Genomic DNA, 57,350 nt, shown 5'->3' on the forward strand with positions numbered 1-57,350 from the left:
CCCCTGCCCACCCGCCGCCTGGGCCACCAGCCCGGTGGTGGTAAAGCGCAGAAAGCTGAAGCACCAGTACACCACATTAAAAATACTGCCACCCACCGCTACCGCCGCCAGCGCCACCGGATTACCCAGCCGGGCCAGCACGGCGGTATCCACCAGTCCCATCAAGGGCGTGGCCAGTGCCGCCAGCATCACCGGCACGGCAAAGGCAATCAATTGCCGCGAAGAAGGTGCAACAAGGGAAGCAGTAGCATCAGACATGAGAAAAGCGGACAGGCGGGAAAACAGCATGGTAACAGAGCGCTACCCACACCGCAGAGGACTACAGCACCAGAGTAGAAATGAAAAAGCACCCGCGCGGGGTGCTTTTTCATCAACGGAGTGCTGCGGCAGACTCAGGCCTTTTTCACGAACTCCGACTTCAAGCTCATAGCACCGATGCCGTCGATCTTGCAATCGATATCATGGTCACCGTCCACCAGCCGGATATTTTTAACCTTGGTCCCCACCTTAACCACCAGCGACGAGCCCTTGACCTTGAGATCCTTGATCACCGTCACCGTGTCGCCATCCTGTAGCAGATTGCCATTGGAATCACGCACTTCGCGCCCTTGCTCCTCACCAGTAGCAGCGGTCTGGGCCGACCACTCGTGGGCACATTCCGGGCAAACCAGCATGGCACCGTCTTCGTAGGTGAATTGGGAACCGCACTGGGGACAATTGGGCAAACCGCTCATGCTATACCTTGCTCGCTAACAAAAGAATCAAATCCATCGGCAACCGCCAATGGCGCAAAGCCGGTATTGTACGCCACCACGCCGGCAAGATCACCCACTGCGCTCATGGTCTAGCTGCAGCCAGCTAGCGCGGCTTCTGCCGACTGAACGCCCACCAACCGGCCAGAAAGGTAAAACTGGCAACCAGTAGCACCAGCACCCAAAAGCCATGCGGATGATTGGCCAGCGGCACACCGCCCACATTCATGCCGAAAAAACCGGCCACGATATTGATGGGCAGTGCCAGCACCGTCACCATCGTCAGGGTGAACAAGGTACGGTTGGTCTGCTCGTTCAGCTTGGCCGCCAGCTCTTCCTGCAGCAGCTTGATGCGCTCAACCAGCGTGGCCAGGTCGTTCAGCACCAGTGAAAACTCCTCGGTCGATTCGCGCAGCGCCTGCACATCATGCTCGACCAGCCAGGCAGGGGGGCGATTGAGCAGGCGAAACAGTGCGCCTGGCTCCGGCGCCAGCAGGCGCTGCATCCGCACCAGGGTACGACGCATGCCGGACAGCTCGGCGCGGTGATCCTGCAAATGCTCGGCCAGGAAACGATCCTCGATATGATCCACCTTGCGCGCAGACTCGCGCACGATGCCGGCCATGACATCTGCCTGATCCTGCATCAGATGAAACAGCAAGGAGCGGGCCGAGGGAAATACTTCTCCGCTTTTCACCGCGGCCCTCAGCCTATCCACCGAGCGCAAGGGGCGTACGCGTGCAGTCACCAGCAAGCGTGAACCGGCCGCCACCCACAAGGTGGCCACATCCGACGTCACCACGCCGAAACCCAGCGCCACATCATTGATTACCGCCAGCAACATGCCGCCCGAGGGTTCGATACGGGTAGAGCTACTGCTGGCGTGCAGCATTTCAAAAAAATCATCACTCAAGGGCAGCTGCGCCCTGAGCCAACGTTCGCAAGCCACATGCGCCAGATTGAAATGCAGCCAGACAAAGCCGTCATCCTGTGCCGGCTGCTGCAAAAAGCGTACTGCCTCTTCCGACGCAATGGGCTGACCGGCCTGTCCAGGCAGAAAACGGAAACCACTGATCAGTCCGACCTGATCCGCACCATACATTCCCTCGGCAATCGATACGCTCATGCAATACACCTTCCCGTCATACTGCCAACCCAACACTGGCCGGCCATCAGCAAACACGTTAAGTAGCGCAGGATAACACTCCGCCTGGCCTCACTTTACCCGAGGCAGATGACAATTTTGACCTGACGCGGGCAGGAAAATACCAGCGTACTAAACCACTGAGTGGATGGCTGATACACCCATCGGTGCTCAAGAAAATTCCCCACAAACAAGAAGAAACAAGAGCAATTTCATTAGGAAGATATCCCTTATTTGCCGCGATGGGAGTTCATAGACTGGCTCGTGTTCTCTTGTGGACACCACTAAACCACCCAAGTCTTTTACTCAGGAAAACCATCATGAAACTGATTGCATGGACTGTAGCTGGAGTACTGCTGGCCGGCCCCGCCCTCGCCAACAAACTGCACCAGCAATCCCCGACTGCCAGTGAAGTAAAAGCCTGGAAAGAAGATCAGAACAAGATCAAAAAGCAAGACGCACACAAAAAACAGCAGCACCAGAAAAAGTCGGCATCCGGCGCCAAGCATCAGGTGAAGGAAACCGTAGGCGGACACGGACATAACAAGTAAGCCCCTGTCAGCATCCACCTGGCGGGTGCTGACTCTCCTCTACCTCCCGTCACCACCCACATCCTCGCCATCATATTTGATCAAATAATTTGGCAAGCGCGGCTTGCCTGCGCTAGAATCAACTGGCATGTGCAAAATATTAAACGAAAAGTTTAACGAAATGCCACAAACCAGCTACCCAGAATCCTACTACGCCGCCTCTGCCAATCCGGTGCCTGCGCGCCCGGCCCTGCAAGGCGAAATCGAAACTGATGTCTGCATTATCGGTGCCGGCTATACCGGCCTGTCCACTGCACTTTTCCTGCTGGAAAACGGTTTCAAGGTCACCGTGCTCGAGGCCGCCAGGGTTGGCTTTGGCGCATCCGGCCGCAATGGCGGCCAGATCGTCAACAGCTACAGCCGCGACATCGATGTCATCGAACGCACGGTAGGCAGCAAGCAAGCCAAACTGCTGGGTGACATGGCCTTTGAAGGCGGCCGCATCATCCGCGAGCGGGTAGCCCGCTACGGCATCGACTGCGCCCTGAAAGACGGCGGCGTGTTTGCCGCACTAAGCGAAAAGCAGATGGGCCATCTGCGATCACAAAAAGCCTTGTGGGAGCGTTATGGTCACCGCCAGCTACAAATGCTGGGCAAGGATGACATGCGCGGCATCGTGGCGACCGACAGCTATGTTGGCGGCATGCTGGACATGAGCGGCGGCCATATTCACCCGCTGAACCTGGCACTGGGCGAAGCCGCCGCAGTGGAGTCGCTGGGCGGGGTGATTTACGAACAATCGCCTGCGCTGAGCATCACCCGTGGCCAGCAACCGCTGGTGACCACGCCGCAAGGCCGGGTCAAGGCGAAATTCCTGGTGGTGGCCGGCAATGCCTATCTGGGCAACCTGCTGCCGGAGCTGGCCGCCAAATCCATGCCTTGCGGTACCCAGGTAATCACCACCGAGCCGCTGGGTGACGAACTGGCTGCCAGCCTGCTGCCACAAGACTACTGCGTGGAAGACTGTAACTACCTGCTCGATTACTACCGCCTGAGCCAGGACAAGCGGCTGATTTTCGGCGGCGGCGTGGTGTACGGCGCACGTGACCCGGCCAATATCGAGGCCATCATCCGCCCAAAAATGCTGAAGGTCTTCCCGCAACTGGCCAAGGTAAAGATCGACTACGCCTGGACCGGCAACTTCCTGCTGACGCTATCGCGCCTGCCGCAGGTGGGCCGCATTGGCGACAACATCTATTACTCGCAAGGCTGCAGCGGCCATGGCGTCACCTACACCCATCTGGCGGGCAAGATCATGGCCGAGGCACTGCGCGGCCAGGCCGAGCGTTTCGACGCCTTTGCCACCTTGCCGCACTACCCCTTCCCGGGTGGCGAGCTGATGCGCGTGCCCTTCACCGCCATGGGTGCCTGGTATTATTCGCTGCGTGACAAACTGGGCATCTGAGTTAACGCGTGGTCAGCAGCCTGCCGACCGCGCCTAGCCTGACAGCAAGGGCTGGTTTTACCCCAGGCCCTTGCCCTTACTCTTTCCGCCATTCCTCCCCTACGCCAGGCCTGGCAAGGCCGATCCGGCCGTCGTCCTTACGTCTTTTTACCTTGTTTGCAAAAACCATCATTTTTTGACTTTTCCTGCCCATCCCGTCCTAGTCGCTGTCGGGGATAATCGTGAGAACAATCACGAGTCCGTCATACCGTCACCCACAAGGCAAGCATAGACAAGATGAGCAGCGCATCCATCACCACGTCCGCCGGCCCGCTGGATGTACAGAACATCGTCAGCCAGCTGATGACTGTTGAGAAACAGCCACTATCCACCAGCCAAAGCAAGATCAGTTCCTTCAAGAGCAAGCTCAGCGATATCGGCCAGGTTGGCTCGGCCTTGTCAGGTTTGCAAACTGCGGTCAGCGGCCTGTCGTCAGGTGCATTCCTGCACACGCTCAAGGCCAGCAGCTCCGACCCCACGGTAGCCACCGTCAATGCCAGCGGCAATGGCGCAGCCGGCAATTATCAGCTGGACATCAGCGAACTGGCCAAACCGCGACAACTGGTGTTCGACCAGACCACCGCCGGACAAAGCATCAGTAGCGCCAGCAGCCCGCTGGACAATGTCCCGGACGCACTGACCTTCGATGTGGCCGGCAGCAGCACTACCGTACAACTGCGCGATGCCGTCAGCACTACAACGCCGGCCACCACGCCGGCCAGTGTCAGCCTGCAAAACATCGCCGACAAAATCAACAGTGCCAATGCCAGCGTCAATGCCTCCATCGTGCAGTACAAGGGGAGCTATTCGCTGGTGATTACCGCGGCTGAATCCGGCTCCGACCACGCTTTCAGCATCACGACTGGTGGTAGCGACAGTAGCGTGGATGAAACCACTGCCAATACCCTGGCTGGCCTGACCCAGAGCGACACCGCCCTCAGCGAATCAAACGATGCCAGTGATGCGACGCTAACGGTTAATGGCATCAATGTTTCCTCCAGCAGCAACACCCTGGACGATGTCATTGGCGGCGCCGCGGTTGTGCTGCAAAAAGCCGGCCAGACCAGCATAACGATGAGCCAGGACAACAGCAGCATCAGCAACAGCCTACAAGGCTTTGTTGATGCTTATAACAAGGTACAAAGCGCTATTGGCAGCGCCGCCACAGGCACATTGAAAGGCGAGGCTGCGCTCACTTCTATCCGCAGCCAGCTCAGCGCCGTACTGCAAACGCCGGTCAGCGGTGTCGATCCGCTCAGCTCCTATGCTTATCTGTCGCAGGTAGGCATTTCGATTCAGAAGGACGGCACCCTGGCGCTGGACCAAAGCAGTTTCAACAAGGCCCTGGCCAGCAAACCTGCGGCAGTGGCCAATCTATTCGGCAATAGCAGCAATACCGGCTTTGCCGACCGTTTCAACAGCACCATCAATAATTTGCTGGGACCTGCGGGAATCATCGTGACCAAACAACATGACCTGAGCCAGAACGTCAGCGACGAAACCGATCATCAGAGCCAGTTGCAAACCAAAGTCAGCAGCAAACAGGCCGACTATCTGCACCAGTACACCAGCCTGAACGCCACGCTGGCCAAGATGCAGCAATCCACCAGCAATCTGTCCGGTCTACTGGCCACACCCAGCAAGTAGCAGAGCGCGCAGGCTGTCGCAGGCGATCATGACGCTTTGTGACAGCCTTAACATTCGGCAACATTGTTTAACCCTGTTTTGCCATCAAGCCGCAGGCCATTCCCGTCGATAATGCAAGGAAATAAAGCATATCAGGCAGGCCTGATTCAGCCGCAGGCCACAGGGAGAACAGCATGAGCGCAGCATCCATCACCACCACCGCGGGCCCGCTAGACGTGCAATCCATCGTCAGCCAACTGATGAGTGTGGAACAGCAGCCGCTGACCGAAAGCCAGAACAAGGTTTCCACCTACAAAACCGATCTGAGCGATATGGGCCAGATCAGCTCGGCCCTGTCGGCCTTGCAAACCTCGGTCAGCAGCCTGTCATCCGGTGCCTTTCTGCAGACGTACAAAGCCACCACCTCTGACAGTACGATTGCCAACGTGACCACCAGCACTGGCGGCATTGCCGGCAACTACCAACTGGATGTCAGCAAGCTGGCCCAATCACGCCAGCTGGTGTTCGACCAGAACAGTTCAGGCCAGGTCATCAGCAGCGCGACCACTGCACTAAGCGGCGTCCCCTCCTCGCTCACCTTCAGCGTGGCCGGCACCAACACTACGGTGAATCTGAACAACGGCGGCAGCGGGGGCGAAAGCCTGCAAAACATTTCCGATGCCATCAACAGTGCCAATGCCGGCGTCAATGCCTCCATCGTGCAATACAACGGCAATTACTCGCTGGTGATCGCCTCGGCCAACTCCGGTTCGGCCAATGCGTTCAGCGTGACTGCAGGCGGCACGGACAGTGGCAACACCAGCGGCAATACGCTGGCAGGTTTGCAGCAAAGCAGCACAGCGGCTACAGAATCGTTTTCCGCCAGCGATGCCTTGATGACAGTGAACGGTGTCAATGTGTCATCCAGCAGCAACGCGGTGACCGGGGTGATCAATGGTGCCACGGTGAATCTGGAAAAAACCGGCCAGGTCACCATCGGCATGGCTCAGGACACTTCTGGCATAACCAGTACCCTGCAAAGCTTTGTCGATGCGTATAACAAAGTACATAGCACCACCAACACCGCCTTCAATGGCGACATGAAGGGCGACGATTCGCTGCTGTCCATTCAGGACCAGCTCTCTTCAGTACTGCAAACGCAGGTAGCCGGTGTAGACGCCAGCACGTCCTATGCCTATCTGTCGCAAGTTGGCATTTCCCTGCAAAAAGATGGCACCCTGGCCCTGGACCAGACCGCCTTCAACAAGGCACTGACCAGCAATCCGACTGCCGTCGGCAATCTGTTCGGCAATAGCAGCAGTACCGGCTTTGCCGACCGTTTCAACACCACCATCAACAGTTTGCTGGGGCCAACCGGTATTGTGGTGACCAAACAGAATGACCTGAACCAAAGCATTACCGACGAGACCAACCACCAGACGGAAATCCAGACCAACCTCACGGCCTTGCAATCTTCCTATCTGCAGCAATACACCACGCTGAATGCCACGCTGGCGCAAATGCAGCAATCCACCAGCAACCTGGCCAGCCTGCTGGCCTGATACCACGCGGCCGACCATCAAAAAACGCCGCCCGGCGCAAGCCGTGGCGGCGTTTGTTATGCGTGACCAGGATTGATCAGCCCAGCAGCGCAGTACCATTGATGGCATTGGCCAGCGCCAGGCCACCCAACACCAGGAAAATGATGGATGCAATAATGTGTACGGCCTTGGTAGGCAGGCGGTCGGCAAAGCGGCTACCCAGGTAGATGACCGGTACGTTGGCCAGCATCATGCCCAGCGTGGTACCGGCCACCACCGGCAAAAAGTCATGGAAGCGGGCCGCCAGCGCAATGGTGACCACTTGGGTCTTGTCGCCCATCTCTGCCAGGAAGAAGGCGAATACCGTGGTGGCGAACACGCCCATCTGCCGCTTGGGCATGACGATTTCACCTTCGTCCAGCTTGTCGGGAATCAGGATCCAGCCGGCCATCAGCGCAAACGACGCTACGACCGTCCAGTTGAGAATATTGGGACTGAGCGCGGTGGACAGCCAGGCACCAATACCGCCAGCACCAGCATGATTGACCAGCGTGGCCAGCAAGATACCGAGAATGATGGGAACAGGCTTGCGATAGCGGGCAGCCAGAATCAGGGAAAGCAGTTGGGTTTTATCGCCGATTTCGGCCAGGGCCACCACGCCGGTGGATACCAGAAAGGACTGCATCGAGAATTCTCCATGGCCGGGACGCGAAAACGAGTGACCGCAATGCGTCCCGGCCATGCAGAGCATTACGGTCAAAAGTCTCGCCAAGTCTCGGACCACGTGTGCCATGCCGGAACCGGCAAGTCTGTTGACACACGTCCCTCTCGCGCTCGGAGGGCGGCTACTCCCTAATGACGGATCGCATTGTAAAGCAGCCATGCCATTTGGCAAGCCCCATTTCCGGTTTTCTGCGCGGAAACCTGCTAACAAAACCCCTGCTCCTGCCTTGCACCTCCGCGCCTAGACCTTGCCCTGTCTGCGTCGGCGCACTTGGCCCGGCTATTCTCAAGGTTTTGCCAGCCGCTCTAGGCTACCGTCAGCGGGCGGCCCAGGCGTTAAAACGCTGCTCCAGGTTTTCGCCATGATCCACCCAGAAACTGCTGTCAATGGCCACGCCCTGCTTCAGGTTTTGCGGTGCGGTGGGCAGGTTGGCCAGAATACCTTTGTCGATCAGGCCGGCTGCCTTGCGATGGCTTACCCCATAACTGATGCCTTTCACATACTCGGCCTGGGCGGCAGGCTGGCTGACGAAAGCCAGAAACTTGTACGCGGCATCCAGATTGGCGCTGCCCTTGGGGATGGTCCAGTAGTCGTAATCGTAGATATTGCCGTTCCACACCATTTGCAGCTGCTTGCCACCCTCTTTCTGTGCCGCGCTGATGCGTCCGTTATAGGCGGAGCTCATCACCACATCGCCGGCCGCCAGATACTGTGCCGGCTGAGCACCGGCTTCCCACCACTGGATGTAGGGCTTGAGCTGGTCCAGCTTGGCAAAGGCGCGGTTCAGCCCAGCCGGGGTATTGAGCAGCTTGTACACATCATGTGGTGCTACGCCGTCCGCCATCAACGCGATTTCCAGTGTGTACTTGGCCCCTTTGCGCAGCGCACGCTTGCCGGGATATTTCTTCACATCCCAGAAATCAGCCCAGGAACGCGGCGCGGTCTTCAGCTTGTCGGCGTTGTAGGCCAGCACCGTACTCCAGGCATAGGCCGCCATGCCACAGGGCTGGGCCGCACCGGGCAGCAGCTCGGCCGGCTTGATGATGCGCCGGTAATCCAGTTTCTCGAACATGCCTTCGTCGCAACCACGCATCAGGTCGGGCGACTCCACATCCAGTACATCCCAGCTCACCCGCTTGCTGTCGACCATGGCGCGCACCCGGGCCATTTCGCCGTTGTAGTCTCCGCTTACCACCTTGATGCCGCTGCTGGCAGCAAAGGGTTGGTAATAGGCTTTCTGCTGGGCTTCCTTATTGGCACCGCCAAACGACACTACGGTCAGCTCGGCCGCGGACAGCACCGGGGCAAACAACAGCCCGGCATACAGGAAAACACGTGGAAAACGCATGGATGAAGGCATGACTATCCCCTGGAAGTTGCACAGCCAGGTGGGCGACTGTGTGACTTACTCTAGGGACAAGTCTGGCAATAGGTAAAATAGCTTTACCTTGTCAACTGCATCGCTTTTTACGATGCAAGAAAACGGCATGGCTTGGCTCAGCCCAGTCGGCTGATGCTGCGTTCGCACAGGGTGACAAAGGCCTCGGCGCGACGGGTCAGGCGCAACTCCTGTGGCCAGGCCAGCACGATATTCAAGGCTGGCACCTCCTCCACGATGGGCAGGCACACCAGCTGGTCACCGGCATAGCTCTGTGGCGTCTGCGGCCGCAGGTTCAGCAAGGCATAGCCATTACCCGCAGCCACCAGCCCGCGTACCAGTTCGAAATTGACGGTTTTGTGGCGCACACGCGCCTCCAGCCCCTGCAGGCGAAACACCGACAGGAAATACTCGCGGCTATGTGGCAGGTCGAGCAACACCATGGGCAAAGGGGCGAGATCCTGCAAGGAAACCGCAGCCTGCCCGGCCAGCGGATGGGCGGCCGGCAGCAGCACATAAGGCAGGACGGTTTGCAATGTCTGGCGATACAGGCTGGGCGCCAGATCCAGGTCGTACAGCAAGGCCAGCTCGGTCTGGCCGCTCAGCAAAGCCTGCTGCAACTGCTCGGTATCGCCTTCATGCAGCCGCACCGAGATGTCCGGATAATCTTCACGCATGGCCGCCAGCAGGCGCGGCAGGAAGATCGGCGCGATGGTGGTAAAACACCCCAGCTCCAGATTGCCCTGCAAGGACTGGCTGAGCGCACTGGCGTGCTGGCTCAGGTCCTCGGCATGCGCCAGCAGATTGCGCGCCGCCGCGACAAAGCTTTGCCCGGCCGGTGTCAGCGAAACGCCCTTGGCATGGTGCCGGATAAAAAACTGCAGGCCAAACTGCGCCTCCAGCTGGGCAATGGCGCTGGAAATGCCTGGCTGCGAGGTGTACAGCGCATTGGCCGCTGCCGTCACGCTGCCGTGGTCGGCCACCGCCACCAGATACGCCAATTGCCGCAGGGTGTATTGCATAATATTTATCGATCCAGTTGGAAAAATAATCATATTTTCAGTATTTACTGTGAGCACCTACACTCGCCTTGTCAACCAGACTGCCAAACCCCGGCACCACAGCCAGATGCTAGACTGGCAGCCGGCAACAAGACACTGGCAGTCTCCGGCATCTCCCTGGCCGCTACGGAAAGAACTTCAATGGAATCCCTCACCCTGCTGAACACCCTAGTCGGTTTCGATACCACCAGCCGGCTGAGCAATCTGCAGCTGATTCGCTTCGTCAAAAACTATCTGGCCGGCTTTGGCGTGAGCAGCCAGATCGTGGAAAACGAAGATGGCAGCAAGGCCAATCTCTACGCCACCATCGGCCCAACTGACCGCCCTGGCGTGATGCTGGCCGGTCATACCGATGTGGTGCCGGTAGATGGCCAACACTGGCACAGCAACCCCTTCCAGCTCGATGTGCGCGATGGCCGCGCCTATGGCCGTGGCAGCGCCGACATGAAAGGCTTTATCGCCAGCGTACTGGCGCAGGTGCCACAGCTGGCACGCAGTCAGCTGCACACACCGCTGCACCTGGCCTTTACCTATGACGAGGAAATCGGCTGCATCGGTGTGCGCCGCCTGCTGGAAGTACTGGGCGGCCTGCCGGTCTTGCCGGCCATGGGCATCATTGGCGAACCCACCCGCATGCAGCTGGTGGCCGAGCACAAGGGCAAGACGGCCTGGCGCGTTACCGCACACGGCCACGAGGGTCACTCCAGCAATCCGCAAGCCGGTGTCAATGCGGTGGAGTACGCGGCCGAACTGGTCAGTTTCATCCGCAGCCTCGCCCGCCAGCGCCGCCAGCACGGGCCGTTCGACCCGCTGTACGAAGTGCCTTACAGCACCCTGCACGTCGGCACCATGCAGGGCGGCACCGCGCTCAACATCATCCCTGCCAGCTGCCATTTCGACTTTGAAATCCGCCATCTGCCAGCCGATGCCCCACAGCCTTTACTGGATGCCATCCGCCAGCACGCCACCCAGGTATTGCAGCCGGAAATGCAGGCCGTGGATGCCGACTGTGGCTTCAGCTTCAGCGAAAAAACCAGCTACCCCGGCCTGCTCACGCCGCCAGACGCCGAAGTGGTGCGCTTTGTGCAAGGCTTGCTGCAAGACAGCAATCCGCCACGCAAAATAGCCTTTGGCACGGAGGCTGGACTATTCAGCGAACGCTGTGGCATTCCTACCGTGGTGTGCGGCCCCGGCGACATTGCCCAGGCGCATCAGCCGGACGAATGGCTGGCACTGGACCAACTGGTCGCCTGCGATGCCTTCCTGGGCCGGCTGGTGGCGCAACTCAGCGCGCACTGAGCGCACGACACAGTGCCGCAAGGCCCGGTGCGCGGTACGGTGCGAGAAAGCTGCGAGAAAGCAAGGAAGCCGGGCCGATTTTGCCAAGGAATGCTATCCTCCTGCTGCACAAGCAGACAGGAAGCCACCATGGCCTATCACAGCGCATTCACTCCGCAAGATCAGGAAGCCACTGCCGAACAGCTGGCCGGCCAGCGTGGCTGGCTATTGCTGGAGTTCGGTGCGCCCTGGTGTGCTCACTGCCAGGCGGCACAGCCTCTGCTGGCAACAGCCATGCAGACCCACCCGGACCTCGCTCATCTCAAGATTGAAGACGGCAAAGGCCGCCGGCTGGGCCGCTCCTTTGCCGTCAAACTGTGGCCAACACTCATCCTGCTGCACGACGGGCAGGAAGTCGGCCGGCTGGTACGGCCCGACAATACCGCCGCCATTAGCCAGTTGCTGGACCAGGCCGCAGCAAACAGCTAAAGCACTATATTGATGATTTCGCCCCTGCCGCGCTTGCGTGGCGGGCTGCACAAGGCAGCGGCCAACCCGCCGCTGCAGGAAATGGATGTCATGCAGTTCACCCACGCCGAGTCGCCGCGCTCTCCTCGTATCCTGTCGCTCATCCCGCCGATGACGCAGCTGAATACGCCCTACCCCTCCACCGCCTATATCACCGGCTTTTTGCGCTCGCGCGATGTCAGCGCCTTTCAGGAAGACCTGGCGCTAGAACTGGTATTACGGCTGTTTTCCGTGAGCGGCCTGCAAGCGGTGCGTCAGCAGATTGACGCCATTCCACCGAAAAAGCGCAGCGCTCAGCTGCACGGCTTTGTCGGCCAGTTTGAACGCTACCTGGCCACCATCGGCCCGGCCATCGCCTTTTTACAGGGGCGCGACTCCACCGTAGCCCATCGCATTTGCGGCCGTAATTTTCTGCCGGAGGGTGAGCGCTTTGCCTCGCTGGAAGTGTATGTCGATCCGGACGACCCCTATGGTGGCGACCCACTGGCCTGGGCCTTTGGTGCGCTGGGCCAGCAGGACCGCGCCCGCCACCTGGCCACGCTTTATCTGAACGATATTGCCGATGTACTGCGCGAAGCGGTGGACGAGCGCTTTGAATTCGTGCGCTATGCCGAATCGCTGGCCATGAGTCAGCCCACTTTCGACCCGCTGGCCCGCGCCCTGGCCGGCAGGCCCACGCTGGTGGACGACACCTTGCAGCAACTGGTGGAAGAAGCCATTGCCCGCCATCAGCCGGACATCGTGCTGCTGTCAGTGCCCTTCCCCGGTTCGGTATATGCCGCCTTCCGCATCGCCCAGACCATCAAGGCGCGCTGGCCGACCATCCGCACCGTACTGGGTGGTGGCTTCGTCAATACTGAACTGCGCGAACTGACCGAGCCGCGCGTATTTGATTACTTCGATTTCATCACGCTGGACGATGGCGAAAAACCGCTGCTGGCCCTGCTGGAACATCTGGCGGGCAAACGCTCGGTGTCGCGACTGGTGCGCACCTTCGTGCGCGAGGATGGCCGGGTGCGCTACATCAACATGATGGAAGCCGATATCCCGTTTGAAGAGGTGGGCACCCCCACCTGGGATGGCCTGCCCATCGACCGTTATCTGTCGCTGCTGGACATGCTCAACCCCATGCACCGGCTGTGGAGTGACGGGCGCTGGAACAAGCTGACCGTGGCGCATGGCTGCTACTGGAAAAAATGCAGCTTCTGCGATGTGACGCTGGACTATATCTCGCGCTATGAAACCGCTTCCGCCAGCACGCTGGTGGACCGCATCGAGGCCATCATTGCCGAAACCGGCCAGACCGGCTTCCATTTCGTCGATGAAGCCGCCCCGCCCAAGATGCTGCGCGCACTGGCCGAAGAACTGCTGCGCCGCAATGTGGCCATTTCCTGGTGGGGCAATATCCGCTTCGAAAAATCCTTCACCCCGGAGCTATGCCAGTTGCTGGCGGAAAGCGGCTGCATCGCCATTTCCGGCGGTCTGGAAGTGGCCTCGGACCGCCTGCTCAAGCTGATGAAAAAAGGCGTGTCGGTAGAGCAAGTGGCGCGGGTCACCCAGGGTTTTACCGAAGCCGGGGTGCTGGTACATGCCTATCTGATGTACGGCTTTCCCACCCAGACCGTGCAGGACACAGTGGACGCCCTGGAATACGTGCGCCAGCTGTTTGACACCGGCTGCATCCAGTCCGGATTTTTCCACCGTTTTGCCTGTACCGTGCATTCGCCGGTGGGCCAGAATCCGGAAGAGTACGGCGTCAGCCTGCGCCCCCTACCGCCAGTCAGCTTTGCCAAGAACGACGTCGGCTTCATCGACCCCACCGGCACCGACCACGACGCCATGGGCAAGGCGCTCAACAAGGCGCTGTACAACTACATGCATGGCATCGGGCTGGAGGAAGACGTACGCAGCTGGTTTGCCGGACGGGTACCGAAAACCCGCGTGCCGCGCAATTTCATCGCCCGCGCCCTGGGTTGAAGGCTGGCTGCAACACCATTCCAAAGGCCGGTTTCCCATTTGCATGGCCGCTCTCTGCCGGGCTCGCTGCCCCGGCAGCGGCCTGCGACCTTGGCCCGCACTGAACGTTTACCCTCTCCCGTGCATCAAACCGGATGCAGCCATGGCACTGAGAGTCATCTCCTTGATTTTCCAGGCCGCTGCACCAGCCCAGGAGAATGCCCATGTCATCCAACCCGAAGAATGCCCGCTTCCCGCAGCCGCCCAGCCTCGACATCACTCTGAAGTTTCTGCAGGTGTCGATGAATAATGTCGAACAACTGATGAATTTCCAGATCAGTACCAGCCGTACCCAGCTGGATAACTATGCAAAGTCGCTGCAAGCGCTGAGCCAGGCTGGCTCACCGCAAGAGGCGCTCAACCAGATCAGCACCATCGCCAAGGAAAACGCCAATCAGGCCATGGAATGTTCCGGTGAATTCTGCGGCATCCTGACCAAGGCACAAGAAGATTTGCAGGGCCTGGCGCTGGAGCATCTGGGCAGCATGCAGGACTCGCTGCAGGGCATGGCCGCTTATCTGCAACCAACCGAACAGCCGGCCGCCGCCAGCGAGAAGAAATAAGCCTGGCCACGGCAGTGTGCCATGGCCAAACAAACAGCCCGCCATCGGTAACGATGTGCGGGCTGTTTCGATCTGGATCGCGAAGACGCTCAGTCGTCGCCGAAATCGGCTTGCTCGGCCAATTGCTGTGCCTGTTGTTGCTCTTCGGCCAGCTTGGCCTGCCATTGCTCTTCACTCAGACCATGGCTGCCATCGCAATAATCACGTCGCCCACAACCACAACGACCGATATCGGCCGGATTCGCCTGTACTCGCATGCATCTCTCCTGTTAAACCAGTTACGCGCCAAGAAGCCGACACAGACAGCCCCAAGCAACGCGGGGCAGAGACTACCCTGAGTACAGCAACATTTCAACGATAGCGGCTGAGAATCCGCTCTCCCTCACCACTGACACGCACCCTGGCCACACCATCGGCAATATCGCGCGTGGCGGCATCATTAAAGCCTGGCGACGAAGCCAAAAACACATGCATGACATCACCCAGCCTCAGGCCATAGCGCAACTGTGCCGGGTCGCCACCGGCCTGGCGATAGATGGATTTGGCTGCCAAATCCGCCGCCACCCACAAATCAATGCGCCGCGCCGCCAGCTTGCGCGCATTGATCTCCTCGGAAAATGCCGACTCAACCTGGGTAAAACCCAGATCATGCAAGATCTTTTCCGCCGGATTACCGCGCAGCACGGCAATACGCATACCCTTGGCCTCCTCCAGCGTATGCGGCAACGGCGCACCCGCGCTAATCAAGACAAACTGGTACTGGAACAGCTCGGCAATCCAGTTGTACTGGGTTTCGCGCTCCGGGGTACGGGTCAGCGGAATGATGATGCGGTCACTACTGCTACGGGTTTCGCTCTGAGCGCGCAACCATGGCAGAAAGCGGTAATGGAAGCTGATTCCGTATAGTTTTCCTGCGGCATCCAGCAAATCCACGGCAATACCAGCTGGCCGCCCCTGCTCTTCATAGCTGAAAGGAGGGATAGGGCCGGCATCTACGGTTATCTCACGCGCGGAACACTCCCGCGCCAGGCACAGCACAACAAGCAGGCAGCAAAACAGCCTTGTTTTCATAAGAAGTAATTGACAATTGCATTATGACATTCGTCTTATTTATCCATTAAAACAGGCTGTTTTGCCAGTTGTTTCTCCTGATTATTTCTCAGCTGCTTAACGCCCCGTCTTTAACTGGGTCCATAAGCGGTTTTGCAAGCGCAGGATTTCCGTCGGCAAGGGTTGCAACAAAAACAGCGTCTGCATCACCGCCGGGGATGGGTAGATGCCCGCATCGCTGGCAATGGCTGCTTGCACCAGCTTGCGTGCTGGCAGATTGGGCGTGGGGTAGAACACCTTGTTGGTAATGCCGGCAGCGACATCCGGCTGCAGGATGTGGTTGATCCACTGATGGGCCGCCTGCGAGTTTGGTGCATCTTTGGGAATGGCCATCATGTCGACGGAAAACGGCGCCCCGCTTTTGGGAATGACATAGCTGATCTGATAATGCTTGCCGGCATCGGCCGCACGACGGCGGGCAATGCCGATATCGCCGGACCAGCCCACGGCAAAGCAGATATCGCCATTGGCCAGATCATTGATATAGCCGGAAGAGTTGAACTGGGTGATATAGGGGCGGATCTTCTTCAGGGCTTCGAATGCTGCCTGATAATCGGCCGGATTCTTGCTGTTGGGGTCTTTGTGCAAGTAATGCAGGGTGATGGCAAACACATCGCTGGCCTGGTCCAGCATGGATACGCCACAGCCTTTCAGCTTGCTCAGCTTGGCCGGCTCAAACAGCACATCCCAACTATCCAGCGCCACCTCATTGCCCAATGCCGCCTTCACCTTGTTCAGGTTCAGGCCCAGGCCGTCGGTAAACCAGGCATAGGGCACACCGTATTTGTTACCAGGATCGGCACTGGCCACCATCTTCATCAATTGCGGGTCCAGATTGGCCAGATTGGGTAGCAACGCCTTGTTCAGCGGCAGGTAGATGCCTGCAGCGGCCTGCCGGGCCATGTAGTTGGAGGTGGGCACGACGATATCGTAGCCCGCCTTGCCAGTCAGCAGCTTGGCTTGCAAGGTGTCGTCACTGTCGTAGACATCGTATTTCACCTTGATGCCGGTCTGTTTCTCGAAGCTGCTGATGGTCTGTTCACCGATGTAATCAGACCAGTTGTACACGTGCAGCTCGGCAGCCTGCGCGGTCAGGCCGAGACAGAGTGCCGCGCCGGACAATAGCAGGCGTATGGTGGGTTTACGGCTCATGATGGGACTCCCGATATTCCTGTGACGAAATCCGCAGGCCGGCGCATGGCTGGCCTGCGGGGTAAATGGCGCAACTGGGAATGAGTCTTGCCGGCTCTGAATGGCCGTTCATCAGTATCTGGCAGGGCGGCGGCCGCCGCCCGGGGTTTACAACAGGCCCAGCTCCTGTGCGGTGCGATCCACCGCGCGGCGGGTCTTGTCCAGCAACTCGTCGATTTCACTGCGGGTAATGGCCAGCGCCGGTGCCATGATCATGCGGCCATGGGTGGAGCGGATGATCAGCCCCTCGTCAAAGCCATGAGTACGGCAACGCCAGCCGATGTCATCTTCATTGGCAAACAGCTGGCGGCTGGCCTTGTCTTCGCACAGCTGCAGGGCCGCCACCATGCCCGTCCCCTGGATGTCGCCCACCAGCGGGTGCTCGGCGAATATCTGACGCAGGCAGGCTTGCAGATAGGGGCCGGTATCCTGCTTCACCGCCTCCACCATGCCTTCACCTTGCAATACATCCAGATTGGCCAGCGCCACCGCGGCGGCCACCGGGTGTCCGGAATACGTCAAACCATGAGCAAACACCCCGCCCTTGGCGACCAGCGCCTCGGCCATGCGCCGCGACAATACCAGCCCGCCCATGGGGATGTAGCCGGAGGTCAGCCCCTTGGCAATGCTCAGCGTGTCGGGCTGGAAATCGAAATGCTGGTGGGCAAACCATTCGCCAGTACGGCCAAAGCCGCCAATCACCTCGTCGGCGCACAGCAGCACATCGTATTTCTTGCAGATACGCTGGATTTCCGGCCAGTAGCTTTCCGGCGGGAAAATCATCCCGCCCGCACCCTGGAAGGGTTCGGCGACAAAGGCAGCTACCTTGTCTGCGCCCAGCTGCAGGATTTTCGCCTCCAGCTCCTGCGCGCATTTCAGGCCAAACTCGGCCGGGCTCAGCTTGCCGCCATGGGCGTACCAGTAGGGCTCGGCAATATGCTCGACACCGGGAATGGGCAGATTGCCCATCTCGTGCATGAAGGCCATGCCACCCAGCGAAGCACTGCCCACGGTGGAGCCGTGATAGCCATTGTGGCGACCAATGAAGATTTTCTTGTCCGGCTGGCCCATCACATCCCAGAAGCGACGCACGGTGCGGATCAGCACCTCGTTGGCCTCCGAGCCGGAGTTGGTATAGATCACATGGCTGTACTGCCCCGGTAGCAGGGAAAACAGCCGCTCGGACAATTCCACCACCGCCGGATGGGTGGTGTGGAAAAACATATTGTAGTAACTCAGCTGCTGCAGCTGGCGGGTGGCGGCTTCGATCAGCTCCGGCCGGCCATAACCGACATTGGTACACCACAGGCCGGACATGCCGTCCAGATACTGCTTGCCCTCGTTGTCCCACACATACAGTCCTTCACCACGGGTAATGACGCGTGCGCCCTCCTCGTTCAAGGCTTTCTGATCGAGAAAAGCATGAATATGATGGGCCGCATCCATCGCCTGGTATTCGGCGGTACTGCGTTTGCTCTGATTGCTGTGCATTGAGGTCTCCATGCCGGGCGCACCGGCTTACAGGCTGATCCAGGTAGTCTTGAGCTGGCTGAACTTGTCCAGCGCGTGCAGCGACAGGTCGCGGCCAAAGCCGGACTGCTTGCAGCCGCCAAACGGCACGCCGGGGTCCAGCGCATCCACGGTATTCACCGACACGGTGCCGGCACGCAGGGCGCGGGCAACACGGTGGGCACGGCGCAGCTGGTCGGTCCATACAGCTGCTGCCAGGCCATAGATGCTGTCATTGGCCAGGGCGATGGCCTCGGCTTCGCTGTCGAAACGCAGCACTGACAGCACCGGGCCAAAGATTTCCTCACGGGCAATGCGCATGTCGGGGGTAACGCCGCTAAACAGCGTGGGTTGCAGATAGCAATCGCTATGACCTATGCGCAGGCGCTCGCCGCCGGCCAGCAGGCTGGCACCTTGTTGCAGGCCGCTGGCAATAAAACCCTGGACCCGCGCGGTATGGCCGGCATCCACCAGCGTCCCCTGCCGGGTGGCCGGGTCCAGTGGATTGCCCGGCAGGAAGGCGGCCATTTCAGCCAACAGTTTTTCGACGAACCGGTCGTGAATGCTGGATTCGACCAGCAAGCGCGAACTGGCAGAACACACCTGGCCCTGATTGAAATAGATGCCAAAGGCCGCCTTGCGCGCTGCCGCGTCCAGATCAGCACAGTCGGCAAACACCAGATTCGGGCTTTTGCCACCGCACTCCAGCCACACCATCTTCATATTGGAAGCAGCGGAATACGCCAGAAAGCGCTTGCCGATTTCGGTGCTGCCGGTAAACGACAGGCAATCGATATCCGGATGCAGGCCCAGCGCCTGACCAGCTTCCTCGCCATAGCCGGGCAGCACATTGAGTACGCCATCCGGCAGGCCAGCCTCGCTGGCCAGTTGTGCCAGCCGAATGGCCGACAAGGGCGACTGCTCGGCCGGCTTCAACAACACACTATTGCCGGCAGCCAGTGCCGGGGCCACCTTCCACGCCGCCATATCCAGCGGGAAATTCCACGGAATCACCGCTGCCACCACGCCCACCGGCTCACGCGTGACCAGGGCCAGCGCATCCGGCCCGGTGGGGGCCACTTCGTCGTACAGCTTGTCGCAGGCTTCGGCATACCAGTCGAACAAGGCTGCGGTGGCTGGCACATCGATATTCAGCGCGTCGGTGATGGGCTTGCCCATGTCCAGGCAATCCAGCAAGGCCAGCTCATCGGCATTGTCGCGCAACAGTTGCGCCAGCTTTTGCAACACAACCTTGCGCTCACGCGGATGGCAGCGCGACCAGTGACCGGCATCGAAGCTGCGGCGTGCTGCGGTCACCGCAGCATCGACATCCGCCCGGTCGCAGCGCGCCACCATGGCCAGCGTCTGGCCGGTGTGCGGACAGTTGCTGGCAAACTGGCGGCCATCCCGCGCATCCTGCAGCCGGCCATCGATATAAGCCTGGGCGGCGGGGCGCAATGCGGCAGCGCGGGCTGTCCAGAAAGCGGTATCTCGTGCATGCATCGTGCTACTCTCCTGTCGGGATGCAAGACCTGCGCCGGGAACTGGCCGATGGCCGTTGGCAGGCTTGCTACTCATTGCCGGCCAGTCTAGGCAGGGGCCTGCCCAAGCAACATAGCCTTGATGGGTTAGCCAACTAACCCCGGCGGGGTAGCGAGCGACAGCCCTGCTTGCGGCATCATGGCGGGCAATCCGGGCCCATGGACGGCCCCAACAAAGGAATGAACATGCAGCTTGCAGTGGCAGACCTGGCCTTTCACCAGAGGCTGGGCCGATTGATGGAAAAACTGGGCGAACCTGGTTTCTGGCCGGCACTGGCACGCTTGCTGGCCGATGTCATCACCTTCGATACCTGGGTGGTACTGCTGTTTCAGCCGGAACAGGCACCGCACATCCTGGCCGATCATGCTGCCAATCTGGCGGCTGCCGACCTGTTTGCCGACTACCGCGCCCAGCTCTACCGCATCGACCCTTTCTACGTCTTCAGCCAGCAACAGCCAGCCGGCGGCCTGTACCGGCTGGATGATGTAGCCCCCGACTCATTCCGTGACACCGCGTATTTCCACCAATACTTCAGCCGCAATGTCGGGGCCGACGAGCTGCAATTCCTGCTGCCTATACCCGGCCAGGGTGTATTGTCCTTGTCGCTAGGCAGCCGCCGGCGCTTTACCGATGTCGAAATCGGTGCCTGCCAGCTATTCAGCCCCTGGCTGTTGCCGCTGATGGGCAAGGCCATCCGGCTGGATGCCTATCTGACCGAGCAACTGCGCCACAATCCGGCCGAACGCCAGCTGCGGCTGGAAGATGCACTGCGCCAGCGTGGCGAGCCGCACCTCACCGAGCGCGAAGTGCAAGTCGCCCTGCTGGTGCTGGCCGGCCACTCCACCAAGGCCGTCGCGCGCGAGCTGGGCATCTCGCTGGATACCGCCAAAGTGCACCGGCGCAATCTTTACGCCAAACTGGGCGTCAGCAATCAGGCTGGCCTGTTTCTGCTGTTTTCCGCCCCCAGCGCCGCCTCAGCTGACTGATGCAAGCAACAGTGCCCACCCGCAAACCATAAAAAATCATTACCTTCAACAGCTTACACAAAAAGTCAAAATAAGCTGCGACAGGAATGACACAGTAAACAGCGGTAAAACAAGACATTTTTCCAATGCAGGTTGCCAAGCAATTTGAATTTGTACACAATCAACATCACAGCAACAGCAAAGGAAGCCGGCATGGCTCAAGGTGGTAAACGCGATGGCGCAGGGCGCAAATCCGCATTCGGTGGCGACAAGACCGTGGCCATGCGGGTGCCGGAACCACTGCGCCCCCTGCTGGAAGGCTGGCTGGCTGAATACCGCCAGCTACGCTCGGTAAAAACGGCGGACACGCAGGATATCCGTACCCTGTCCGACACCCTCAGTCAGCTGTCGCTGCCCCTGTTCGCCAGCCGGGTACCCGCCGGTTCGCCAGTGGCGGCAGATGACCTGAAGGAAGCCGACATCGACCTGAACGCCCATCTGGTCAGCCACCCGGCCAGCACCTTCATGGTGACGGTGAAGGGTGACTCTATGATCAATGCGGGCATCCACGATGGCGACCTGCTGATTGTCGACCACTCCTTGCAAGCCCGTAGCGGCAAGGTGGTGGTGGCCGTCATCAATGGTGAGCTGACTGTAAAGCGGCTGGAGAAAACGGCGAGCGGGCTGTTTCTGATGCCGGAAAACCCGGCCTACGCGCCGATTGAGGTGCCTGAAGAAGCGGCGCTGTTTATCTGGGGTGTGGTGACCAATGTCATCCATCCGGTCTCGTAAAGGAGAACAAGATGCAAATGCAAATCGATGAAAGCCTGATCAAAATGAAGTTCATGGACTGGCGCCGCCTGCCGCGTGCCTTTCGCGAAGTACGCGCCGGTCAGCCACAAGTGCTGGTGTCCCGCACAGGCCGTAGCTACTTTGTTCCAGTGCAATTTGTCTGAAGCCACAACGCGTAGCCATCGCAACTCACCCAGCAGGCCGGCGTCATGCCGGCCTTGCTACACACAAGCCCAACTGCCAGATACCCATGGCAAGTGTGATCACCCGCGATCAAGCCGAGCGACAGCAAGGCCAGATCTGAGCGCCACTGCGCGCAGCCCAACGGCCATGCTGCAGCCGGTCAATAATCCATCCCCCCACTGCGCCAGACACAAGACCTCTGACAAGCACGCCATGCACCGGCCACACCGGCCAAGCCGTATTGCTTGGCACAGCTGAGCAGCAGTCTTCCGTATATTGCATTCGCCGATAAGCTAGCCGGCCAGGCGAGGCATGAACAGCGTGCGCTGAGGTGCAGCCGAAATGAGAGCCAGATCAAGACTGGTGCCCAGGTTAACAACCAGCACACCATGGCAGCCTATGCCGCAAGGCAAGGGAGGTGAAATGTGAACAACCATAAAAAAGCCCTCCCACAAGGGGAGGGTCTAACAGGGTATCGGGGAAGTGTAACGACCAGAAGCTGAGGGCATCCGGTCATACAGCGCCTGGATCCATACCAAGAACCAAGCACAAGAACATCCTATCGCTTTGCCCATGGCATTGACTATGGGTGAATTTACTTAGCAGACATATCGCGCATTATCTTGAGAATATTCTCAGCAGAAGTCTCGCGGCGGATCACTTCAAAAAAACTGGCGGCCTCCGGATAGGTCTTCTTCAACTGCCCCAGCCACTGCTTGAGCCGGGCGGGCGGATAGCGCGACTCACCCGCCTCTGCCACGCATTGCTGATAGAAGTCGAGCAACCATTCCATCAACACGGGCCAGGCCATGGGCGTGGCCGACTGGTCGGTGGCGATACGGCGCGCCAGATCGGGAGCCGCAATCAGGCCGCGCCCGATCATGACACGGTCACAGCCGCTTTGTGCCCGGATAGCGTGGTAATCCGCCACGGTCCACACCTCGCCATTGGCGATGACTGGTACGGTGACGTGTTCGCGGATACGGGCAATCCAGTCCCAGTGCGCGGGTGGCTTGTAGCCTTCCAGCTTGGTTCTGGCATGCACCACCAGCTCGGCTGCCCCTGCACTGGCCAGCGCCTGAGCACATTCCAGCGCCAGACTCTTGTCTTCGTAGCCCAGCCGCATCTTGGCGGTGACCGGGATGGCCTCCGGCACAGCTGCCCTTACCTGGCTGACGATGTGGTACAGCAGTTCCGGCTCGGTCAGCAATACTGCACCGCCGCGATGGCGGTTGACCGTCGGTGCCGGGCAGCCAAAGTTCAGGTCGACACCCGGCGCGCCAAGGCTGGCCACCTTGGCGGCGTTTTCTGCCAGGCATGCCGGGTCAGACCCCAATAGCTGCACCCGCACCGTGGTACCGGCCCGCGTCTTGCCGCCATGCAGCAATTCGGGCGCCAGCCGGTGAAAAGTACGCGTCGGCAGCAATACATTGGTGACACGGACAAACTCGGTTACGCACAAGTCGATACCGCCCAGACGGGTCAGTACATCCCGCATGATGGGGTCGACCAGACCCTCCATCGGCGCCAGCATCAGATTCATGGCTTAACCTGCTGAAAAAAGGGCGCTATTGTAACGGAATCACTGCACCGGAGCGAATGCATGACCTTGAAAATCTCCCCCCTGGCACCGCACCAGGCCGCCAGCTGCCTGCCGCTATTCCAAGCCTACCTGGCCTTTTATCATGTAGAGCAGGCTGCTGCCGATTGCCAGGCCTTTCTCGAAGCCCGGCTGAGTCATCACGAAGCGCGGCTGTGGCTGGCCGAGGATGCCGGTGTTGCGGTGGGTTTTGCCTTGATGTACCCGGGATTCAATTCACTGACGCTCAAGCCAAACTGGCTGCTGCACGACCTCTATGTTGCCCCGGAATACCGTGGCAGCGGTGTCAGCAAGCAATTGCTGCAAGTGTGTCAGGCTCATGTTCTGGCGCTGGGTGGCGGCGATATCATGCTGCAAACTGCCCATGACAACAGCAAGGCGCAAAGGCTGTATGAACGCAACGGTTTCGTACTCGACACCGACTTCCGGGTTTACTACTGGGATGGTAAGGGGAGTTGACCAGGTGGCCGCGCCCGGCCATGCTGGCGAGCGTTTTGACTGCTAGGAGCACGCAATGGACATCCCACGCGGCATCTATCGCCACTATCGTGGCAATCTGTACGAGGTACTGGGTCTGGGTCTGCATTCGGAAACGCATGAGCCGATGGTGGCCTACCGCGCCCTGTATGGCGAGTATCAACTGTGGACACGCCCGGCCGGCATGTTTCTGGAAACCGTGATCCACGAAGGCGAAAGCCGGCCACGCTTCGCCCCGGTCAAGCTGTTCTAGACTACTGGCCCATGCACATTTACCGTACCGACCAGTTTCCCCTGCCCTTGCCTGCCGGCCATCGTTTTCCCGCGCAAAAGTACCGGATGCTGACCGAGGCCGTGGCCAGCTTCGCCGCCGACTGCCTGGACACGGCAGCTGCAGCCACACCCTGGGAGCTGCAGCAAGCGCACAGCCCGGAATACATCGCCCAGGTACTGGATGGCAGCCTGCCGGCGCGCGCCTGGCGTGAAATCGGCCTGCCGTGGTCGCCACAGCTGGTGGAGCGCTCCTGTCGCTCGGTAGGTGCCACCATTGCTGCCGCCCGCTCGGCCTTGCTGCATGGCTGCGGCATCAGCCTGGCTGGCGGCACCCACCACGCCTACCGTGACAAGGGCAGTGGGTTCTGCGTATTCAACGACGTGGCGGTCGCCGCGAATCTGCTGCTGCAAGAAGGGCTGGTCCGGCGCATCCTGATGGTCGATCTGGACGTCCATCAAGGCAATGGCACGGCTGCCATCTTTCGCGATGATGCCCGGGTATTCACCTTTTCCATGCACGGGGAAAAGAACTTTCCCTTTCGCAAGGAGGCCAGCTCGCTCGACATCGACCTGCCCGATGCCACCGGCGATGATGTCTATCTCAACTTGCTGCAACAGCAGCTGCCGCTATTGCTACAGCAACATCAACCGGAACTGGTGTTTTATCTGGCCGGGGCAGACAGCTATGCTGGCGACCGGCTGGGCAAGCTGGCGCTCAGCATGACCGGACTGCAACAGCGCGACCGACTGGTGCTGGAACAGGTCGCCAGCCATGGCGCGGCACTGGCCATTACCATGGCCGGCGGTTACGCCAACGATATTGCCGACACGGTGGCCATTCAGCGCAATACCGTGCACCTTGCCTGGCACTACCACAGCCAAGCCGGTGCACTGTAAGCACGGCCCAGCCAGACCGACCAACCATGACCACCCACTATCGCAGGAGCAAAACATGAGCAAAGCCACACTGGCCGCCGGCTGTTTCTGGTGCACCGAGAGCATTTTCCTGGCCTTGCAAGGCGTACGGCAGGTGCAGTCCGGCTATATCGGCGGCCATACCAGCAATCCGGACTACCGCAGCGTGTGCAGCGGCCAGACCGGCCACGCCGAGGCGGTGGAGATTGATTTTGACGAGCAGCTCATCAGCTTCAGCCAGCTGCTGCAGGTGTTCTTCGCCACCCACGACCCCACCACACTCAATCGCCAGGGGCATGATGTCGGCAGCCAGTACCGTTCAGCCATTTTCTATCACGATGCAGAGCAGCAAGGCATGGCCAGCGACTACATGGCTGCCCTCGATCAGCAGCAGATCTTCCCCGCCCCCATCGTCACCACCCTGGAAGCCGCCAGCCACTTTTATCCGGCCGAAGACTACCACCAGCGCTATTTCGAACTGCACGGTCACGAAGCCTATTGCCAGGCGGTGATCCTGCCCAAGCAAATGAAAATGCGCCGGCAGTTTGCCCAATGGCTGAAAAGTAACTGAAACAAGCCATGGCCGGCGTGAAACCGGCCACAGGCAGCCCGGCCGCCACAGGCTGCCGCAGCAGGCCGGGCCGCTATCAAATTAGCGTTACGCGGCCCTTGCTGCTACAGTCGACAGCTGCATTGCCATGACTGGCCAATACACCACAACATCATGCCAGCCCAGCCCACTTTCACTTCACAACCATCCAGCCTGCTGCACAAACACCTGAAGCTGCTGCGGGAAGCCAACCGCCGCCACAAATGGCTGCTGGCCGGCCTGTATCTATTGTTGTGCGCCCTGCTGGGCCTGCTGCTGGTGCACGAAGCCATGCAACGTCAGCAACAGGCGCTGGATAGCCTGGCCAGCCAATTACAGGCCGATATCAACACGCACATACAGCTGGCGCTGGCCACGCTCGACCATGCCAGCACCCTACTACAGCAGCAAGCAGCCGACCCAACACCAAGCCTGCGCGATTTTGCTGGCCTCGCCACCGCACGCCAGCCGTTTATCGACTACCTGGGCTGGCAGCCGCGCATCCGCGCCGAGCAGCGCGCCCGCTTCGAACAACAGCAAAGCCAGCAGCGCGGGCAGGTCTTTGCCATCCGCGACTACTGGCTTACCCGCAACACCGCGGGCCAGGACACCGGCAACTATGTGCCGGCACCGCCACGCAATGACTATCTGCCACTGCTGATGCAAGAACCTTCGCCGCCGGCAACGCTGCGTGCCATGCAAGGACTGGATCTGCTGCACGATCCGATATTGGGCCCGGTATTGCAGCAGGCAGTCAGCCAGGGCTCGGTGCAGCTCAGCCCACCCTGCCGCATCGGTCAGCACTGGCATCTGCTGTTGCTGCAAGCCAGCTACAGCGCCAGCCCGCCCTCGCCCAACCCGCTGGTGCGCAGCGAGCAGTTGCAAGGCGTGTTACTGATGAGCTTGCAACTGGACAGGCTGCTGGCGACATCCGCACCCCAATACGACGGAGTGCAAGTCACACTGCTGGCAGCTGACGGCAGCCGTAACCCCTTGTCCGGCAGCCATCCGGCGGCAGACGACAATAGTCTGCTACCGATGCAAAGCGCCCGCCTGCATCCAGCGCTGTCCACCACTGGTTATCGCCTGCAACTCGACCAGACACTGACCTGGCAACAGCTGTCCGCCCCTTTGCTGGCCCTGGGCCTGGCCGCCAATACCTTGCTGTGCTACCTGTTATGGCTGCTGGCGGCCCAGCAGCAGCGCCAGCGCAATATCCGTCGCCGTGCCATGGATCACCTGCACCGCGAACGCGAACATGCCAGCGTCACCCTGCAGGCCATTGCCGATGCAGTAGTTACCTTCGACACCGCCTTTCGCATCCAGTACCTCAATCCATCGGCAGGCATGCTGCTGGGGCCAGGCCATCGCAGCGTCATTGGCCAGAATGTGCGCCAGCTACTGCGTCTGGGCCATGAATTCGCCCGCCCCGGCAGCACCGACCCCTTCACCCAGGCCATGCAGACGCGTGACAGCGTCTACCTGCCGGATAGCAGCTACCTGACTCGCAACTCGGGTGAAAAGCTACTGGTGGAAGGCTGTGTATCGCCGGTATTCGACCAACAAGGCCGGCTGCTCGGTGCCGTACTCACCCTGCGCGACACCGCCCCGCGCCGTCAGCACATGCTGGCCGCACTGGAAGCCAGCGAACGCCGCCTGCGCCAGCACGAACAGGAGCTGGCGCGCGTGGCGCGCATCAATACCATGGGGGAAATGGCCTCCGGCATCGCTCATGAAATCAACCAGCCGCTGTCAGCCATTGTCAGCTACTGCCAGGCCAGCCTCAGCCTGCTGCAGGAAGAAGACCCCGACCTGCCGCTGGTGTGCCGCGCCATGCAGAACGCCGCCAACCAGGCACAGCGCGCCGGCCAGGTCATCCAGCGCCTGCGCGAATTCGTCAGCAAGCGCAATCAGCACCAGAGCCTGCTGGACCCGAACCAGACCGTCAGCAATGCGCTCGCTTTGCTGGAATACGAGCTGCAAAGTCACGATATTCATCTGGAACAGTATTTTTCCGACAAGCTCTCTGCCGTTTATGCTGATAACATTCAGCTGGAGCAGGTGATTTTGAACATATTGCGCAACGCCATCGACGCCATGGAAAGCGTTCACCCCTGGGGCCGGCTGATCATCAGCACCGAGCAGGATGCGACGCGAGTGCGTATCATGATCGCCGATAACGGCCCCGGCATTGCCGCAGCCCTGCAAGACAAGATATTCGACCCCTTCTTCAGCACCAAACCCAACGGAATGGGGCTGGGACTGGCCATCTGCCAGACGGCCATCGACAATATGGGAGGTCAGATCCTGGCCAGCAACCGCCCATCCGGCGGCGCGCAATTCGTGATCGACCTCCCGGCACTTACCACATTGACAGCACCGGCTGTAGCAGGAGAACAAGTTTCATGAAGTACATGATGCCAACCGTTTTCATCGTGGATGACGACCCGGCCGTGCGTGATTCGCTAGCCTTGCTGATCATGGCCCAGGGCATGCGCACAGTGACTTTCGCCAATGCGCTGGAGTTTCTCGAAAACTATACCGAAGGCGAAATCGGCTGCATGGTGCTGGACATCCGCATGCCACAGATTACCGGCCTGGCCCTGCAGGAAAAACTGGTGGAACGCGGCATCACAATTCCTATCGTGTTCATTACCGGCCATGGCGACATCGAACAGTGCCGCCGCGCCTTTCAGTCCGGTGCCATCGACTTCCTGACCAAGCCCATCGACCAGAACCGCCTGATCGACAGCCTGCGCAAGGGCATCCGGATGAGCATTCACCAGCAGCAGCAGGAAGAAGAAACCCAGGAAGTCATGCAATTGCTGGATCGCATCAGCGGCCGCGAGCGCGAGGTGCTGGAACTGGTGGCCGATGGTATGTCCAGCAAGGAAATCGCCCGTCAGCTGGACCTGTCGCCGCGCACCATCGAGGTACATCGCGCCAACCTGTTCAGCAAGTTGGGGGTAGATTCGCTGGCCGACCTGATCCGTTTTTACCTGAAGGCGCTGGAAGCCACCGGCAAAAAACGCAGTGATGAGTCTTTTTTGAACGAAACCAGCGCAAGGCAGTAGAATCGCCCACATGGAACGACTGTTCAAACATGTCTGCCTGGTGGCACGACATAGCAAACCTCAAGTGGTGGAGTCGCTGCGCACGCTGGCCGACCACCTGGCCGCCGCCGGCATCACCGTGTTCGTCGACAAGGAAAGCGCCACGCCGGCCGAAGCCGGCCCGCACCTGCTGATCGAACGCAGTGACATGGGCAAGCTGGCCGATCTGGTCATCGTACTGGGTGGCGATGGCACCATGCTGTCCATTGCCCGCGTACTGGCCCCCTACCGCGTACCGCTGGTGGGCATCAACCAGGGCCGGCTGGGTTTCATGACCGACATCCCGCGCCATGAAATGCTGGAAGCCATCGACGCCATCCTCGCCGGCAACTTCATTCCGGAAAACCGCATCCTGCTGCAGGCCTCGCTCATCCGCGAAGATGCCGAGATAGCCAATGCGCTGGCCTTCAACGACATCGTGTTCAGCCGTGGTGCCGTGGGTTCGATGATCGAATTCGAAGTCTTCATCGACAACCAGTTCGTCTACAGCCAGCGCTCGGACGGGCTGATCGTCGCCACACCTACCGGCTCCACCGCCTATTCGCTGGCTGCCGGCGGCCCTATCCTGCACCCCACGCTGCAGGCCATTGCCCTAGTGCCGATCTGCCCGCAATCGCTGAACAACCGCCCCATCGCCGTCAACGACTCTTGCGAAGTGGAATTCATGCTGACCCGCGGGCTGGACGCGCGCGTGCACTTCGATGGCCAATCGCATTGCGACCTGATGGAAATGGACCGCGTGCTGATCCGCCGCTACCGCAACCCGCTGCGCATCCTGCATCCGGTGGGTTACAACTACTACGACATGCTGCGCCACAAGCTTCACTGGGGCGAGCGACTGCTCTGACACGCACACACCATGCTGCTATCCCTACTGGTCAAAGATTTTGTCATCGTTGACAGCATTGCGCTGGACTTCGCCCCCGGCTTCACCGTACTCACCGGCGAAACCGGTGCCGGCAAATCCATCCTGCTGGATGCCCTCGGCCTGTTGCTGGGCGACCGTGCCGAAGGCTCGCTGGTGCGCGAAGGAGCCGAAAAGGCAGAAATCAGCGCCGAGTTCGACAGCCGCCAGCGCCCGGAAATCAATGCTTGGCTGCAGGAAAATGCCCTGTCCGGCGACGACGACATCGTGCTGATTCGCCGCGTACTGGATAAATCCGGCCGTTCGCGCAGCTTTATCAACGGTCAACCGGCGACGCTATCCCAACTCAAACAGCTGGGCGAGTTTCTGGTCGACATCCACGGCCAGCATGCGCACCAGTCACTGGTAAAGAGCGAAGCCCAGCGTGAGCTGCTGGATGCCTATGCCGGCAGCAGCTCGCTGGCGCGCGAAGTGCACCAGGCCTGGCAGGAGTGGCAAGCCGCCCGCAAGGCACGTGCCGATGCCGACAAGCTGTCGCGCGAATCCGAAGTGGAGCGCGAACGGCTCAACTGGCAGATCAACGAACTGAGCGAACTTGGTCTGCAACAGGATGAATGGGCCAGCCTCAACCAGAGCCACTCGCGTCTGGCCAATGCTGCCGAGCTGGTACAGAGCGCCCAGTACGCCGTGGACACCCTGTCCGAGATGGAGGGCAACTGCCTGTCCGTGCTCACCCAGGTGCAAACCCGCCTGAGCAAGCTGGCCAACCTGGACCCACGGCTGGCCGACACCCTGTCGCTGCTGGATTCGGTCGACGCCGAACTGCGCGAAGTGGTGTACAGCCTGCGCGACTACGCCAGCGACATCGATGAAGACCCGGGCCAACTGCAGCAAGTGGAAAGCCGCATCGACAGCCTGATGAGCATGGCCCGCAAATACCGTGTACAGCCGCAGGAACTGCCGCTCAAGCTGGAAGACTGGCAAACCCAGCTGGCCGCACTGGAAGCCTCCACCGACAGCGAAGCCCTAGCACTGGCCGAAACCGCCAGCCTGTCACGCTACCGCACCCTGGCCGAAGCCCTGTCCGGAAAACGCCGCCAGGCCGCCAGCGAACTATCGGCCCGCATCAGCAAGGAAATGCAGCAGCTGGCCATGAGCAGCGCCCGCTTTGCCATCGAACTGGCCGCGCTGGCCGAACCCGGCGCCCACGGACTGGAATCCATCGAATACCTGGTGGCCGCCAACGCCGGCACCAGCCTGCGCCCACTGGCCAAGGTAGCCTCCGGCGGCGAACTGTCGCGCATCAGCCTAGCCATGCAAGTGGTGATCAGCCAGGTAGCCAGCGTGCCGACGCTGATATTCGACGAAGTGGACGTAGGGATTGGCGGCCGCGTGGCAGAAGTCATCGGCCACATGCTCAAGCAGCTGGGCCAGCGCTATCAGGTGCTGTGCATCACCCACCTGCCCCAGGTAGCCTCCTGCGGCGAGCAGCACTGGCAAGTCAGCAAGCGCGAAGAGAAAAAGCGCGTGGTCAGCCGCATCACCCCGCTGGAGCACGAACAGCGCGTGCTGGAAATCGCCCGCATGCTAGGCGGTGCCGAACTCACCCAGACCACCCGCCAGCACGCCGCAGAAATGCTGGAAATGAACCGTGCAACCCCCTAGCCAAATGGGCTGAGTACGGTTATGATTGCGTCCTCTTTGCCAACGGTGCCAAGCGCCGATGACATGGACACTGCGGAGGTTTGGGTGAGTGGTTTAAACCAGCAGTCTTGAAAACTGCCGACGGGAAACCGTCCGTGGGTTCGAATCCCACAGCCTCCGCCAAAACACAAAAAAGCCCTGAATTTCCTTCCTAATCAATAGGTTGCGAACTTCAGGGCTTTTCAATTTATCACACGTATTTACCACACGCGCTATCTGGGTGGAAATCGACCAAACAAGGGTTTCGCCATATCCCATTATGGAAAGGAGACCCTCCCCATTCTGTTGCTAAAACTTCACCGGTGGATACTCCCGCTCCTCTAGCTCCTGTCATGCCTTGTCCCCAGCAGTGAATCTTGTAGCTGAGATCATGGAGTCGGCGCATTCAACAGCATCATTTCACGTCAATAGCCGCAGCCGACTTGATAAGGGTTGTAGCCAGACTGGCCAGATTGGCATCGCTCATCCCGTTTGCCTGGTACTGGCAAAGGTAGAAACTTCCGACGAGCAGGAATGCCGTTCTTTCCGTCGATACGTTCAGCGCCTTCGCTGTTTTGATCAGCTCAGAGTTGACCTTTGCCACATCCTCCGGCGTTGAATTGCTTGGAATTTTCTCAAATACCTTTAGCACCGAGTCAGAGAGATTGGCCGTTACTTTCGAGTTCACATCATTCATTGTCAGGGCCATCTGCATGCACGCCTTTGGACCGGAGCTCGGATTGGCCGCAGGAACCACCAAGGCGGCTGACAAATCATTCCGCCACGCCATGATTCCCGCACCCGTGCTATTAAAGCGAGAATGCGTGGCACATCCGGTAAGCAAGGTTGCAAGAACTGCCAGACATAACATTTTCATGATCGTTTTCCTTTTCGCTGAGCAAGCCCCTTGAGCAAGATGAAAGGTCAGATACTGTTTTTAACGGCGTTATGTCAATGTAGTTTGTAATGCCGAATAAATAAACGGTTTTTGTGTGATGGGTCAGCTCGGATAAGCCAGCCAGAAGAGCAAGGCAGCGACAATTACGACGCCGACCATCCGCACCGTGTTGATGGCTTCGCGCGCGTTCCTCTGCTGTCCGCGTTGACCGTGCCCCTAGCGGCGTGGATCGCATAGACGCCAGTGATACTAGCCTTATCCTGCCGACTCAGAATCATCAAGCAGGATACCTGGCCTCTTCTCAGAGATTTCTGCGTCTTGCCTGGCTTCACTTCCAGCCCCAGTACTGGCTGGACGATCTCAGGTGCACTGGTGTTGATACCCGTGCAAAGCCGCTGTTTAGTACATATAAATAATGCTAAGGACATTTATTTTGCAGAGGAGCCCTGCATATGCCCGGCTTACCAAGCATATTGGCACTCAGTTTGCTGCTCATGCCATGCATCGCCCTGGCCACCGAGCCCAGCAGAACCATCATTCTGGAATGCGACTACCTACCCAGCATCTGCAACCAGCCAGATGAGCCCAGCCCAGGTTTGATGATAGAGATTGGCAGCGAGGCCATACGCCGGGCAGGCTACATGCCACAAACCAAGATTCGTCCGTGGAACCGTGCCATGCGCGAGGTCATCGACAGCAACAACGCCATCATCATCTACTTTGCCCGCACACCGGAACGAGAACCGCTGTTTCACTGGATCACCGTCATCAACAGTACTGACTTCAGGCTCTTCACCAGAGACGGCGCCACACCCTACAACACGCTGCAGCAAGCCACAGCCGCAGGACTCATCGGCGTACGAACCGGCTCCAGCGTCCTCAACTGGCTAGCCCAGCAAGGTGTCAGCAAACAGCAGATAGAACAAAGCCAATTAACAGAAATGGCGAAAATGCTCAAAGCAGGCCGTATTGGCAGCTTTCTGGGGGCATCGGCCACCTTCAAACCAAGCTACCAGCAACAAATCGGTGCCATGCCGGTAGAAGGCAATGTGCTATACAGCAGCGAGAACTGGATCGCATCCGGCCCTCGCTTTCCACCCGAAACAGCCGCAAAAATCGCCACCGCCCTCAGCCGGATGAAAGAAGATGGCTTTATCGAACAGCTCACCCGCAAGTATGGCAAGTAAGTAGCCAAACCACGCAGCCACAACCACACATCCAGGGACGACACCGCCGGCATTGTAGGTAGCAGTCGCTACTCTAATACGGTTGTCACGGGGCAGACCGTGACGTCATCCCATCACACCGCCAGCGGCTCCAGCTTGCGCAGACGCAGTGCAATCAGCAGCAGCATGACCAGCCCCAGTGCGATCATTGCCGCCACGCCATTCCATTTGCCCATGCCCCACAGCAAGCCGGAGAAGGAGCCCACCACGCTGGAACCCAGATAATAGGCAGTGAGGTAAAACGCAGAGGCCAACGCCTTGCCGCGTTGTGCCCGGCGGCCTATCCAGCTGCTGGCAACGGAATGGCCACCAAAGAAGCCGAAGGTAAACAGCGCAATGCCCGGCACCATCAGCCACAGCGAGTCGGCCAGCGTGCAAACCAGCCCGGCAGCCATCAGCAGCACCATCAGCCACAACATGTTACGGCGGCCAAAGCGGTCAGCCATGCGCCCCACCCAGGCCGAGGCCCAGATGCCCACCATATAGAGCGAGAACACAAAGCCCAGCACGCTGTGGCTCAGATTGAAGGGTGCGGCCAGCAGGCGGAAACCCAGGTAGTTGTACAGGCTGACAAAGCAACCCATGAACAGGAAGGCCGACAGGAACAACCAGGGCAGGCCGCCATCGGCAAAATGGCTGGACACATCGCGGCGCAGCTCGGCCAGATTCAATGGCAGCGGCTTGAAGTGGCGCGAATCCGGCAGGCTGCGCCAGAACTCGATGGCACCGGCCACGCCCAGCACACCCAGTGCCAGCACGGCAGCGCGCCAGCCAAAATGGTCGGCAATCACCGCTGCCAGAAAGCGCCCGCTCATGCCACCCAGCGCATTACCGGCGATATACAGGCCGATGGAATGGCCCAGCGACAGCGGTTCCACCTCTTCACTCAGATAGGCCATGGCCACCGCAGGCAGGCCGGCCAGCACCACACCAAAAATGGCGCGCAGATAGAGAAACTGCTGAAAGCTGGGCGCAAAGGCTGCCAGCAGCATCAGCAACGCCGCCAGGCTCAGCGCGATATTCATGACCGGCTTGCGCCCCACCTTGTCAGCCAGAAAACTGGCCGGAATTAGCGCCAGCGCCAGGCCGGTGGTGGGCACCGACAGCACGCTACTGGCCGCCGCCGGCGACAGGGCAAAGTCGTGGGCAAACATCGGCATCAGCGGCTGCATGCTGTACAGCATGGAAAAAGTGCAAAAGCCACCCACAAACATGGCACGCGCCGTGGCGCGAAATGCGGTGGAACCGGCATGCAGACGGGGGGCGGCGGAAATGGTGTTCTCCTGGGTAGCAGCGGCAGCTGAATTCAGCGTAGCAGCACAGGAGGCAGAGTCGGAAGGCATGATGAAACCGCTAGCAGTGATACAGGTTTTGAGCTTATTCCTTGACTAAACCTCAGTCCAATATATCTTTACTCAACCATCAATACTTTTAAAATATCAATATGGAACTGCGTCATCTGCGTTATTTCGTCACCGTGGCCGAAGAACTGCATTTCACCCGCGCCGCAGAACGCCTGCATATAGCCCAGCCGCCGCTGTCCCAGCAGATACAGGCGCTGGAGGCCGAGCTGGGCACACCGCTGTTTCTACGGCAAAACCGCAAGGTGGAACTGACGGCAGCCGGCAAACAGTTTCTGCTGCGTGCCCGGCGCATTCTGGCGGATACCGAGGACGCCGCCGAACAGGCCCGCCGCGCCGCACGCGGGGAAATCGGCGAGCTGCGCATCGGCTTTACCTCTTCCCTGCCGCTTACCCCCATCCTGCCGGCCGCACTGCATGCTTATCGCCAGCACTTTCCGGCGGTGCGGCTGACACTGCGCGAAATGTTCACCACCGACCAGTTTGCCGCGCTACAACAACAGGAAATCGATGTGGGTTTCGTCCGTTTCAACGGGCTGTCACCGGCTGACAAGGTATTGGTACAGGAATTACGACGCGATCCGCTGCTGGTGGTGATCAATAGTAGCCACCCGCTGGCTGGCGCGCCCAGCCTGTCGCTGGCCCAGCTACGCGACGAAGGCATGATCAGCTACCCGCGCAGCGCCGGTACCGGGCTGCACAGTGTCATCCGTCAATTATGCGAGGCTTGCGGCTTTGAACCGCGCATCACTCAGGAAGCTGGCGAAGCCACCACCCAGGTGGGGCTGGTGGCAGCCGGCCTGGGCATTGCCATCCTGCCGTCCCCGCTGGAGTGTGTGCAGTTACCCGGAGTGCGCTATATCCCGCTGACTGACGACGGGGCTTATCTGGCCATGGGCATTGCCACGCGCGAGGGTGACAGCTCACCGCTGATGGCTGGATTCATCGCCCATTTGTGGGATGAAATCCCTGCGGTTTAGCACCACTCACCCAATCCCAGCGGCAGCACGGTACTGTTTGCCCTGCCTGTATCAGCCCGCCTTGCCCAGGAGGCTACGCTCTTGTTAGCCGCTCTTAGCCTGATGACCGGCGACGTGTTGCATTTTGTCTATCCAAAATTGGCAAAAATAGCCGATTTTTCATGGTGACAAGCCAGATTCTTCGCCGATGGCGGCCCTATCCCTCATTTGCAGGATAGCCAGCGGCTGATGGCTGCATGACACTGGCCCCATAACAAAAGGACAGACGACCGGCCACGTAGCCGTCGCACGCCATACAGAGGAGAACATCATGCAGCAGCCATCAGAGCGGCAGCCGGATCTGGCCGTATTCAGCGCCATCCTGCTGGAAATCTATCGTCTGGCCCGCGAAGAATCACTGGAGCGCTTTCATCACACCGTACTGGAATGCCTCCGCCCGCAGCTAGCCTTCGACAAGGCCTGGTGGGGCCGCGCTGCCCAGGCTGCGGATGGCCCGCACGAGCACAGTTCTTTTCTGTTTGGCCTGCCGGATCACTACATCGACGACTGGAAATCCATCCGCCAGCACGATGTCACCGTGGCACGGGTGCATGCCCACCCCGGCCAGGCCGTGGTGGTGGACATGCAGGCTGCCGATGCTCCGCCACAACTGCAATGGCTGGGCCAGCGTCATGAAATTGGTGAGCTGTTATGCGTGATCCACATCGACCCGGTCACCCAGCTTAGCGATCATCTGGCGCTATACCGCCGCCCCGGCGCGCCACGCTTCAATGCCGCCGATTGCCTGTTGCTGTCCTGTCTGATGCCGCATCTGGCCTCCACTGTGGCCATCAACCAGATCCGCACCCTGCAGGCACTGCGCGAAACCCTCAGCGGACCACGGCTGGCGATGGCAGTCTGCGACCAGCACGGCACCCTGCACTGCGCCGAACCCGGTTTTGTCGATCTGCTGCTCACCGAGTGGCCGCAATGGACCGGCCCCGCCCTACCCGCCGGCCTGTCGCCACAAGGCCATGATGGGCCCCGGCTCAATATCGAGGCACGGCGCATCAGCGACCTTTACCTGCTGACCGCACGTTACCGCTGCGCCATGGAGCAGCTGTCCAGCCGCGAAACCGATGTCGCCCGCCTGTTTGGCGAAGGGCTCACCTACAAGGACATCGCGCGCAAGCTGGGCCTGTCGCCACATACCGTGCGCCACCATATCCGGGCCATCTACGCCAAGCTGGGCATCAACGGCAAGGCCGGCATTGCGCATCTCTTGCACCAGCAAGCGCCATTCGGCTGATCACTCCAGCCTGCTGACTCCACCGCCAAGTCTCTGAAGCTGCCATGGTCCGCCATGGCTGGCAGGGACAGCTGCGTCCACGTTTTTTCGCCCCCCCACCCGAAGGAGCATGCCATGTCACCGTTTCGCCCTGTTTTAACCACTCTGGCGGCCAGTCTGCTGCTCACCAGCCTGCCTGGCCATGCCGCGGACACCAATGCCCGCGACTTTTTCAGCGCCCCGGTCGGCACCTCGCTCAGCGTGCTCTACCTGCCAGTGACCTGGGCCGACAGTTTTCACTCCGCCAGCGGCAATGACGACCATGCCCGGCTGAATGTGGAAGCACTGGCCTGGCGCCAGCTGTGGTTTTCCGATGTCTGCGGCACGCTGTGCACGCCACAGTTCATCATCCCCGCCGCCCAGATCAAGGCCACCCTGCCCGGCAGCCAGGCCAGCCAGCACGATAGCGGCATCGGCGACCCACAAGTCGGCGGCACGCTGTTCTTCATTAACCAGCCGGACAAGCGCGAGTACAGCGGCCTGCTGACCCTGATCACCCTGCCAGTTGGCAGCTACGATGCCCAACACCCGGACGTCTCCGCCGGGGCGCACCGCTGGGGTGCCACCTTTCTCTACAACTACACCCGGGGCGTAGGCAAGAACTGGGTGCTGGAAGCCTCGCTGGAAGCCCAGCTGTATGGCAACAACGACAACTATTACGGCAGCAGCCTGAAACAGCAGCCACTGTACCGGCTGCAGGCTTTCGCTTCTTATGACTTCACCCCGGCTACCTACGGCGCTCTGCGGCTATATCACACCCGTGGCGGGGCCTTGCGCCTGAACGGACAGGACCTGCCCGACACCCGCCAGAACAGTACCCAGCTCGGCGTGGAGCTGGGCCACTGGGTGGGCAAGCAAGACCAGCTGATGCTGATGCTGGCGCGCAACGTCCACAGCAGCAACAGTTTTGACAGCAGCCAGGCCATGTTGCGTCTGGTACATGTTTTCTAAGCTGCTTGCCCAACAAGAAAATCCGCCCGACGGATCACCCACTACAGAGGAAAAACCATGAACACGCTCTCCCAGGCCAAGCCTGCCGAGGTCCCGCACAATGAGCGCTCGGCCATGGCTGCCATTGTCGGCTTTGCCGCCATCGTCCCCGCCGTGCTGATGATGGCCCCTGCGGTGGCCAGCCAGCTGCAACTGGGGCCTATCGATATCGGCAACCTGTTCTCCGCCGAGCTGGGCGCCATGAGCCTGGCCACCCTGCCGGCATTTTTCTGGCTGCCCCGCGTCAACTGGCGCAGCGCCGCCTGGCTGGCGGTGGCAGTATTCATCGCGGCCAATCTGCTGTCCGCCACCACTGTCAGCTATCCGCTGCTGCTTGGCCTGCGCTTTGTCAGTGCGCTGGCTGGCGGTTCGCTGATGATTCTGTGCCTGTCCGCCGCCGCCACCATGCGCAACCCCGACCGTGTCTATGGCCTGTGGGTGATGGGCCAACTGGCCCTGGGGGCGGCTGGGCTGGTCGTCATGCCCGCGCTGTTCGGCCACTTCGGCATTGCCGCCTGCTATGTCGGCCTGGCCTTGCTGATGGCGCTGTGTACGCCGCTGGTGCGCTGCTTTCCCATGGGCCAGCAAGCAACAACTCAACAAGCTGCACAGTCTGCCGGCGACCGCCACTGGGGCCGCGCCGCCCTGGGTATCCTGGCCACGCTGGCGTTTTACATCAGCCTGAGCGGGGTGTGGACCTTTATCGGTCAGATCGCCCAACAGTCCAGCATCGATCCGCAGCAAAGCGGCAACATCTTCGCCATCGCCACCCTGCTGGGCGTGGCGGGTGCTGGTAGTGCCTCGCTGATTGGCCGCCGCCTGCCACGGTCACAGCTGCTGCTGGCCGGCTTTGGCATGATGATGGCTGCCATGCTGCTATTGCTGAATGCCCCGGCCCTGGCGCGCTTTGCCACGGCAGCATTGCTATTCAAATTCAGCTGGACCTTCATCCTGCCTTTCATCCTGGCCACGCTGGCCGACATCGATCACAGCGGCAAGCTGATGAATGCCACCAATCTGGTGATCGGCGGTGGCCTGGCGATTGGCCCTGCATTGGCCGGCCAACTGATCGCCGCCAATCACGGCAGCCTGCACATCCTGTTATTGCTGGCCACCCTGATCGCCGCCATTGCAATGACCTTGCTGCTATCTCTGCAACAGCGTCGCGCTACCCCACCCCACGCCTGAACACAAGGAGCAGCCATGACTTCCCGTACCGCCTTTTATTTCGATGAACTATGCATGTGGCATAGCGCCGGCATGCATGCACTGACGCTGCCGGTGGGAGGCTGGGTGCAGCCACCTGCCGCCGGTGGCCATGCCGAATCGCCGGAAACCAAGCGCCGGCTGAAAAACCTGCTGGATGTGGCCGGCATCAGCCGCCAGTTGCTGCAATGCACTGCCGAGCCGGCCAGCCGTGACGACCTGCTGCGGGTACATGGCGCAGCCTATCTGGATCATTTCAAGCTGGTCAGCGATGCCGGTGGCGGCGAACTCGGCCCGCAAGCCCCCATCGGCCCCGGCAGCTACGACATCGCCTGCCGCTCCGCCGGCCTGGCCATGGCTGCGGTGGATGCGGTATGGCGCGGCGAGGTAGCCAACGCCTATGTGATGACGCGCCCGCCAGGACACCACTGCCTGCCAGATGCCGCCATGGGCTTTTGCTTCCTGTCCAATATCGCCGTGGCCATCGAAGCGGCCAAAGCCCGCTACGGCATCGAACGCGTCGCCGTGCTGGACTGGGACGTACACCACGGCAACGGCACCCAGGCCATCTACTACCAGCGTCCTGACGTACTGACCATTTCCATCCATCAGGATGGCTGCTTCCCACCGGGCTACAACGGCAGCGAGGACTGTGGTGAAGGGGCTGGACTGGGGGCCAATATCAATATCCCACTACTGCCCGGCAGCGGCCACGACGCCTATCTGTACGCCATGCAGCGCGTGGTATTGCCGGCGCTGGCGCGCTACCAGCCGCAGCTGATCATCGTCGCCTGCGGCTATGACGCCAATGCGGTAGATCCGCTGGCGCGCATGCAGGCGCACAGCGACACCTTCCGCGAGATGACCACCCTGCTGCGCAACTTTGCCGGGCAGTACTGTGCCGGCAAGCTGGTGCTGATGCACGAGGGCGGCTACTCCGAAGCCTATGTACCGTTCTGCGGCCTGGCCACCATCGAAGCCCTGTCCGGCCTGCGCAGCGAAGTGGTCGACCCGCTGCTGGACTTCATCAGCCAGCAACAACCCTGCGCAGCCATGCTGCAGTTGCAGCACCAGTTGCTGGATGACATGGCTGCGCTGCACGACCTGTAAGCACTGACTCGGCCCTGCCGCCATGCATAGGCATGGCGAACACGAACAAGGCCCGCCATCGGCGGGCCTTGTTGCATTACCAGCTTATTTCCGGAAAGCAGCGTTTACTGCTGCTGTTCCGCCGGCTGCGGCATACTGCTGCCCTGCTCCGGCGCAGCATCCGGCTGATTGCCTTGTGGTGCCGAAGCCTGCGGCTGGTCTGACTGTGTCTGCGGCGCGGGCGTGGCGGCAAAGGCCAGATTGATCAGTCCCAGGCTGGCCGGGGGCAGGGAAAGCATGGCAACAACAAGCAATTTCTTTTGCATGAGCTTCTTTCAATGTGGTTGGAAGACAAGCCTGTTGTTGCAAACACCATGCCAGCCAAACATTATCCTTATAAAACAACACGTTGACCGAAGCGGCACCAGTAAAGGCCATGCCAGCTGTCGGCAATCAGCGACAGTCATTGCAATAAGCGACCCAAGTTATTGAAATGGCAGCACTTTTGGGGTCGTTAATTGACGACACCCAAGCATCACCTGACCTAGCTTCCTGATTTGACAGCATTTTCCAGAACGACAGGCATGAAAAAACCCGCCGCAGCGGGTTGGGATGGCAGACGATGCGGCCTGTTGACTCCAGGCACCCATGTTCATATGGGTATAGGAGTGAGCCTCGTCACGCCAGCTTGTTGCCCAGCTTGAGTTTGCCGGCGAGCCAGGTGTGGTCGTAGCTGACAATTTCAAACGGGTTACCAAAGGGATCGACAAAGCTGATGGAACAGAAGAACTGGTGATCCACTACCGAATCACGCGCCACGGTCTGGCCGGCACGGTCGATCACCCGCTCACCGGCAAGCTGGTCTATCCACTCCAGGAAATCCTGCCCGCTCACCAGGAAGGCCACCGAGCCCGGTTCACACACCGGCTTGTCTTCCTGGGCCAGTGCCAGCCGTACCGAGCCATTGGCATTCATCAGCATCACGACGCCATGCGGGCCGCTTTGCATGTGCTTGTAGCGGGCGTCCGGCGCCAGGTTCAGTACACGCTGATACCAGCCCTGGGCCTTTGCCAGATCTGTGACACGGATATGGATATGGTCAATCTTGCCAAGCGATAGCATTGCATCCTCAATTGGTAAGGGGTGGCGCGCACCATCTGGCGCGCGCCCATTCTACGGTCTTAGTCTCGCGGCGTCAGCAGCGGCTTGAGATAACGGCCAGTATGGCTCACCGGGTTGTCCGCCACCTGCTCCGGCGTACCGGTGGCGATGATCTGGCCACCACCCGCACCGCCTTCCGGGCCCAAGTCGATCAGCCAGTCGGCGGTCTTGATCACGTCCAGATTGTGCTCGATCACCACCACGGTATTGCCGTTTTCGCGCAGGCGATGCAGCACCTGCAGCAAGAGGTCGATATCGTGGAAATGCAGGCCGGTGGTCGGTTCGTCCAGAATATACAAAGTGCGGCCGGTGTCACGCTTGGACAGTTCCAGCCCCAGCTTGACCCGCTGCGCTTCGCCGCCGGACAGCGTGGTGGCACTCTGCCCCAGGCGGATATAGCCCAGGCCCACGTCCATCAGGGTCTTGAGCTTGCGGGCCACCGCCGGCACCACGCTGAAAAATTCCAGCGCCTGCTCCACCGTCATGTCCAGCACTTCGTAAACATTCTTGCCCTTGTACTGCACTTCCAGCGTCTCGCGGTTGTAGCGCTTGCCGTGGCACACGTCGCAGGGCACGTAGATATCAGGCAGGAAGTGCATTTCCACCTTGATCACGCCATCGCCCTGGCAGGCTTCGCAACGGCCGCCCTTGACGTTGAAGCTGAAACGACCCGGCCCATAGCCGCGTTCACGCGACAGCGGCACGCCGGCAAACAGTTCGCGGATCGGCGTGAACAAGCCGGTATAAGTCGCCGGATTGGAACGCGGGGTGCGGCCGATGGGGCTTTGATCGACATTGATCACCTTGTCGAGCAGGCCCAGTCCGTCGATATGCTCATAGTGCGCCGGCTCTTCGCTGGCACCGTTCAAATCGCGCGCGGCAATCTTGTACAGGGTGTCGTTGATCAGCGTGGATTTGCCGGAACCGGATACCCCGGTAATGCATACCAGCATGCCCAGCGGCAATTCCAGATTGACGTTTTTCAGGTTGTTGCCGGTGGCGCCTTCCAGCTTCAGCACCCGTTCCGGGTTGACTGCACGGCGTTCGCCCGGCCAGTTGATACGGCGGCGGCCAGACAGGAAGGCCCCGGTCACCGAGTTTTCACTGGCTTCAACATCGGCCGGCGTACCGGCTACCAGTACCTCACCACCGTGTTCGCCAGCCCCCGGCCCCATGTCCACCAGATAATCGGCGGCACGGATGGCGTCTTCGTCGTGTTCCACCACGATGACGCTATTGCCGATATCGCGCAGGCGCATCAGCGTGGCCAGCAGGCGGTCGTTATCGCGCTGATGCAGGCCGATGGATGGCTCGTCCAGCACATACATCACCCCGGTCAGGCCAGAGCCGATCTGGCTGGCTAGGCGGATACGTTGCGCCTCACCACCCGACAGGGTATCGGCGGAACGTGACAGGTTGAGGTAATCCAGCCCCACATTATTGAGGAAAGACACCCGCTCGCTGATTTCCTTGACGATTTTTTCCGCCACCGCATGCTTGTGGCCGCTGATATTCAGCTGGGAGAAGAAAGCAGCCGCTTCCTTGAGCGGCAGCTGGTTCAATTCGTGCAGGGTACGCCCGCCGATGAATACGTGACGGGCTTCCAGCCGCAGCCGTGAACCCTGGCAGTGCGGGCAGGGCTGATTGTTCTGGTATTTGGCCAGTTCCTCGCGCACCGCACTGGAGTCGGTTTCGCGATAGCGCCGTTCCAGATTGGGAATGATGCCTTCGAAAGGATGAGCACGGGTAAAGCGGGTGCCCTTCTCCGACATATAGACAAACTCGATGCTGTCGCGCCCCGAACCATGCAACACCACATGGCGCACTTTTTCCGGCAGATCCTCGAAGGCCAGTTCGGTGGGCGAGAAATCATAATGTTCGCCCAGTGCCAGCAGCATCTGGAAATAAAACTGGTTGCGCTTGTCCCAGCCCTTGATGGCGCCGGCAGCCAGCGTCAGTTCCGGATGTGCCACCACGCGACGGGGGTCAAAAAAGGTGATTTCACCCAGGCCATCGCACTTGGGGCAGGCACCCATCGGGTTGTTAAAGGAGAACAGCCGCGGCTCCAGCTCCGGCAGGCTGTAGCTGCACACCGGGCAAGCGAATTTGGCGGAGAACCAGTGCTCCTGGCCGCTATCCATTTCCACCGCGATGGCGCGGCCTTCGGCGTGGCGCAAGGCGGTTTCAAAGCTTTCCGCCAGCCGCTGCTTCATGTCTTCGCGCACTTTCAGACGGTCGATCACCACCTCGACGGTGTGCTTCTTGTTCTTGTCCAGCTTGGGCAGGCTGTCGATTTCATACACTTCGCCATCCACCCGCACCCGGATGAAGCCCTGGGCACGCAGATCATCAAACAGATCAAGGTTTTCGCCCTTACGGCCGACAATCACCGGGGCCAGGATCATCACCCTGGTTTCTTCCGGCAATGCCAGCACGTGGTCCACCATCTGGCTCACGGTTTGCGAGGATAGCGGTACGCCGTGTTCCGGGCAGTGCGGTTCGCCCACGCGGGCAAACAGCAGACGCAGGTAGTCGTGGATTTCCGTGACCGTGCCCACGGTGGAGCGCGGGTTGTGGCTGGTGGCTTTCTGTTCGATGGAAATGGCCGGCGACAGCCCTTCGATCAGATCGACATCAGGCTTTTCCATCAGCTGCAGAAACTGGCGGGCGTAGGCGGACAAGCTCTCCACATAGCGGCGCTGCCCTTCCGCATACAGGGTATCAAAGGCGAGCGAAGACTTGCCGGAGCCGGACAAGCCGGTGATGACGATCAGCTGGTTGCGCGGCAGATCCAGGTTGACGTTTTTCAGATTGTGCGTCCGAGCGCCACGAATGCGGATGGTGTCCATGTGAGAGAGCGTTACTCAGTCGGTCGGGGAACCTGATAATATACCCGACTTAGCGACTGCCGCTCCATCTAAGTATGCGCTGCAGCAAAAATCCGGCCCTGCCGGAAGCCGGTGCGGCGGTAAACCGCCAGCCATGGATAGCGTTAAAAGCCTTACTCCTGAATCGATAACGACAACACACATGAATTCGCTTGAATTGCGCGCCAGCCTGGGGCTGGCCGGTATTTACGCCCTGCGCATGCTGGGCATGTTCCTGATCCTGCCGGTATTTGCCATTTATGCGCAGACCCTGCACGGGGCCGACAATCACACGCTGATCGGCCTGGCGCTGGGTAGTTACGGCCTCACCCAGGCCCTGCTGCAATTGCCGCTGGGCATGCTGTCTGACCGCATCGGCCGCAAAAAGGTGATTTACGGCGGGCTGGTGCTGTTTGCCATCGGCAGCTTTGTCGCCGCCGGCGCGCACGACATCGTCACCCTTACCATCGGCCGCGTGATTCAGGGTTCTGGTGCCATCTCCGCCGCCATCACCGCGCTGCTGGCCGACCTTACCCGCGAAGAAAATCGCACCCGCGCCATGGCCATGATAGGCATGAGCATCGGCACCACTTTTGCCGTCAGCCTGGTTGCCGGCCCGCTGCTGGCGCAGTACATCGGCGTCAACGGCATCTTCGCCCTCACCGGCGTGCTGTCGCTGGCCGCGCTGGTAGGTGTATGGCTGATCATTCCCGATCCAGCCATTTCGCGCTTCCACTCCGACACCGAAGCCAATACCAAGCGCCTGCCGGCGGTACTGAAAAACCCGCAGCTGCTGCGCCTCAATTACGGCATCTTCGCCCTGCATGCAGCGCAGATGGCCATGTTCGTCACCATTCCCTTTGCCCTGATCAAGACCGCCGGCCTCGACAAAGCCCACCACTGGGAGGTCTACCTGCCCGTCACGGTCATCGGCTTTCTGCTGATGGTGCCGGCCATTATCTACGGCGAGAAAAAATCCAAGCTGAAACAGGTATTTATCGCCGCCATCGCCATCATGACTGTCGCCCAGCTGGGCATGGCGCTGGCGCTGGACAGCTTCTGGCAGATCGTGGTGTGGCTGGGCCTGTATTTCATCGCCTTCAACATCCTGGAAGCCACCCTGCCCTCGCTGATTTCGAAAATCGCACCAGCCGATGCCAAGGGCACCGCCATCGGTGTGTATAATACGGCGCAGTCCTTTGGCCTGTTCATGGGTGCCGCCGCAGGTGGCTGGCTGTACGGCCACTACGGCGCAGCCGGCGTATTCGGTTTTACCAGCGTACTGATGGCCAGCTGGCTGCTGGCTTCCTTCAGCATGCAGGCACCACAGGCCGTGCGTTCGGTCATGTTCCACATCGGTGAAGACTGGCGTGGCAGCCCGCAGCAGCTATCACAGCAGCTGTCGGCCCTGACTGGTGTCAGCGAAGCGGTGGTGGTACTGGAAGACCGTGTCGCCTACCTGAAGGTATCGCAGCAAACCTGGGACGAAGCCGCAGTCAAACAGCTGATCCAGGCTACTTATTAATGCCAGCGCGGCTATTGCCACAGCGTGTCTGGCCCTACAATCACGCGTCGGCCGTGTCCGGCGCAGCATCATTGAATCGAATCGGAGACCCCACATGAACAGCATCACTTTTGACGGACGCCTGGCGGCAGACGCCGAACTGCGCTACACCCCCAGTGGCGAACCGGTGCTGAGCTTCCGCGTGGCCAGCGACATCGGCTTTGGCGAGCGCAAGACCACCAACTGGTTTAGCTGCCAGGTATGGGGCAAGCGCGGCGAATCGCTGAAAAACTTCCTGAGCAAGGGTCAGCAAGTCACCGTGTACGGCCAGCTCACTCTGCGCGAATGGCAGAACAAGGAAGGCCAGAAACAGCTGTCGCCCGACGTGCGTGTGAATGAACTGAGCCTGCAAGGCGGCAAGCGCGAAGGCGGCTCGTCCATGGACGACAACTACGCTTACGGCGAACCGGCAGCCCAGTCCCGCCCGGCCGCACCGCCGGCAGCACCGCGCCGCATGGAAGCCAAGGCAGCGCCCAAGCTGGACGACATGGACGACGACATCCCGTTCTAATTTATACCTACGATATCAAGTGTAAAGTTTCACCTTAGAGCCCTGCAACAGCAGGGCTTTTTTCATTTTAGGTACAAGTTTTCTGTAAATTATTTTTGATATGTAAAAAAGAAAAGCTATACCTTGAAATATGTAAGGTTTGCACTTAGTGCATGGGCTGCCAGTGATGCAAAAAAACTACCAAATCAAGAGTTTTGTAATGCTGACCGGTGAACGGTATTGCCTACTGATAGATAGAGAAACAGGAATGCCCCTCTACTACCCGAATCTGTATGTGACAACGCAAGTGCGCAATAGGTCTAACTCCGTTGCCTCGATGGAGTCTGCTCTGTCTGGCATCAACGTACTTCTGAGATTTTGCGAGGAGCACCAGGTTGATCTGGAAGGCCGCTTCATGAAGTGTGAATATTTCGCGATACATGAGCTTGACGCTATACGCGATTATTGCCAACAAAGCTTTACCAGACGGGCGGAAGATCCCCGCCGAGAAGTTATTCCGATCAATAGCAAGGGCAAGCCGACCCGAAAAACAGGACTAGCGAGTGAATACGTGCGATTGACGCACATCGCCAAATACACGGCGTGGCTGGCGACGATTCTGCTCACTGGTGAAATCGAGAGAAAGACAACACTCGATATAGCCAAGATGAAAAAGGGATTTGAGTCCCGGAGACCATCCAGCAAGGGGCGTAACCAAGCGGGGCGGGAGCAAGGGCTATCCCGAGAGCAAGAGATGGCTCTGCTTGAGGTCATTCAGCCCGGCTACGAACACAACCCTTTCGAAGATCAGCCCACACAGATTCGCAACCAGTTACTGATCTTGCTGCTACTTTACCTCGGAATTCGGGGTGGTGAATTGCTCAACATACGGGTGTCCGATATTGACTGGTCCAAAAACCAGATTGTCATTGCCCGTCGAGCGGATGCAAAGATAGATCCTAGACGTCGGCAGCCCCTAGTAAAAACGCTAGATCGCCGCTTGCCCATGAAAGACACGCTAGTAAGAGCGATTCACCACTACATAGTCCAGATTCGTAGCAGAGTACCCGGAGCCAAGAAGCACGACTACCTGTTTGTGACACACAAGTCTGGCCCAACACAGGGGCAGCCGATGTCTAGATCGGCATTTCTTAAAGTGATCAAGCTGATCTCGTCTGCCACGCCAAAACTCTCAGGGCTTCATGGGCATGAGTTGCGTCACACTTGGAACAATCGTTTCTCTGAATTAATGGATGCGAGAGATGATCCACCCACGCCAGAAGAGCAGGAGATGCAACGCTCCTATCTCCAAGGCTGGAAGCCAGGGTCAGGCACGGCAGCAATCTATACAAAACGATTTACACGTGAAAAGGCCATCGAAGCCAGTTTAAAGCTTCAAGAAGGCATGACCCGCATCCCGGAGAACCTTGAGTATGATTGACGCGAGCCCTAAAAGTGCTGTCCATCAATCTCATACAGAGGGGAGTCATACCTATCCAGTTGAAGGAGAAAGCAGCAACCAGTATCAGTCTCGTGCAGGATATTGGTTCGACATTGAAAAGCCGGTCTGGAGTCTGGACAAGAACTACAATCTGTATATTTCCAATATATATCAATTTTTACCTGATGAATCACAATACGGCTTTGTGGCTACGCTGACTCATTACGCAACTACCATGTCCGGTGCACATACGAGGAATATTTTTGAGTGCTTCTATATATTTCTTAAGGAGACCAAGCCTGCGCATATCGATACAGATGCGCTCATAAATTGGCGTTCAACACTAAGCCGGAATGAAGAATGGAAGCTCGGCACGATACGGGGCTTCCTCTACAAATGGTACAACCTCGGCCACCCAGGTATTAACGATGATGTCATTGATCTATTGAAAAGCTGGACGTTGAAGGGCAACATCAAAGGGGATGCGGTCAAGCGACTTGATCCCAATGAAGGACCTCTGACTGACAACGAGCTCACAGCCTTCAACGAAGGAGCGGTCCGCGCCTTTGAGCAGAATCGGATTTCCGTGGATGAGCTGGCGATCTGCCTTTTAATCAGCCATACCGGCCGCCGTCCCAAACAGATTGCTCACACTAAAATCGGTGATCTCGACGGATCGAAAACGAACAAAAAGGGTGAACCGATATTCCTCATCCACATTCCCCGGGCAAAGCAACGTGGAGAAGTCTTCCGAGACAGCTTCAAGACGTTTGCGATGTCACTCGAATTATGGACGGTACTTTGTGCACAGCGAAAAAACAGTATCGCATCAGTTGAGCAAGTCCTGGGGTATGAACTTCAAGATACAGATCGCTCGGCATTGCCTTTGTTCCCTGATTTAGCTGCGTTTGAAAGAGGCAAGCCTGTTGTTCAACTGCGCTCGCTACTTGCCACGGACCACCTACATTTGCGCACAGCACAGGTGACGGCATTCCTGAGAAAGGTAGTCAACACTGCAAAGGTAATTTCCGAACGCACGGGTCAATTACTCGATGTCGTGGCAACACGATTTCGCTATACCAAAGGAACAAGGGCAGCTCGAGAAGGTTTTGGATTAATGGTAATTGCCGAATTGCTGGATCACACGGATATTCGATACGCAGATGTCTATACCAAAAATGTTCCCGAGCACGCCCAGGCACTAAACAAAGCGATGGCTTTGCAGCTGGCTCCCTATGCCCAGGCATTCCAAGGAGCTCTGGTTGATCGTGAGACTGACGCAATGCGTGGTGCTGACTTGTCCAGTCGAATCAAGTTCAAAGGACAAAATATGGCTACCTGCGGGCAGTACGGATACTGTGGAGCCAACGCGCCAATTCCATGTTACACCTGTAATCACTTTCAGCCATGGCTCGATGGCCCCCATGAAGAGGTTCTTGCCAATTTGCTTTCAGAACGAGACCGCGTGCAGGAAATTACTGGCGATATGGCAATGGCTGCGGTAAACGACTGGACTATCCTCGCAGTGATTAATGTCATCCAGCGATGTGAAGCACGTCGAGCTGAGTTGGCGATGGCGGCACCGAAAGCAGATCAATGATGGCTGATCTAAGGCATTTCTCGTCAAAGTCAGAGCTGTCCGCATCTGAAAATCTCGCTGAGTTCATCCGGATGTGCAGAGATGCTCTGACTGTTTTTGGTGTCGACCTATGTTGGAACGACACGAGTTGGCCAAAAGCGGCTAATTTCACCAAACTTGGCGTTCCTAGTGAAGGATTTCAAGCCTCTGACCGACTGGACGATGCGTTCATAGATTTTGCCAAAGCGTACTTTCGATACCAGCAAGGCCATCATCCAACAGTCACCAAGAATGAGTCTAAAGCACTGCGGGTGATTGAGGCTGCGTTGCTGAAAACAATGGGGGGAGCAAAGCTTGCAGGACTTGACTTCGCCATTCTTGATGAGGCCGTTGTTCTTGCAATGGGGCATTACTCCCCTATGGCAGCCTATCACTGCGGACGAGAACTGCAAAGGCTGGCCCTTTTCGTGTCTGAGAAGCACCTGATTCCGTCTGACTTGAGCACGTGGAAGAGCCCCATCAAGAAGCCCCCAGACATCACCATCCAAACAGGTGCAAAAGCAAAGGCAATTCAGGAAAAAAAAATGCCAAGCCAGGAAGCTTTGAACGCTTTGGCAGAAATCTTTGCCAACGATCCTACTGGCCCGAAAGACATTTTCACTACAAGCACATTTGCCATGACTATGTGCGCACCGATGCGAATCTCCGAAATACTGGATTTACCGGCCGACTGCGAGGTTGAAGAAAAGGACTCAAAAGGCGTGGTTCAATACGGATGGCGCTTCTACTCGGCCAAAGGTTACGAGGGGGACATCAAGTGGATACCTGAGATCATGGTTCCTGTTGCCAAGAAGGCATTGAGTCGAATTCGTATGCTGACAGAAAGTTCGAGAAAGCTGGCCGAGTGGGTTGAGAACTGTCCGGGTAAACCTTATCGGCACACTGAATGCCCAGATGTCGCTGATGATGAGCTGCTCACAGTATTCCAAGCATGTGCATTTCTAGGGTTAGCACGAGATAGCCGGAGATTCTGCACTGGTAGCCTTAGAGGTGCAAAGCTTGAAGCAAAGGATGGTGTTCATACGCTCAATAGCCTATGGAAATACGTGCTAGCTCGTCAGCCCAAAGGGTTCCCTTGGCTGAATCAGGAGAAAAAGATCAAATACAGCAATGCGCTGTTTTGTATGTCCCGCAACCTAATTGGAGACCAACGCGGGACAAGCCCCGTGATTCTCTGGGCACCAACGAGTAATGTCTTCAACAACAACCTAAGTCCGCGTGAGTCATTACAAGGCAGCAATCATCAATCTATCTTTGACCGTCACGGATACAAAGCTAGCAATGGTAGTTCCCTAAAGCTGACCTCCCACCAGTCACGCCATCTACTTAATACGCTAGCCAATCGTGGTGGTCTTACACAAGAGCAACTTGCCAAGTGGGCTGGGCGAGCCGACCCAAAGCAGAACCGCGTCTATAACCACATGAGTGAATGGGAAATGGTAGCCAAGGCCGAAGCGCTGGATACCTCTCTCACGCTCTTTGGCCCCAAAGGGGAAGTGAGCCTACACGTCCCTGTGTCTACGCAGGAAATCAATCTGATGGAGAGAGGCGCGGTACATGTCAGTTTATGGGGTGTGTGCAGCCACGACTTCATCATGTCGCCGTGTGAAAAGTTTCGCGATTGCCTCAACTGCGAAGAACACGTGTGCATCAAAGGACAGGGAAAGGATAATGTCGAGCGACTGGTGCGTATCAAGATGCGGCTGTCTCAAGTTGAAAAGGATTACACAGAGGCACAGGAAGCCGTAAACAATGGCTATTCAGGCGCTGACCGCTGGTATGAGTACCACCAGAAAACCGTTGAGCAACTCAGGCAACTCATTGAAATACTGGAAAGCCCTCAGATTCCAGAAGGGGCGCAGATCAAGTTGCGCGATGGCAAAGATTTTAATCACCTGCGCAGGGTAATCAGAGCCAAGGCCATGGAGGCAGTTGAAGGGAAAATGCCTGACGCCACGCTACTTTCCGAGATGTCCCGTTTGTTGGATGGCCGTCATGGCTAAACATCTAAAGCAGATCGATATCGATGCCATCGTCGACATTATTCGCGGTTGGCCGAATGAGAAGATTTTTTGGGAAGAGATTTGCGAAGCCTGTGTGAAAGTCATTGGTAAAACGCCGACCCGCCAAACGCTCAATGCGCATGCAGCGATCAAGGATGCCTATAGCGCCAAGAAAAGCGGCTTGAAGGTATCCCCCCCCAGGACGGCGATGCCAAGCAGTCTTTCGGTAGCTGCACAGCGTATTGCTAGGCTACAAACTGAGAATGACGAGTTGAAGATGAAAAACGACGCACTACTGGAGCAGTTCGTGAAATGGCAGTACAACGCCTACAAGCACGGGCTAAAAGAACACCAACTAAATGCAGACCTTCCTCGAATTGACCGGGAACGGACAGAGAACGCCTAGGACGTTATCATAGTTCAGGGATAAGCCAACCTTGAGATGATATCCTTGGGGTGCAGAAGCCGCTGCTGACACACCAACATACCGTTGTCTGACTGCCAGCAGCGACGCAACCAGCACATTGCAAAGGTGCGTGCGTGTGTCGAGCATGTGTTCGCCGTGATCGAGCAGATGGAGGCAAGTTGGTCCGCACGATGGGCCAAACGCGTGCAAACATCGAACAGACAATGATGGCGACCTGCTACAACCTGAAGCGATTGGTATTTCTCTGCAAGGAGGGAATCCAAGTCTTCTGATACTCGAACTCGCCGGCATCGCCGGCTTGAGCGGAGAATCGAGCGAAAAAACGCGTGACGCGCCCCAAAAAACGGCAGTTCGTCTCGGAAGTTGTGCCAAATATGGTCGCGGCAATCATATTGTGGCCGGGTTCACTGAAAATATCGGGTTATTCGAGATACCCAAAATTATTGAAAGTGATGAATTTGGGATATGATAATGGCTGTCAAAATATCAATTATTATGCGGCCCCGATGTCCGTATAAACGCTGTTGAGGACAAGATATCCTGTCGCATATTCCTCTTCCATTTTTGAGCTTCGCTGCTGACATCCTAGCCGATACCAGTCGCGGGTTAAGCGGCAATGAAGTCGTAAAAGCGTTTAATGCCTACGCTGTCGAACACAACGTCAACATTCCTCACTCTACATATCCGTTCGAGGCACAAAACAAAAGAACTGCACTGCTAGATAATCTAAAGTGCTTTCCCCCTTCCCTTCAATTCAAGATCATTAGAGAATTGTGTGATCACCGGACGTTCATCAACAAGCAATACGATGAATTAAAATCGTTAAAGGTAAAGTTAGTTTCCCAATTCGCACACCTCGCACCCAAAGACGAGTTTTCTAAACTTAACGAAACACTCACTGAGGAAACTCGCCATTGGCTCGACGGATTCCCGAATGCGCTAGAACTATACTTACAAGCAATTCACAAATACAAGCATGGAGTTTTCAGCAGAAACCTCCTTGATGATCTCCGGCTCAGCTTGGAACTCCTCCTGAAGAGCATTTTCAAGAACGATAAGTCTCTTGAAAATCAGCTCAGCAATGTCGGTAGATTCGTCAGTGATGCCGGCAGTTCAAAAGAGTTTTCAAATATGCTCTCAAAACTAATCGACTACTACGCGAAGTACCAAAACACGTACATCAAACACGACGACGCTGTAGTAGAAGAAGAAATTGAGTTCGTATTCGAAATTTCATCATCTTTCATGCGTCATATAATTCGGCTCCATGCAAAATCGCCAAGCCTCTAACATGACGCTCATCGTAACAAAGACAGAATGCGGTGCCGCAACAGGTAAAATAGCCAATGGAAAACATTTATAAAATATCGACTGGTATTATCCTATTTATAATCACATCAATTGTGACTTATCTATTTCGGATGCGTCAGCTATACGTTGCATCACCAACTTTATTCAAACGAACAGAACTATCCACCAATGGTTCCGTGAGTCAAATTTTTATTTACAACAAAGGAAACCACGTTGAAGAGGATATAACAGTTGCTCTTGATCCCTCGCTGAAAGCTGAGTTACTTGCTTCGGACACACCAGGACTTTCCATCGCAGGTAACAACATAATCGTTGATCGACTTCATAAGAATAGGTCAGCGTCCGCTTTGTTATTAATTGAAAATGGCATTTTTGACTACACAAAGATAAACTCAATAACATCAAAAGCTACTGAAGGGAAAATTATTAAGCGAGTAGCTGATGTACCTCCGAACGCTGCAAAATTTTTCATTTTTGTTATTTTTATAATAGCCATATTTCTCGGGTTATTTGGAGCCGATCATGCTTACAGCTATGTAAAAAATAGATATCTGGAGTACCGCCTTAAACCTATATACGAGCAAGGTTGGCATAACCTAAGTAACTACTATGATTCTGAACTTCGTAAAAGTTATGGGGATCAGGAGTTCCCTGTCCGCTACATGAGCACAGACACGAATGGTCCTCGACCAACAGTCACGTTTGAGGTCTATAACAAAGCTGCAGTTCCATTGGAGGTCACTGCAGACAAGAATCATAAGTTAGAAAACACTTTGACAAACTTTGCAAATGTGACAATTCCTGCGATGTCACATTCTACACTGATTGTCCCGATTCCCAATCCCGATCCAACCTCACATATGCCTGAGATCGCATTCACGTTCAAGTCTGGCGAAGAGTTCATCTATGAATTCTATTTAATCATCCCAAAGCAATAACTCATGTCTTTTCTTTGTCTAAAAGGCAATGATACAAATACAACAATATCAACACCAAGCATGAGCCATGCTTATTTTTTATATGAGCAAGTTCATACCTATGTTGAGTATGCGCGCGAACTTCTCCATTAATTCGCACTTCAAAACCGGCATACCTGCGCACCTAAATGCCATCACCATCATGCACTTCAAATCCGCAATGCATTCGCGTGCAATACCACCAAAGAGGTCAGTCAGCAATGAAAAAAGTAATGGCCGATTCGACGTCCCCCCACTTTCAGTAGCAGAGGGCTTTAGAGTCCGGGCTTAATTTACCTGATTTCTCAGCAAGTGATTCGGCATAGGCCGCCGGCGTCAAACCACCCAGTGCTTTCTTCGGCCTTTCATTGTTGTATTCCCTTCGCCAGGCTTCGATAACAACCTGGGCGTGGCGCAGGCTGGTGAACCAGTGTTCGTTCAGGCACTCATCCCGGAAACGTCCGTTAAAGGATTCGATATAAGCGTTCTGATTGGGCTTGCCCGGCTCAATCAGAAAGAGTTGAACCCCACGGGCGTGTGCCCAGCTCAACATCGCACGGCTGCAGAACTCCTTGCCGTTATCGGTCCGGATGGCTTTGGGCAAGCCACGGGTCTTCGCCAACTGGTCGAGGACGCGCGTCAGATGCAGGCCTCCCATCGCCCGCTCCGGAACAATGGCGACTGCTTCATGCGTGGCATCATCGACCACTGTCAGATTCTTGATGACACGCCCCTCTGCCGTCCGGTCGAACACAAAGTCCATCGACCAGACCTGATTGGCCGCCAAAGGACGAGCCAGTGGGTGACGGTCTGCCACGGGGATTTTCTTGCGCTTGCGCCGGCGAATTTGCAGACCTGCCTCGGCATAGAGTCGATCTACCCGCTTGTGATTGACCAGCATGCCGCTCTGTCGCAGCTTCAAATAGATCATGCCGGCCCCATAGCGTCGGTGCCGTTGCGCGAGCGCGATGATCTGCGCTTTCAAGGCGGCATTTCGGTCAGTGGCGGGCTGGTAGCGGTATGAGCTGGGGCTCATGTCGGCCAGACGTAGCGATCGACGCTCGCTGAGCCCTTTGCCCACCAAATGGCGCACCAGCTCCCGCCGTGACGGTGCGCTTACCACTTTTTTCGCAGGGCCTCTTTGGCAATCTCGTTCTCGAGCATGGTCTCGGCCAGGAGCTTCTTCAGCCGTGCGTTCTCAGTTTCCAGCTCCTTGAGACGCTTGGCCTCGGAGACATTCATGCCGCCGAATTTGTTGCGCCAGAGGTAATAGCTGGCTTCCGAGAAGGCGTATTTGCGGCACAACTGTGCAACGGGCATGCCGGCTTCTGCCTCGCGCAGGAAGCCGATGATCTGTTCTTCGGTGAATCGTTTCTTCATGTCCAATCTCCGTGTGGGGTTGATTGGACTCTAAAGTCAGGTGCTACTCAATACTGGGGGGACGTCGGATTTACACAGAAATCGCGACACCCTCTTTCTGGCTAAGTAACCTTGCATAGGTGACCAGCACCCGTCACACCATCAGCTAAAAAGACAGGCCAACGACAAAGGAAAATGACCTCTCCCGCAGGGGGAGAAGCCATTGAATTGCATAGAAAAAAGACGATTCAGATTTCAAGGCCTAGTGCTTGCATCCATGATTTACCTAACAAGCTCGCCACATTGTCATTATTATCCTGCGACCAAAGTACCTCTGGATTGCCTCGATGTTGAAGCCTGTGATTCAGGAATGACTCAACCCTTTTCAACCGCTCGGGGTCATGGGTGAGGTAACCAATTGGTACGGTTACTGCACTTTCCTGGCTCGGCTGGAAGTGATATTGCACCACGGCCAGTTGACCGGGAATGAGAAATACCTCTACTTTGTCCTGCAGATCCTGCCCCTTAAAACCCAGACCATTTGGAATGCGAGAGTGGTAAGCCTTGCGTAGTCGATAAATATCATTCACATCATCGGCAGGTAGCAACGCTGTGATTTTTCCACGAGCCTTTCGCTCTTCACTCAATTGTTTAGCTACTTTCCCACAAAATTCGGTCAGTAGCGCGCTGTTTGCAGCCCACAGCGGGACAGAACTAGACAGCCACAAGGCATTGTGGCTCACCCCTTCCTCCCAGTTTTTTGCCAGTTCTTGAAGAGTTCTGGTGATGGTGATTCGGTTATTATCCGCGTAGATAGGGCCAATCATCGCTCTTGTATTCTGATTGTCATATCCAGTTTTGCGTAGGTGGTGATCCATCAGCCAACGGTTAATATCTAAACCATTCCCATCAACATAACGATTCAACACTATGTCGTAGAAGGCCCTGCAGAATTCTGTCAGAGACAGGCCTCCGGTTGAGAGCTTAATCCCACTAAGATAATCGGAAATGCGCGATTCGAGCTCCATGCTCAACGGGCGCTGTCGAATATCGCCGACCTTCTCGGAAGCCCGCTTGATGACCTGAACATCTCCCGTCGATGACGGCAGTAGCCAGATATCGATATCCACAGGTATCTGCACCGGCCTGCCAATTTCACAGGCCCCGACTTTGTAGAGGCGCTTGCGCTTAGAGTCCCGATCTTGCTGGCGAGCAGTATCGAGATACGCACGGTACTGGCTGCCAAATGTCTCCGCTACCTGGTTGGTGCTCAAGCTCTTGTGCTCATGCGGGATGGGTATTTCGTAGAGGCCAAATCGACTGCTGTTGTAGCGGGATTTGGGCATGACTGAAAGAGTAAGTAATTCGATTACCGGCTCTTCAATACACTCCTCGTACTTAGTCAGGCTGGCTGCCACATTAGGATTGCCCTTGGTACGATCAAGCAGCATTGGCGAAGGGGCCAGATGGCCATCGTTGCTGTAGACCGCGAGCTTGTTGTGAACCAGGGTCTCGACCAAGACTTCGACTTCGCGTTTGGACAAACCGAAGTACTCTTGAATATCGCCTGGCAGCACTTCTTGTAGCGCCAGCAGCAAGCGGC

At 58.0% G+C, this 57,350-nt stretch carries 52 protein-coding genes, 1 tRNA gene, 1 pseudogene and 1 riboswitch (1 of these 55 running past the window's edge); of the genes and pseudogenes, 35 read left to right on the top strand and 19 right to left on the bottom strand.

Going from position 1 to position 57,350, the window contains the following annotated elements:
• The 3 genes from H2Z84_RS12445 to H2Z84_RS12455 all read right to left on the bottom strand — a co-directional run.
• Positions 1 to 258 (bottom strand): MATE family efflux transporter (locus tag H2Z84_RS12445; RefSeq protein ID WP_258869398.1); only part of this gene is annotated, 258 nt, incomplete at its 3' end.
• A gap of 134 nt (positions 259 to 392) precedes the next feature.
• Positions 393 to 734, bottom strand: a complete 342-nt coding sequence (locus H2Z84_RS12450) for a zinc ribbon domain-containing protein YjdM (protein ID WP_181836263.1) — start codon at positions 732 to 734, stop codon at positions 393 to 395.
• Between the two features lie 124 nt (positions 735 to 858).
• Positions 859 to 1,878: a transporter gene (locus H2Z84_RS12455; protein WP_181836264.1), complete on the bottom strand. Its 1,020-nt coding sequence runs from the start codon at positions 1,876 to 1,878 to the stop codon at positions 859 to 861.
• Between the two features lie 185 nt (positions 1,879 to 2,063).
• Between H2Z84_RS12455 and H2Z84_RS12460 the strand changes: the two genes are divergently transcribed.
• From H2Z84_RS12460 to fliD (H2Z84_RS12475), 4 genes are all read left to right on the top strand, one after another.
• A complete protein-coding gene (locus H2Z84_RS12460; RefSeq protein ID WP_181836265.1) occupies positions 2,064 to 2,447 on the top strand; it encodes a hypothetical protein in 384 nt (127 codons plus the stop codon).
• 160 nt (positions 2,448 to 2,607) lie between these two features.
• Entirely contained in the window at positions 2,608 to 3,891 is a 1,284-nt protein-coding gene (locus H2Z84_RS12465) for an NAD(P)/FAD-dependent oxidoreductase (RefSeq protein ID WP_181836266.1), read from the top strand.
• A 276-nt stretch (positions 3,892 to 4,167) separates the two neighbouring features.
• Positions 4,168 to 5,577 carry a flagellar filament capping protein FliD gene (gene fliD / locus H2Z84_RS12470; protein ID WP_181836267.1) on the top strand — a complete coding sequence of 470 codons (1,410 nt, stop codon included), beginning with the start codon at positions 4,168 to 4,170 and terminating at the stop codon, positions 5,575 to 5,577.
• Positions 5,578 to 5,750: 173 nt separating this feature from the next.
• A complete protein-coding gene (fliD, locus tag H2Z84_RS12475; protein WP_181836268.1) occupies positions 5,751 to 7,118 on the top strand; it encodes a flagellar filament capping protein FliD in 1,368 nt (455 codons plus the stop codon).
• A 76-nt stretch (positions 7,119 to 7,194) separates the two neighbouring features.
• Here fliD (H2Z84_RS12475) and H2Z84_RS12480 read toward each other — a convergent pair whose 3' ends face one another.
• The 3 genes from H2Z84_RS12480 to H2Z84_RS12490 form a co-directional block, all read right to left on the bottom strand.
• A complete protein-coding gene (locus H2Z84_RS12480) occupies positions 7,195 to 7,782 on the bottom strand; it encodes a TMEM165/GDT1 family protein (RefSeq protein WP_181836269.1) in 588 nt (195 codons plus the stop codon).
• A 4-nt stretch (positions 7,783 to 7,786) separates the two neighbouring features.
• A riboswitch (yybP-ykoY riboswitch) is annotated at positions 7,787 to 7,963 on the bottom strand.
• Positions 7,964 to 8,137: 174 nt separating this feature from the next.
• Positions 8,138 to 9,181: an ABC transporter substrate-binding protein gene (locus H2Z84_RS12485; protein ID WP_181836270.1), complete on the bottom strand. Its 1,044-nt coding sequence runs from the start codon at positions 9,179 to 9,181 to the stop codon at positions 8,138 to 8,140.
• 137 nt (positions 9,182 to 9,318) lie between these two features.
• Complete coding sequence (locus tag H2Z84_RS12490; protein ID WP_181836271.1) at positions 9,319 to 10,221, bottom strand: LysR family transcriptional regulator; 903 nt, start codon at positions 10,219 to 10,221, stop codon at positions 9,319 to 9,321.
• Positions 10,222 to 10,401: 180 nt separating this feature from the next.
• Here H2Z84_RS12490 and argE point away from each other — a divergent pair, with 180 nt between their 5' ends.
• The 4 genes from argE (at position 10,402) to H2Z84_RS12510 (ending at position 14,645) form a co-directional block, all read left to right on the top strand.
• A complete protein-coding gene (gene argE / locus H2Z84_RS12495) occupies positions 10,402 to 11,559 on the top strand; it encodes an acetylornithine deacetylase (RefSeq protein ID WP_181836272.1) in 1,158 nt (385 codons plus the stop codon).
• 129 nt (positions 11,560 to 11,688) lie between these two features.
• Positions 11,689 to 12,027: a thioredoxin family protein gene (locus H2Z84_RS12500; RefSeq protein ID WP_181836273.1), complete on the top strand. Its 339-nt coding sequence runs from the start codon at positions 11,689 to 11,691 to the stop codon at positions 12,025 to 12,027.
• Between the two features lie 150 nt (positions 12,028 to 12,177).
• On the top strand, positions 12,178 to 14,043 hold the full coding sequence (locus tag H2Z84_RS12505; protein WP_220272845.1) for a B12-binding domain-containing radical SAM protein: 1,866 nt from the start codon (positions 12,178 to 12,180) through the stop codon (positions 14,041 to 14,043).
• Between the two features lie 203 nt (positions 14,044 to 14,246).
• Positions 14,247 to 14,645 carry a phasin family protein gene (locus H2Z84_RS12510; RefSeq protein WP_181836274.1) on the top strand — a complete coding sequence of 133 codons (399 nt, stop codon included), beginning with the start codon at positions 14,247 to 14,249 and terminating at the stop codon, positions 14,643 to 14,645.
• 89 nt (positions 14,646 to 14,734) lie between these two features.
• Here the strand turns inward: H2Z84_RS12510 and H2Z84_RS12515 are convergent, their stop codons facing one another.
• From H2Z84_RS12515 to H2Z84_RS12535, 5 genes are all read right to left on the bottom strand, one after another.
• Positions 14,735 to 14,902 carry a hypothetical protein gene (locus H2Z84_RS12515; RefSeq protein ID WP_181836624.1) on the bottom strand — a complete coding sequence of 56 codons (168 nt, stop codon included), beginning with the start codon at positions 14,900 to 14,902 and terminating at the stop codon, positions 14,735 to 14,737.
• Between the two features lie 94 nt (positions 14,903 to 14,996).
• Positions 14,997 to 15,716 carry a substrate-binding periplasmic protein gene (locus tag H2Z84_RS12520; RefSeq protein WP_181836275.1) on the bottom strand — a complete coding sequence of 240 codons (720 nt, stop codon included), beginning with the start codon at positions 15,714 to 15,716 and terminating at the stop codon, positions 14,997 to 14,999.
• Positions 15,717 to 15,812: 96 nt separating this feature from the next.
• Positions 15,813 to 16,907: a polyamine ABC transporter substrate-binding protein gene (locus H2Z84_RS12525; RefSeq protein WP_181836276.1), complete on the bottom strand. Its 1,095-nt coding sequence runs from the start codon at positions 16,905 to 16,907 to the stop codon at positions 15,813 to 15,815.
• 147 nt (positions 16,908 to 17,054) lie between these two features.
• Positions 17,055 to 18,437 (bottom strand): aspartate aminotransferase family protein, encoded by a 1,383-nt coding sequence (locus H2Z84_RS12530; RefSeq protein WP_181836277.1) that lies wholly within the window; start codon positions 18,435 to 18,437, stop codon positions 17,055 to 17,057.
• A 27-nt stretch (positions 18,438 to 18,464) separates the two neighbouring features.
• Positions 18,465 to 19,958: an aldehyde dehydrogenase gene (locus tag H2Z84_RS12535; protein ID WP_181836278.1), complete on the bottom strand. Its 1,494-nt coding sequence runs from the start codon at positions 19,956 to 19,958 to the stop codon at positions 18,465 to 18,467.
• Positions 19,959 to 20,182: 224 nt separating this feature from the next.
• Between H2Z84_RS12535 and H2Z84_RS12540 the strand changes: the two genes are divergently transcribed.
• From H2Z84_RS12540 to H2Z84_RS12550, 3 genes are all read left to right on the top strand, one after another.
• Positions 20,183 to 20,983 carry a helix-turn-helix transcriptional regulator gene (locus H2Z84_RS12540; RefSeq protein ID WP_181836279.1) on the top strand — a complete coding sequence of 267 codons (801 nt, stop codon included), beginning with the start codon at positions 20,183 to 20,185 and terminating at the stop codon, positions 20,981 to 20,983.
• A gap of 192 nt (positions 20,984 to 21,175) precedes the next feature.
• Positions 21,176 to 21,754: a LexA family protein gene (locus H2Z84_RS12545; protein WP_181836280.1), complete on the top strand. Its 579-nt coding sequence runs from the start codon at positions 21,176 to 21,178 to the stop codon at positions 21,752 to 21,754.
• An 11-nt stretch (positions 21,755 to 21,765) separates the two neighbouring features.
• On the top strand, positions 21,766 to 21,918 hold the full coding sequence (locus H2Z84_RS12550; protein ID WP_158604626.1) for a hypothetical protein: 153 nt from the start codon (positions 21,766 to 21,768) through the stop codon (positions 21,916 to 21,918).
• Between the two features lie 614 nt (positions 21,919 to 22,532).
• Here H2Z84_RS12550 and H2Z84_RS12555 read toward each other — a convergent pair.
• Complete coding sequence (locus H2Z84_RS12555; RefSeq protein ID WP_181836281.1) at positions 22,533 to 23,480, bottom strand: tRNA dihydrouridine synthase; 948 nt, start codon at positions 23,478 to 23,480, stop codon at positions 22,533 to 22,535.
• A 60-nt stretch (positions 23,481 to 23,540) separates the two neighbouring features.
• Here H2Z84_RS12555 and H2Z84_RS12560 point away from each other — a divergent pair, with 60 nt between their 5' ends.
• The 9 genes from H2Z84_RS12560 to H2Z84_RS12600 all read left to right on the top strand — a co-directional run bounded on the left by H2Z84_RS12560 (position 23,541) and on the right by H2Z84_RS12600 (position 31,596).
• Entirely contained in the window at positions 23,541 to 23,996 is a 456-nt protein-coding gene (locus H2Z84_RS12560) for a GNAT family N-acetyltransferase (RefSeq protein WP_181836282.1), read from the top strand.
• A 55-nt stretch (positions 23,997 to 24,051) separates the two neighbouring features.
• A complete protein-coding gene (locus H2Z84_RS12565; RefSeq protein WP_103523958.1) occupies positions 24,052 to 24,267 on the top strand; it encodes a DUF1653 domain-containing protein in 216 nt (71 codons plus the stop codon).
• A gap of 11 nt (positions 24,268 to 24,278) precedes the next feature.
• Positions 24,279 to 25,184 carry a histone deacetylase family protein gene (locus H2Z84_RS12570; protein WP_181836283.1) on the top strand — a complete coding sequence of 302 codons (906 nt, stop codon included), beginning with the start codon at positions 24,279 to 24,281 and terminating at the stop codon, positions 25,182 to 25,184.
• 55 nt (positions 25,185 to 25,239) lie between these two features.
• Positions 25,240 to 25,773 carry a peptide-methionine (S)-S-oxide reductase MsrA gene (msrA, locus tag H2Z84_RS12575; RefSeq protein ID WP_181836284.1) on the top strand — a complete coding sequence of 178 codons (534 nt, stop codon included), beginning with the start codon at positions 25,240 to 25,242 and terminating at the stop codon, positions 25,771 to 25,773.
• Between the two features lie 153 nt (positions 25,774 to 25,926).
• Positions 25,927 to 28,200 (top strand): ATP-binding protein, encoded by a 2,274-nt coding sequence (locus H2Z84_RS12580; protein WP_181836285.1) that lies wholly within the window; start codon positions 25,927 to 25,929, stop codon positions 28,198 to 28,200.
• Entirely contained in the window at positions 28,197 to 28,865 is a 669-nt protein-coding gene (locus tag H2Z84_RS12585; RefSeq protein WP_181836286.1) for a response regulator transcription factor, read from the top strand. Before H2Z84_RS12580 ends, H2Z84_RS12585 begins: the two co-directional genes overlap by 4 nt.
• Before the next feature lie 10 nt (positions 28,866 to 28,875).
• Positions 28,876 to 29,751: an NAD kinase gene (locus H2Z84_RS12590; protein ID WP_181836287.1), complete on the top strand. Its 876-nt coding sequence runs from the start codon at positions 28,876 to 28,878 to the stop codon at positions 29,749 to 29,751.
• A 12-nt stretch (positions 29,752 to 29,763) separates the two neighbouring features.
• Positions 29,764 to 31,434 carry a DNA repair protein RecN gene (recN, locus tag H2Z84_RS12595; protein ID WP_181836288.1) on the top strand — a complete coding sequence of 557 codons (1,671 nt, stop codon included), beginning with the start codon at positions 29,764 to 29,766 and terminating at the stop codon, positions 31,432 to 31,434.
• Positions 31,435 to 31,508: 74 nt separating this feature from the next.
• Positions 31,509 to 31,596: transfer RNA gene (locus tag H2Z84_RS12600), tRNA-Ser, on the top strand.
• 271 nt (positions 31,597 to 31,867) lie between these two features.
• Here H2Z84_RS12600 and H2Z84_RS12605 read toward each other — a convergent pair.
• Positions 31,868 to 32,329 carry a hypothetical protein gene (locus tag H2Z84_RS12605; protein ID WP_181836289.1) on the bottom strand — a complete coding sequence of 154 codons (462 nt, stop codon included), beginning with the start codon at positions 32,327 to 32,329 and terminating at the stop codon, positions 31,868 to 31,870.
• A 515-nt stretch (positions 32,330 to 32,844) separates the two neighbouring features.
• Between H2Z84_RS12605 and H2Z84_RS12610 the strand changes: the two genes are divergently transcribed.
• On the top strand, positions 32,845 to 33,537 hold the full coding sequence (locus H2Z84_RS12610; RefSeq protein ID WP_369597787.1) for a substrate-binding periplasmic protein: 693 nt from the start codon (positions 32,845 to 32,847) through the stop codon (positions 33,535 to 33,537).
• Between the two features lie 113 nt (positions 33,538 to 33,650).
• Here the strand turns inward: H2Z84_RS12610 and H2Z84_RS12615 are convergent, their stop codons facing one another.
• Positions 33,651 to 34,919, bottom strand: a complete 1,269-nt coding sequence (locus tag H2Z84_RS12615) for an MFS transporter (RefSeq protein WP_181836291.1) — start codon at positions 34,917 to 34,919, stop codon at positions 33,651 to 33,653.
• A 101-nt stretch (positions 34,920 to 35,020) separates the two neighbouring features.
• Between H2Z84_RS12615 and H2Z84_RS12620 the strand changes: the two genes are divergently transcribed.
• The 5 genes from H2Z84_RS12620 to H2Z84_RS12640 all read left to right on the top strand — a co-directional run bounded on the left by H2Z84_RS12620 (position 35,021) and on the right by H2Z84_RS12640 (position 40,550).
• Entirely contained in the window at positions 35,021 to 35,917 is an 897-nt protein-coding gene (locus H2Z84_RS12620; RefSeq protein WP_181836292.1) for a LysR family transcriptional regulator, read from the top strand.
• A gap of 310 nt (positions 35,918 to 36,227) precedes the next feature.
• Entirely contained in the window at positions 36,228 to 37,205 is a 978-nt protein-coding gene (locus H2Z84_RS12625; protein ID WP_181836293.1) for a helix-turn-helix transcriptional regulator, read from the top strand.
• Positions 37,206 to 37,319: 114 nt separating this feature from the next.
• Positions 37,320 to 38,195: a transporter gene (locus tag H2Z84_RS12630; RefSeq protein WP_181836294.1), complete on the top strand. Its 876-nt coding sequence runs from the start codon at positions 37,320 to 37,322 to the stop codon at positions 38,193 to 38,195.
• 57 nt (positions 38,196 to 38,252) lie between these two features.
• Positions 38,253 to 39,422 (top strand): MFS transporter, encoded by a 1,170-nt coding sequence (locus H2Z84_RS12635; protein ID WP_181836295.1) that lies wholly within the window; start codon positions 38,253 to 38,255, stop codon positions 39,420 to 39,422.
• A gap of 15 nt (positions 39,423 to 39,437) precedes the next feature.
• Positions 39,438 to 40,550, top strand: coding sequence for a class II histone deacetylase (locus H2Z84_RS12640; RefSeq protein WP_181836296.1), 1,113 nt, complete (start codon positions 39,438 to 39,440; stop codon positions 40,548 to 40,550).
• A gap of 104 nt (positions 40,551 to 40,654) precedes the next feature.
• On the opposite strand, the gene H2Z84_RS12645 is transcribed toward H2Z84_RS12640, so the two are convergent.
• From H2Z84_RS12645 to uvrA, 3 genes are all read right to left on the bottom strand, one after another.
• Positions 40,655 to 40,855, bottom strand: coding sequence for a hypothetical protein (locus tag H2Z84_RS12645; protein ID WP_181836297.1), 201 nt, complete (start codon positions 40,853 to 40,855; stop codon positions 40,655 to 40,657).
• 352 nt (positions 40,856 to 41,207) lie between these two features.
• Complete coding sequence (locus H2Z84_RS12650) at positions 41,208 to 41,651, bottom strand: VOC family protein (RefSeq protein ID WP_181836298.1); 444 nt, start codon at positions 41,649 to 41,651, stop codon at positions 41,208 to 41,210.
• Between the two features lie 59 nt (positions 41,652 to 41,710).
• On the bottom strand, positions 41,711 to 44,539 hold the full coding sequence (uvrA, locus tag H2Z84_RS12655; protein WP_181836299.1) for an excinuclease ABC subunit UvrA: 2,829 nt from the start codon (positions 44,537 to 44,539) through the stop codon (positions 41,711 to 41,713).
• Positions 44,540 to 44,720: 181 nt separating this feature from the next.
• On the opposite strand from uvrA, the gene H2Z84_RS12660 reads away from it, so the two are divergent.
• From H2Z84_RS12660 to H2Z84_RS12695, 9 genes and pseudogenes are all read left to right on the top strand, one after another.
• Positions 44,721 to 46,082 (top strand): MFS transporter, encoded by a 1,362-nt coding sequence (locus tag H2Z84_RS12660; protein ID WP_181836300.1) that lies wholly within the window; start codon positions 44,721 to 44,723, stop codon positions 46,080 to 46,082.
• 94 nt (positions 46,083 to 46,176) lie between these two features.
• A complete protein-coding gene (locus H2Z84_RS12665; RefSeq protein ID WP_103523818.1) occupies positions 46,177 to 46,632 on the top strand; it encodes a single-stranded DNA-binding protein in 456 nt (151 codons plus the stop codon).
• A gap of 166 nt (positions 46,633 to 46,798) precedes the next feature.
• Entirely contained in the window at positions 46,799 to 48,052 is a 1,254-nt protein-coding gene (locus H2Z84_RS12670) for a tyrosine-type recombinase/integrase (protein WP_181836301.1), read from the top strand.
• On the top strand, positions 48,045 to 49,652 hold the full coding sequence (locus H2Z84_RS12675; RefSeq protein WP_309545480.1) for a site-specific integrase: 1,608 nt from the start codon (positions 48,045 to 48,047) through the stop codon (positions 49,650 to 49,652). Before H2Z84_RS12670 ends, H2Z84_RS12675 begins: the two co-directional genes overlap by 8 nt.
• Positions 49,649 to 51,694, top strand: a complete 2,046-nt coding sequence (locus H2Z84_RS12680) for a hypothetical protein (RefSeq protein ID WP_220272823.1) — start codon at positions 49,649 to 49,651, stop codon at positions 51,692 to 51,694. Before H2Z84_RS12675 ends, H2Z84_RS12680 begins: the two co-directional genes overlap by 4 nt.
• On the top strand, positions 51,687 to 52,100 hold the full coding sequence (locus H2Z84_RS12685; RefSeq protein ID WP_181836302.1) for a hypothetical protein: 414 nt from the start codon (positions 51,687 to 51,689) through the stop codon (positions 52,098 to 52,100). Before H2Z84_RS12680 ends, H2Z84_RS12685 begins: the two co-directional genes overlap by 8 nt.
• 75 nt (positions 52,101 to 52,175) lie before the next feature.
• Positions 52,176 to 52,393 (top strand): annotated as a pseudogene (locus H2Z84_RS21305) (IS5/IS1182 family transposase); the annotation flags it as partial.
• A 292-nt stretch (positions 52,394 to 52,685) separates the two neighbouring features.
• The gene (locus H2Z84_RS12690) at positions 52,686 to 53,411 is read left to right on the top strand and encodes a hypothetical protein (RefSeq protein ID WP_220272824.1); all 726 of its coding nucleotides are present in this window, start codon (positions 52,686 to 52,688) and stop codon (positions 53,409 to 53,411) included.
• A gap of 56 nt (positions 53,412 to 53,467) precedes the next feature.
• Complete coding sequence (locus tag H2Z84_RS12695) at positions 53,468 to 54,370, top strand: hypothetical protein (protein ID WP_181836303.1); 903 nt, start codon at positions 53,468 to 53,470, stop codon at positions 54,368 to 54,370.
• A 277-nt stretch (positions 54,371 to 54,647) separates the two neighbouring features.
• Here the strand turns inward: H2Z84_RS12695 and H2Z84_RS12700 are convergent.
• Together H2Z84_RS12700 and H2Z84_RS12705 are read right to left on the bottom strand one after the other, a co-directional pair.
• A protein-coding gene (locus tag H2Z84_RS12700) for an IS3 family transposase (protein ID WP_181836304.1) occupies positions 54,648 to 55,768 on the bottom strand; the annotation gives its coding sequence in 2 pieces (ribosomal slippage) (positions 54,648 to 55,510 and positions 55,510 to 55,768; 1,122 coding nt in all).
• Positions 55,769 to 55,995: 227 nt separating this feature from the next.
• Positions 55,996 to 57,350, bottom strand: partial view of a hypothetical protein gene (locus H2Z84_RS12705; protein ID WP_181836305.1) — the 3' portion only. The gene runs 142 nt beyond the window's last position; 1,355 of the gene's 1,497 nt are visible here — the last part of the coding sequence; its start codon lies beyond the right edge, outside the window — the gene reads right to left on this strand; it ends in the stop codon at positions 55,996 to 55,998.

The organism is Aquitalea aquatica, assembly GCF_013911085.1.
In the GTDB taxonomy this organism is placed as follows: Bacteria; Pseudomonadota; Gammaproteobacteria; order Burkholderiales; family Chromobacteriaceae; genus Aquitalea; species Aquitalea aquatica.

Bases quoted from the DNA above. Each gene is read 5' to 3' on its own strand.
- H2Z84_RS12585 (WP_181836286.1), top strand. From the start codon at position 28,197: ATGAAGTACATGATGCCAACCGTTTTCATCGTGGATGACGACCCGGCC.
- H2Z84_RS12625 (WP_181836293.1), top strand. From the start codon at position 36,228: ATGCAGCAGCCATCAGAGCGGCAGCCGGATCTGGCCGTATTCAGCGCC.
- H2Z84_RS12515 (WP_181836624.1), bottom strand. From the start codon at position 14,902: ATGCGAGTACAGGCGAATCCGGCCGATATCGGTCGTTGTGGTTGTGGG.
- H2Z84_RS12555 (WP_181836281.1), bottom strand. From the start codon at position 23,480: ATGAATCTGATGCTGGCGCCGATGGAGGGTCTGGTCGACCCCATCATG.
- H2Z84_RS12660 (WP_181836300.1), top strand. From the start codon at position 44,721: ATGAATTCGCTTGAATTGCGCGCCAGCCTGGGGCTGGCCGGTATTTAC.
- H2Z84_RS12510 (WP_181836274.1), top strand. From the start codon at position 14,247: ATGTCATCCAACCCGAAGAATGCCCGCTTCCCGCAGCCGCCCAGCCTC.
- H2Z84_RS12645 (WP_181836297.1), bottom strand. From the start codon at position 40,855: ATGCAAAAGAAATTGCTTGTTGTTGCCATGCTTTCCCTGCCCCCGGCC.
- H2Z84_RS12670 (WP_181836301.1), top strand. From the start codon at position 46,799: ATGCAAAAAAACTACCAAATCAAGAGTTTTGTAATGCTGACCGGTGAA.
- fliD (WP_181836268.1), top strand. From the start codon at position 5,751: ATGAGCGCAGCATCCATCACCACCACCGCGGGCCCGCTAGACGTGCAA.
- fliD (WP_181836267.1), top strand. From the start codon at position 4,168: ATGAGCAGCGCATCCATCACCACGTCCGCCGGCCCGCTGGATGTACAG.
- H2Z84_RS12675 (WP_309545480.1), top strand. From the start codon at position 48,045: ATGATTGACGCGAGCCCTAAAAGTGCTGTCCATCAATCTCATACAGAG.
- H2Z84_RS12520 (WP_181836275.1), bottom strand. From the start codon at position 15,716: ATGAAAACAAGGCTGTTTTGCTGCCTGCTTGTTGTGCTGTGCCTGGCG.
- H2Z84_RS12500 (WP_181836273.1), top strand. From the start codon at position 11,689: ATGGCCTATCACAGCGCATTCACTCCGCAAGATCAGGAAGCCACTGCC.
- H2Z84_RS12680 (WP_220272823.1), top strand. From the start codon at position 49,649: ATGATGGCTGATCTAAGGCATTTCTCGTCAAAGTCAGAGCTGTCCGCA.
- H2Z84_RS12490 (WP_181836271.1), bottom strand. From the start codon at position 10,221: ATGCAATACACCCTGCGGCAATTGGCGTATCTGGTGGCGGTGGCCGAC.
- H2Z84_RS12570 (WP_181836283.1), top strand. From the start codon at position 24,279: ATGCACATTTACCGTACCGACCAGTTTCCCCTGCCCTTGCCTGCCGGC.
- H2Z84_RS12615 (WP_181836291.1), bottom strand. From the start codon at position 34,919: ATGCCTTCCGACTCTGCCTCCTGTGCTGCTACGCTGAATTCAGCTGCC.
- H2Z84_RS12650 (WP_181836298.1), bottom strand. From the start codon at position 41,651: ATGCTATCGCTTGGCAAGATTGACCATATCCATATCCGTGTCACAGAT.
- H2Z84_RS12550 (WP_158604626.1), top strand. From the start codon at position 21,766: ATGCAAATGCAAATCGATGAAAGCCTGATCAAAATGAAGTTCATGGAC.
- H2Z84_RS12565 (WP_103523958.1), top strand. From the start codon at position 24,052: ATGGACATCCCACGCGGCATCTATCGCCACTATCGTGGCAATCTGTAC.
- H2Z84_RS12620 (WP_181836292.1), top strand. From the start codon at position 35,021: ATGGAACTGCGTCATCTGCGTTATTTCGTCACCGTGGCCGAAGAACTG.
- H2Z84_RS12505 (WP_220272845.1), top strand. From the start codon at position 12,178: ATGACGCAGCTGAATACGCCCTACCCCTCCACCGCCTATATCACCGGC.
- uvrA (WP_181836299.1), bottom strand. From the start codon at position 44,539: ATGGACACCATCCGCATTCGTGGCGCTCGGACGCACAATCTGAAAAAC.
- H2Z84_RS12580 (WP_181836285.1), top strand. From the start codon at position 25,927: ATGCCAGCCCAGCCCACTTTCACTTCACAACCATCCAGCCTGCTGCAC.
- H2Z84_RS12665 (WP_103523818.1), top strand. From the start codon at position 46,177: ATGAACAGCATCACTTTTGACGGACGCCTGGCGGCAGACGCCGAACTG.
- H2Z84_RS12610 (WP_369597787.1), top strand. From the start codon at position 32,845: ATGCCATGCATCGCCCTGGCCACCGAGCCCAGCAGAACCATCATTCTG.
- H2Z84_RS12525 (WP_181836276.1), bottom strand. From the start codon at position 16,907: ATGAGCCGTAAACCCACCATACGCCTGCTATTGTCCGGCGCGGCACTC.
- H2Z84_RS12590 (WP_181836287.1), top strand. From the start codon at position 28,876: ATGGAACGACTGTTCAAACATGTCTGCCTGGTGGCACGACATAGCAAA.
- msrA (WP_181836284.1), top strand. From the start codon at position 25,240: ATGAGCAAAGCCACACTGGCCGCCGGCTGTTTCTGGTGCACCGAGAGC.
- H2Z84_RS12480 (WP_181836269.1), bottom strand. From the start codon at position 7,782: ATGCAGTCCTTTCTGGTATCCACCGGCGTGGTGGCCCTGGCCGAAATC.
- H2Z84_RS12455 (WP_181836264.1), bottom strand. From the start codon at position 1,878: ATGAGCGTATCGATTGCCGAGGGAATGTATGGTGCGGATCAGGTCGGA.
- H2Z84_RS12450 (WP_181836263.1), bottom strand. From the start codon at position 734: ATGAGCGGTTTGCCCAATTGTCCCCAGTGCGGTTCCCAATTCACCTAC.
- H2Z84_RS12630 (WP_181836294.1), top strand. From the start codon at position 37,320: ATGTCACCGTTTCGCCCTGTTTTAACCACTCTGGCGGCCAGTCTGCTG.
- H2Z84_RS12540 (WP_181836279.1), top strand. From the start codon at position 20,183: ATGCAGCTTGCAGTGGCAGACCTGGCCTTTCACCAGAGGCTGGGCCGA.
- H2Z84_RS12535 (WP_181836278.1), bottom strand. From the start codon at position 19,958: ATGCATGCACGAGATACCGCTTTCTGGACAGCCCGCGCTGCCGCATTG.
- H2Z84_RS12685 (WP_181836302.1), top strand. From the start codon at position 51,687: ATGGCTAAACATCTAAAGCAGATCGATATCGATGCCATCGTCGACATT.
- H2Z84_RS12695 (WP_181836303.1), top strand. From the start codon at position 53,468: ATGGAAAACATTTATAAAATATCGACTGGTATTATCCTATTTATAATC.
- argE (WP_181836272.1), top strand. From the start codon at position 10,402: ATGGAATCCCTCACCCTGCTGAACACCCTAGTCGGTTTCGATACCACC.
- recN (WP_181836288.1), top strand. From the start codon at position 29,764: ATGCTGCTATCCCTACTGGTCAAAGATTTTGTCATCGTTGACAGCATT.
- H2Z84_RS12605 (WP_181836289.1), bottom strand. From the start codon at position 32,329: ATGAAAATGTTATGTCTGGCAGTTCTTGCAACCTTGCTTACCGGATGT.
- H2Z84_RS12545 (WP_181836280.1), top strand. From the start codon at position 21,176: ATGGCTCAAGGTGGTAAACGCGATGGCGCAGGGCGCAAATCCGCATTC.
- H2Z84_RS12465 (WP_181836266.1), top strand. From the start codon at position 2,608: ATGCCACAAACCAGCTACCCAGAATCCTACTACGCCGCCTCTGCCAAT.
- H2Z84_RS12560 (WP_181836282.1), top strand. From the start codon at position 23,541: ATGACCTTGAAAATCTCCCCCCTGGCACCGCACCAGGCCGCCAGCTGC.
- H2Z84_RS12640 (WP_181836296.1), top strand. From the start codon at position 39,438: ATGACTTCCCGTACCGCCTTTTATTTCGATGAACTATGCATGTGGCAT.
- H2Z84_RS12635 (WP_181836295.1), top strand. From the start codon at position 38,253: ATGAACACGCTCTCCCAGGCCAAGCCTGCCGAGGTCCCGCACAATGAG.
- H2Z84_RS12485 (WP_181836270.1), bottom strand. From the start codon at position 9,181: ATGCCTTCATCCATGCGTTTTCCACGTGTTTTCCTGTATGCCGGGCTG.
- H2Z84_RS12530 (WP_181836277.1), bottom strand. From the start codon at position 18,437: ATGCACAGCAATCAGAGCAAACGCAGTACCGCCGAATACCAGGCGATG.